Source organism: Rhodococcus yunnanensis NBRC 103083 (genome assembly GCF_001895005.1).
Classification (GTDB): Bacteria; Actinomycetota; Actinomycetes; order Mycobacteriales; family Mycobacteriaceae; genus Rhodococcoides; species Rhodococcoides yunnanense.
The window spans coordinates 1-57,671 of sequence record NZ_BCXH01000003.1; the positions used below are offsets into that span (position 1 = coordinate 1).

The 57,671-nt window shown below is 63.8% G+C and carries 52 protein-coding genes and 1 pseudogene (1 of these 53 running past the window's edge); 32 read left to right on the top strand and 21 right to left on the bottom strand.

Annotated elements, in window-relative coordinates:
- Positions 1-392: 392 nt before the first annotated feature.
- The 3 genes from RY1_RS06375 to RY1_RS06385 all read left to right on the top strand — a co-directional run bounded on the left by RY1_RS06375 (position 393) and on the right by RY1_RS06385 (position 4,336).
- Positions 393-1,388, top strand: a complete 996-nt coding sequence (locus RY1_RS06375) for an NAD(P)H-dependent flavin oxidoreductase (RefSeq protein ID WP_072803040.1) — start codon at positions 393-395, stop codon at positions 1,386-1,388.
- 545 nt (positions 1,389-1,933) lie between these two features.
- Positions 1,934-2,875, top strand: coding sequence for an alpha/beta fold hydrolase (locus RY1_RS06380; protein WP_169914583.1), 942 nt, complete (start codon positions 1,934-1,936; stop codon positions 2,873-2,875).
- A 66-nt stretch (positions 2,876-2,941) separates the two neighbouring features.
- On the top strand, positions 2,942-4,336 hold the full coding sequence (locus tag RY1_RS06385; protein ID WP_072802725.1) for an MFS transporter: 1,395 nt from the start codon (positions 2,942-2,944) through the stop codon (positions 4,334-4,336).
- A 118-nt stretch (positions 4,337-4,454) separates the two neighbouring features.
- On the opposite strand, the gene RY1_RS06390 is transcribed toward RY1_RS06385, so the two are convergent.
- Positions 4,455-4,721, bottom strand: a complete 267-nt coding sequence (locus RY1_RS06390; protein WP_139279743.1) for a hypothetical protein — start codon at positions 4,719-4,721, stop codon at positions 4,455-4,457.
- A 745-nt stretch (positions 4,722-5,466) separates the two neighbouring features.
- Between RY1_RS06390 and RY1_RS06400 the strand changes: the two genes are divergently transcribed.
- From RY1_RS06400 to RY1_RS06420, 5 genes are read left to right on the top strand one after another with little or no spacing between them, the layout of a single operon-like run.
- Positions 5,467-6,684: a CaiB/BaiF CoA transferase family protein gene (locus tag RY1_RS06400; protein ID WP_072803041.1), complete on the top strand. Its 1,218-nt coding sequence runs from the start codon at positions 5,467-5,469 to the stop codon at positions 6,682-6,684.
- 51 nt (positions 6,685-6,735) lie between these two features.
- Complete coding sequence (locus RY1_RS06405; RefSeq protein ID WP_072802728.1) at positions 6,736-7,611, top strand: hydroxymethylglutaryl-CoA lyase; 876 nt, start codon at positions 6,736-6,738, stop codon at positions 7,609-7,611.
- A gap of 29 nt (positions 7,612-7,640) precedes the next feature.
- A complete protein-coding gene (locus tag RY1_RS06410) occupies positions 7,641-8,759 on the top strand; it encodes a thiamine pyrophosphate-dependent enzyme (protein WP_072802729.1) in 1,119 nt (372 codons plus the stop codon).
- Between the two features lies 1 nt (position 8,760).
- Positions 8,761-9,786, top strand: a complete 1,026-nt coding sequence (locus RY1_RS06415) for an alpha-ketoacid dehydrogenase subunit beta (RefSeq protein ID WP_072802730.1) — start codon at positions 8,761-8,763, stop codon at positions 9,784-9,786.
- 7 nt (positions 9,787-9,793) lie between these two features.
- Positions 9,794-11,116, top strand: coding sequence for a dihydrolipoamide acetyltransferase family protein (locus RY1_RS06420; RefSeq protein ID WP_072802731.1), 1,323 nt, complete (start codon positions 9,794-9,796; stop codon positions 11,114-11,116).
- A gap of 27 nt (positions 11,117-11,143) precedes the next feature.
- Here RY1_RS06420 and RY1_RS06425 read toward each other — a convergent pair whose 3' ends face one another.
- Positions 11,144-12,559, bottom strand: a complete 1,416-nt coding sequence (locus RY1_RS06425; protein ID WP_072802732.1) for a sialidase family protein — start codon at positions 12,557-12,559, stop codon at positions 11,144-11,146.
- Positions 12,556-13,968, bottom strand: a complete 1,413-nt coding sequence (locus RY1_RS06430; protein WP_139279744.1) for a sialidase family protein — start codon at positions 13,966-13,968, stop codon at positions 12,556-12,558. The genes RY1_RS06425 and RY1_RS06430 overlap by 4 nt, the downstream gene beginning before the upstream one ends.
- 171 nt (positions 13,969-14,139) lie before the next feature.
- On the opposite strand from RY1_RS06430, the gene RY1_RS06435 reads away from it, so the two are divergent.
- From RY1_RS06435 to RY1_RS06445, 3 genes are read left to right on the top strand one after another with little or no spacing between them, the layout of a single operon-like run.
- Positions 14,140-14,616: a MarR family winged helix-turn-helix transcriptional regulator gene (locus tag RY1_RS06435; RefSeq protein WP_072802734.1), complete on the top strand. Its 477-nt coding sequence runs from the start codon at positions 14,140-14,142 to the stop codon at positions 14,614-14,616.
- Positions 14,613-15,422 (top strand): ATP-binding cassette domain-containing protein, encoded by an 810-nt coding sequence (locus RY1_RS06440; protein ID WP_072802735.1) that lies wholly within the window; start codon positions 14,613-14,615, stop codon positions 15,420-15,422. Before RY1_RS06435 ends, RY1_RS06440 begins: the two co-directional genes overlap by 4 nt.
- A complete protein-coding gene (locus RY1_RS06445) occupies positions 15,394-16,221 on the top strand; it encodes an ABC transporter permease (protein WP_072802736.1) in 828 nt (275 codons plus the stop codon). The genes RY1_RS06440 and RY1_RS06445 overlap by 29 nt, the downstream gene beginning before the upstream one ends.
- Before the next feature lie 9 nt (positions 16,222-16,230).
- Here RY1_RS06445 and RY1_RS06450 read toward each other — a convergent pair whose 3' ends face one another.
- Genes RY1_RS06450 through RY1_RS06460 form a run of 3 tightly spaced genes read right to left on the bottom strand, consistent with a single transcriptional unit; the run spans position 16,231 to position 19,216 of the window.
- Positions 16,231-16,560 carry an AtuA-related protein gene (locus RY1_RS06450; protein ID WP_072802737.1) on the bottom strand — a complete coding sequence of 110 codons (330 nt, stop codon included), beginning with the start codon at positions 16,558-16,560 and terminating at the stop codon, positions 16,231-16,233.
- Positions 16,557-17,975 (bottom strand): acyclic terpene utilization AtuA family protein, encoded by a 1,419-nt coding sequence (locus tag RY1_RS06455; RefSeq protein WP_084727224.1) that lies wholly within the window; start codon positions 17,973-17,975, stop codon positions 16,557-16,559. Before RY1_RS06455 ends, RY1_RS06450 begins: the two co-directional genes overlap by 4 nt.
- Positions 17,909-19,216 carry a CitMHS family transporter gene (locus RY1_RS06460; RefSeq protein ID WP_072802739.1) on the bottom strand — a complete coding sequence of 436 codons (1,308 nt, stop codon included), beginning with the start codon at positions 19,214-19,216 and terminating at the stop codon, positions 17,909-17,911. Before RY1_RS06460 ends, RY1_RS06455 begins: the two co-directional genes overlap by 67 nt.
- Before the next feature lie 102 nt (positions 19,217-19,318).
- On the opposite strand from RY1_RS06460, the gene RY1_RS06465 reads away from it, so the two are divergent.
- Positions 19,319-20,212, top strand: a complete 894-nt coding sequence (locus tag RY1_RS06465) for a LysR family transcriptional regulator (protein WP_072802740.1) — start codon at positions 19,319-19,321, stop codon at positions 20,210-20,212.
- Positions 20,213-20,232: 20 nt separating this feature from the next.
- On the opposite strand, the gene RY1_RS06470 is transcribed toward RY1_RS06465, so the two are convergent.
- The 3 genes from RY1_RS06470 to RY1_RS06480 all read right to left on the bottom strand — a co-directional run bounded on the left by RY1_RS06470 (position 20,233) and on the right by RY1_RS06480 (position 23,356).
- Positions 20,233-20,739, bottom strand: a complete 507-nt coding sequence (locus RY1_RS06470) for an SPW repeat protein (RefSeq protein WP_072803042.1) — start codon at positions 20,737-20,739, stop codon at positions 20,233-20,235.
- Positions 20,740-20,924: 185 nt separating this feature from the next.
- On the bottom strand, positions 20,925-22,667 hold the full coding sequence (locus tag RY1_RS06475) for a GAF domain-containing sensor histidine kinase (protein ID WP_072802741.1): 1,743 nt from the start codon (positions 22,665-22,667) through the stop codon (positions 20,925-20,927).
- A gap of 59 nt (positions 22,668-22,726) precedes the next feature.
- Positions 22,727-23,356, bottom strand: a complete 630-nt coding sequence (locus RY1_RS06480) for a response regulator (protein ID WP_072803043.1) — start codon at positions 23,354-23,356, stop codon at positions 22,727-22,729.
- Between the two features lie 176 nt (positions 23,357-23,532).
- Here RY1_RS06480 and RY1_RS06485 point away from each other — a divergent pair, with 176 nt between their 5' ends.
- Entirely contained in the window at positions 23,533-24,528 is a 996-nt protein-coding gene (locus RY1_RS06485; RefSeq protein ID WP_306305349.1) for an Acg family FMN-binding oxidoreductase, read from the top strand.
- A gap of 54 nt (positions 24,529-24,582) precedes the next feature.
- On the opposite strand, the gene RY1_RS06490 is transcribed toward RY1_RS06485, so the two are convergent.
- Positions 24,583-25,119, bottom strand: a complete 537-nt coding sequence (locus RY1_RS06490) for a flavodoxin domain-containing protein (protein WP_072802742.1) — start codon at positions 25,117-25,119, stop codon at positions 24,583-24,585.
- Positions 25,120-25,121: 2 nt separating this feature from the next.
- Positions 25,122-26,021, bottom strand: coding sequence for a universal stress protein (locus RY1_RS06495; RefSeq protein WP_072802743.1), 900 nt, complete (start codon positions 26,019-26,021; stop codon positions 25,122-25,124).
- A gap of 166 nt (positions 26,022-26,187) precedes the next feature.
- Here RY1_RS06495 and RY1_RS06500 point away from each other — a divergent pair, with 166 nt between their 5' ends.
- Complete coding sequence (locus tag RY1_RS06500) at positions 26,188-27,594, top strand: serine hydrolase domain-containing protein (RefSeq protein WP_084727225.1); 1,407 nt, start codon at positions 26,188-26,190, stop codon at positions 27,592-27,594.
- 7 nt (positions 27,595-27,601) lie between these two features.
- On the opposite strand, the gene RY1_RS06505 is transcribed toward RY1_RS06500, so the two are convergent.
- Entirely contained in the window at positions 27,602-29,623 is a 2,022-nt protein-coding gene (locus RY1_RS06505; protein ID WP_442972250.1) for a hypothetical protein, read from the bottom strand.
- Positions 29,620-30,861: an ATP-grasp domain-containing protein gene (locus RY1_RS06510; RefSeq protein WP_072802744.1), complete on the bottom strand. Its 1,242-nt coding sequence runs from the start codon at positions 30,859-30,861 to the stop codon at positions 29,620-29,622. Before RY1_RS06510 ends, RY1_RS06505 begins: the two co-directional genes overlap by 4 nt.
- Positions 30,862-30,999: 138 nt before the next feature.
- Between RY1_RS06510 and RY1_RS06515 the strand changes: the two genes are divergently transcribed.
- From RY1_RS06515 to RY1_RS06535, 5 genes are all read left to right on the top strand, one after another.
- Positions 31,000-31,926 (top strand): NAD-dependent epimerase/dehydratase family protein, encoded by a 927-nt coding sequence (locus RY1_RS06515; protein WP_072802745.1) that lies wholly within the window; start codon positions 31,000-31,002, stop codon positions 31,924-31,926.
- A gap of 245 nt (positions 31,927-32,171) precedes the next feature.
- Entirely contained in the window at positions 32,172-32,630 is a 459-nt protein-coding gene (locus RY1_RS06520) for an NUDIX hydrolase (RefSeq protein WP_072802746.1), read from the top strand.
- Positions 32,631-32,720: 90 nt separating this feature from the next.
- Positions 32,721-33,956 (top strand): acyl-CoA dehydrogenase family protein, encoded by a 1,236-nt coding sequence (locus RY1_RS06525; RefSeq protein ID WP_072803046.1) that lies wholly within the window; start codon positions 32,721-32,723, stop codon positions 33,954-33,956.
- Positions 33,953-34,975, top strand: coding sequence for a phosphotransferase family protein (locus RY1_RS06530; RefSeq protein WP_072802747.1), 1,023 nt, complete (start codon positions 33,953-33,955; stop codon positions 34,973-34,975). The genes RY1_RS06525 and RY1_RS06530 overlap by 4 nt, the downstream gene beginning before the upstream one ends.
- Positions 34,972-35,703: an SDR family NAD(P)-dependent oxidoreductase gene (locus RY1_RS06535; protein ID WP_072802748.1), complete on the top strand. Its 732-nt coding sequence runs from the start codon at positions 34,972-34,974 to the stop codon at positions 35,701-35,703. The genes RY1_RS06530 and RY1_RS06535 overlap by 4 nt, the downstream gene beginning before the upstream one ends.
- Before the next feature lie 100 nt (positions 35,704-35,803).
- Here the strand turns inward: RY1_RS06535 and RY1_RS06540 are convergent, their stop codons facing one another.
- Positions 35,804-36,676, bottom strand: coding sequence for an LLM class F420-dependent oxidoreductase (locus tag RY1_RS06540; protein ID WP_072802749.1), 873 nt, complete (start codon positions 36,674-36,676; stop codon positions 35,804-35,806).
- A 172-nt stretch (positions 36,677-36,848) separates the two neighbouring features.
- On the opposite strand from RY1_RS06540, the gene RY1_RS06545 reads away from it, so the two are divergent.
- A complete protein-coding gene (locus tag RY1_RS06545; RefSeq protein ID WP_072802750.1) occupies positions 36,849-37,829 on the top strand; it encodes an alpha/beta hydrolase in 981 nt (326 codons plus the stop codon).
- Here RY1_RS06545 and pdxR read toward each other — a convergent pair.
- Complete coding sequence (gene pdxR, locus RY1_RS06550; protein WP_072802751.1) at positions 37,795-39,207, bottom strand: MocR-like pyridoxine biosynthesis transcription factor PdxR; 1,413 nt, start codon at positions 39,205-39,207, stop codon at positions 37,795-37,797. The two genes, RY1_RS06545 and pdxR, sit on opposite strands and share 35 nt — an antisense overlap.
- Positions 39,208-39,254: 47 nt before the next feature.
- Between pdxR and RY1_RS06555 the strand changes: the two genes are divergently transcribed.
- A complete protein-coding gene (locus RY1_RS06555) occupies positions 39,255-39,710 on the top strand; it encodes a carboxymuconolactone decarboxylase family protein (RefSeq protein ID WP_072802752.1) in 456 nt (151 codons plus the stop codon).
- A 13-nt stretch (positions 39,711-39,723) separates the two neighbouring features.
- Here the strand turns inward: RY1_RS06555 and RY1_RS06560 are convergent, their stop codons facing one another.
- Together RY1_RS06560 and RY1_RS06565 are read right to left on the bottom strand one after the other, a co-directional pair.
- Positions 39,724-40,740, bottom strand: coding sequence for an SDR family NAD(P)-dependent oxidoreductase (locus RY1_RS06560; protein WP_072802753.1), 1,017 nt, complete (start codon positions 40,738-40,740; stop codon positions 39,724-39,726).
- Positions 40,741-40,852: 112 nt separating this feature from the next.
- On the bottom strand, positions 40,853-41,413 hold the full coding sequence (locus RY1_RS06565; RefSeq protein ID WP_072803047.1) for a TetR/AcrR family transcriptional regulator: 561 nt from the start codon (positions 41,411-41,413) through the stop codon (positions 40,853-40,855).
- A gap of 210 nt (positions 41,414-41,623) precedes the next feature.
- Here RY1_RS06565 and pdhA point away from each other — a divergent pair, with 210 nt between their 5' ends.
- Genes pdhA through lpdA form a run of 4 tightly spaced genes read left to right on the top strand, consistent with a single transcriptional unit; the run spans position 41,624 to position 46,385 of the window.
- The gene (gene pdhA, locus RY1_RS06570; protein WP_072802754.1) at positions 41,624-42,718 is read left to right on the top strand and encodes a pyruvate dehydrogenase (acetyl-transferring) E1 component subunit alpha; all 1,095 of its coding nucleotides are present in this window, start codon (positions 41,624-41,626) and stop codon (positions 42,716-42,718) included.
- A gap of 3 nt (positions 42,719-42,721) precedes the next feature.
- A complete protein-coding gene (locus tag RY1_RS06575) occupies positions 42,722-43,750 on the top strand; it encodes an alpha-ketoacid dehydrogenase subunit beta (protein ID WP_072802755.1) in 1,029 nt (342 codons plus the stop codon).
- Positions 43,751-43,761: 11 nt separating this feature from the next.
- A complete protein-coding gene (locus RY1_RS06580; RefSeq protein WP_072802756.1) occupies positions 43,762-45,036 on the top strand; it encodes a dihydrolipoamide acetyltransferase family protein in 1,275 nt (424 codons plus the stop codon).
- On the top strand, positions 45,033-46,385 hold the full coding sequence (gene lpdA / locus RY1_RS06585; RefSeq protein ID WP_072802757.1) for a dihydrolipoyl dehydrogenase: 1,353 nt from the start codon (positions 45,033-45,035) through the stop codon (positions 46,383-46,385). The genes RY1_RS06580 and lpdA overlap by 4 nt, the downstream gene beginning before the upstream one ends.
- Here the strand turns inward: lpdA and RY1_RS06590 are convergent.
- On the bottom strand, positions 46,382-47,764 hold the full coding sequence (locus tag RY1_RS06590) for an FAD-binding oxidoreductase (protein ID WP_072802758.1): 1,383 nt from the start codon (positions 47,762-47,764) through the stop codon (positions 46,382-46,384). The two genes, lpdA and RY1_RS06590, sit on opposite strands and share 4 nt — an antisense overlap.
- Before the next feature lie 95 nt (positions 47,765-47,859).
- Between RY1_RS06590 and RY1_RS06595 the strand changes: the two genes are divergently transcribed.
- The 5 genes and pseudogenes from RY1_RS06595 (at position 47,860) to RY1_RS06615 (ending at position 53,463) form a co-directional block, all read left to right on the top strand.
- Positions 47,860-48,534, top strand: a complete 675-nt coding sequence (locus tag RY1_RS06595; RefSeq protein WP_072802759.1) for a GntR family transcriptional regulator — start codon at positions 47,860-47,862, stop codon at positions 48,532-48,534.
- A gap of 57 nt (positions 48,535-48,591) precedes the next feature.
- The gene (locus RY1_RS06600) at positions 48,592-49,971 is read left to right on the top strand and encodes an allophanate hydrolase (RefSeq protein ID WP_174565346.1); all 1,380 of its coding nucleotides are present in this window, start codon (positions 48,592-48,594) and stop codon (positions 49,969-49,971) included.
- Between the two features lie 90 nt (positions 49,972-50,061).
- A pseudogene (locus RY1_RS06605) lies at positions 50,062-50,727 on the top strand (cysteine hydrolase family protein); the annotation flags it as partial.
- A gap of 155 nt (positions 50,728-50,882) precedes the next feature.
- Entirely contained in the window at positions 50,883-52,448 is a 1,566-nt protein-coding gene (locus tag RY1_RS06610) for a SulP family inorganic anion transporter (protein ID WP_072802760.1), read from the top strand.
- Positions 52,449-52,524: 76 nt separating this feature from the next.
- A complete protein-coding gene (locus RY1_RS06615) occupies positions 52,525-53,463 on the top strand; it encodes an aldo/keto reductase (protein ID WP_072802761.1) in 939 nt (312 codons plus the stop codon).
- Between the two features lie 20 nt (positions 53,464-53,483).
- Here RY1_RS06615 and RY1_RS06620 read toward each other — a convergent pair whose 3' ends face one another.
- From RY1_RS06620 to RY1_RS06630, 3 genes are read right to left on the bottom strand one after another with little or no spacing between them, the layout of a single operon-like run.
- On the bottom strand, positions 53,484-54,128 hold the full coding sequence (locus tag RY1_RS06620; protein ID WP_072802762.1) for an NUDIX domain-containing protein: 645 nt from the start codon (positions 54,126-54,128) through the stop codon (positions 53,484-53,486).
- 15 nt (positions 54,129-54,143) lie between these two features.
- A complete protein-coding gene (pyrE, locus tag RY1_RS06625; protein WP_245819523.1) occupies positions 54,144-54,677 on the bottom strand; it encodes an orotate phosphoribosyltransferase in 534 nt (177 codons plus the stop codon).
- A 14-nt stretch (positions 54,678-54,691) separates the two neighbouring features.
- Positions 54,692-55,375: a nucleoside/nucleotide kinase family protein gene (locus RY1_RS06630; RefSeq protein ID WP_084727226.1), complete on the bottom strand. Its 684-nt coding sequence runs from the start codon at positions 55,373-55,375 to the stop codon at positions 54,692-54,694.
- Positions 55,376-55,625: 250 nt separating this feature from the next.
- Between RY1_RS06630 and RY1_RS06635 the strand changes: the two genes are divergently transcribed.
- Positions 55,626-56,738 (top strand): NDMA-dependent alcohol dehydrogenase, encoded by a 1,113-nt coding sequence (locus RY1_RS06635; protein ID WP_072802763.1) that lies wholly within the window; start codon positions 55,626-55,628, stop codon positions 56,736-56,738.
- A gap of 14 nt (positions 56,739-56,752) precedes the next feature.
- A protein-coding gene (styD, locus tag RY1_RS06640; protein ID WP_072802764.1) for a phenylacetaldehyde dehydrogenase StyD crosses the window boundary here: on the top strand, positions 56,753-57,671 show its 5' portion. Its footprint extends 554 nt past the window's final position; only the first 919 of its 1,473 coding nucleotides appear in the window; its start codon is at positions 56,753-56,755; the stop codon falls past the right edge of the window.

A 57,671-nucleotide genomic window follows, 5' to 3' on the forward strand; every position in this document is an offset into this window, starting at 1 on the left:
CTCAGTCAAGCTGTCGCGGGGCTCATTGTCAAGGACCGAATGCGACCCAGCTCACAAAGAACCGCACCGTCGATCGAAGCTGTTCCACGCCTGGACAAGTCGGGCCTCGTGAGCGCATCCTGATCGAACGCGCGCGTCACCTGAGGACTCTCGCTCGCGAAAGATGCAGCATCGGCAGAGTGGGGCACCTCACAGGTAAGGATATCCATCGATCGGTCGGCCGACCACCTAGGGTCGACGTCAGTCCGTCGGGTGATCCGGGTTCGTGCCGACGTCCCAGGATCGATTCCGCCGGCGCGCCACCGGGCCCTGCTGTCCGGCATCGACCACCGACCGTGGAATCCACGTGGTTCAGCGATATCGGCCATCACCAGGTTGCCGATTCACCCGAAATGTTAGGAAAACCCTTGTTCGACAACTCCTTTACCCGGGCATTCGGTATCGAGCATCCTATTGTCTGCGGCGGCATGACCGCCGTCGGGACAGCGGATCTGATCAGTGCGGTGGCCAATGCCGGTGCGTTGGGATTCATCACGGCCCTGACGCAGCCCACCCCTGAGCTCCTTGCGAAGGAGATCGCCCGCTGCCGTGAACTCACCGACAAGCCGTTCGGTGTCAACCTGACCATCCTGCCGACCATCAACCCGGTTCCGTACGACGAATACCGCGACGCCATCATCGACAGCGGTGTCACCATCGTCGAGACCGCGGGTGGAAACCCCGAGCCACACCTACCGTCGTTCAGAGCGTCGGGCGTCAAAGTGATTCACAAGGCAGTGTCGGTGCGGCATGCAGTCAAGGCGGAGAAGATCGGTGTCGACGCGGTGAGCATCGACGGATTCGAATGCGCCGGGCATCCGGGTAGTGACGACGTTCCAGGATTGGTGCTGATCCCCGCTGCGGCCGCCGTCTTGAAGATTCCCGTCATTGCCAGCGGCGGAATTGCCACCGGATCGGGATTGGTCGCGGCGCTTGCTCTCGGTGCGTCTGCGGTCAACATGGGAACGCGGTTCATGGCCACGACGGAAGCGCCGATCCATCCGAACGTCAAGCAGCAGATTGTCGAGAACACCGAGCGCGACACCGTCGTCGTATTCCGAGAATTCGGCAACACAGCGCGTGTCGCCCGAAACTCCGTCTCCGAGGAGATTGCCGAACTCTCGCGGCGCGAAGGCGCGTCGTTCGCCGACGTCGCGCATCTTGCCAGTGGTGCGCGTGGTCGTGAAGAGGTGTACGGCAAGGGAGACGTCGAGGGCGGTCTCTGGTGGGCCAGCCAGGCGCAGGGGCTCATCCGCGAGGTAGCCAGCTGCGACGACGTGGTGCGCGAGATACTCGCCGAAGCGCAGCGCATCATCACCGACGTGCTTCCGCACCAGCTGCACAGCTGACCTCGACCTCGTCGAGATCGACGAGATGTATTCCTCTGCAGGCGACCGACCGTTGTCGGTCGCCTGCATCCGGCGTTTCCCGGTATCGGCTCGGGGCGTGGCGGTAGCTGCTCGGGGCGACGCGGTATCGACCGGTTGCCGAAAAATGGACCACTCGGCGAGCCTGCTGCCGCCACGTGTGGCACGGCGTCATCGCTCGCCACTTTGGGCATCTCGCTCAACTGGGTTTCGTATTCGGCCCTCGGACTGAACGATGTGCACATGTCGACGGTAAAGTGGGACGAATTCGTTCCAGAATGCAGGATTCACGGCACTTCAGCAGCAGTTTCTTGATGCTCACAATGTGAGATGGACGGCCGGATCGGCTTGCTGTTGCGTGGCTCACATAGCATGATCGGCAAAGCGAACAGGTGCGTCGTACCTCACCGAGATGCAAAAGGAGATCGCTGTGCCGACTGAATCGGGCTGATACCCATGAGGCAAATCGACAATTGGGCTCGACCGGATTCGATCCCACATTCCCTACGACGATTATGGCTATCCACGTGCATACACAACCGCTCGCAATCGCATCCATCGGAAGTTTCTACGCCGGCGGCAAACGCGTCGAGGTTTCGGGCAAACCGGTACGGCAGCTCCGACTCTCGCATGATCTCCCACACTACCCGTACGACCCCAACGGGACCTATTCGATCGATCACGCATACGTCAACTTCGTGATTCCGGCCGAACCGACCGGCCTTCCTGTCGTTTTCGTGCACGGCGGCGGATTGACGGGCTCGATGTGGGAAACCACTCCCGACGGCAGGCCGGGCTGGCTCACCGCCTTCCTCCGCGCCGGGCATCCGTGCTACATCGTCGACAATGTCGAGCGAGGGCGCGCCGGGTGGTGCTCACTCGAAGGGCAATGGGAAGGCGAGCCCGTACTTCGGACGGAAGCCGAGTCCTGGACGACGTACCGCATCGGGACCGCAGAAGGGTATGAGACCCGAACCCCTTATGCCGGTTCGAAATTCCCGGTCGAGTATCTGGCGGAGGCGAGTCGCCAAGCGGTACCACGCTGGGTCACCAACAACTTTCGCGCGATTGCTGCATTGGAGGCCGTGATCGAACGCGTCGGCCGCAGTGTCGTGATCTCCCACAGCCACGGAGGCGGCATCGCCTCGCACGTGGCGAGGAACCTCCCCGATCTCGTTGCCGCGTCAGTTCTGCTCGAGCCCAACGGTTTACCCGATGTCGACACCGACGTGGTCCCGGGGCCACAGGTGATCGTCCGTGGTGACTTCATCGACGAAAGCCCCGTGTTCAGTGAACTGGCGGAGCGCTGGGACAAGTATCTCCAGAAGTCGCGTGCGGCCCACTGGCCGGTGGAAATGGTCAAGCTGGCGGATGCCGGATTCCGCGGAAGTTCGCACAACATGATGATGGACTCCAACAGCGACGATATTGCGGAATTCGTGACGAAGTGGATAGAACGCAATTCCTGAAAAGCCGAAACTCTTCACTGCTGAATACATTCGCAGTTCGCTCGCTATGAAAGAAAGATTCTTCGCATGACAGAAGCTAATCCGTCGGGATTCTCGCCTGTGAAAGATCCCGGACGACAAACGTTCATCGGCGCTCGACTCGAGAGACTTCCGGTTGGCCGCTGGCATCACAAACTGGCGCTGGTGGTCGGACTCGGAGTCTTCTACGAGCTGTTCGAAGTGTTCATGGGAGGAGTGCTCGCAGCGGTCCTGACACCGATCTGGGGTTTGAGCACCGTCGAGAAGAGCGTCCTCATCGGTTCGGTGTTTCTGGGAATGTTCGTCGGCACGAACGTTCTCGGCCGACTCGGCGACCGTTACGGACGACGCCGCATGTTCTTCGTCAACCTGGGCATCTACCTTGCCTTCACCATCCTTGCGGCATTCTCTCCCAACGTGTGGATCCTGGCTGCCTGCAGATTCCTGGCCGGTACCGGCGCGGGAGCGGAGGCAGCCCTGATCGACGCCTACATCAGCGAGTTCGTGCCGAAGTGGGTGCGAGGGCGTTACGTGTCATTGACCCTCGTGTTCGGCATGCTCGCGTATCCCCTGGTGGCGCTGCTCGGCGCCCCACTCGCTCGGACCACCTTCCTCTGGGACGGTTGGCGCTGGCTTCTGCTCGCAGGTGGCTCCGGTGTACTTCTGATTCTGTGGATGCGTCGCCGTCTGCCCGAGTCGCCACGCTGGCTCGTATCGCAGGGTCGATACGAGGAAGCAGAACAGGTGTTGTCCGGCATCGAGAACGAGATAGCGCGGAACGAGAAGGTCGAGCTGCCTGCGTACGAGAGCATCCCGGATGCACCGGGCCGTCGCGACACGGTGTCGTTGAAGACGCTGTGGGAACCAGCGCATCGCATCCGAGTGTTCGTCATCAGTGCACTGTGTGTCTTCGGCACACTGGGGTACTACGGATTCAGTTCGCTCGCCCCGATCATCCTGCTCTCCAAGGGTTTCGACATCGTTCAATCGCTGACCTTCACGGCAGTGATCGGAATCGGATATCCACTCGGGGCGCTCGCATCCTTCCTCTTGTCGGATCGGGCGGAGCGAAAGCACCTGCTGGTGTACTCCGGCATCATCCAAGCCGCACTGGGACTGGTGTTCGGCTTCGTCACACAGTCCTGGGCCATTCTCGCCGTCGGATTCGTTCTCACGTTGTTCGCCAACCTGTTCTTCGCCCTGGCCCACATCTATCAGGCGGAGGTGTTCCCGACCTCCATCCGCACCACTGCCATCGGCTTCGGCTACGGACTCGGTCGTCTTGCCGCGGCCATTCTGCCCTTCGTCGGCCTCGCGATACTCGATGCCTTCGGGGCCGTCGGGCTACTGTCCGGCAGCGCACTGATGTTCACCCTCTGTGTCATCGTGGTCGGACTGCTGGGGCCGCGAACCACCGGAAAGACATTGGAAGAAGCCGCTTGACATCACCGAGCGGGTAAACAGCTGTGACGATGACCGGGCGAGTCGAACACGACGCGCCCGGTCATCGTCGATCGAGGGCGTCGACGAGGTGCGAAGTAATCGACACTGTCGACGTACGTCAGGGTGCGGGTCTGCGGTCGATACGCACGACGCCGGGAAGGCGGTAGATCCTCTTCCTGAGCAGCTCCACCTGCTGTTCCGTGCCGGTGCAGATGTAGTCGACCAACCAACGGTCCTGCTGCGCCGTGGTTCTCGATTCGAACCTCGATACCCCGTACTGGGGGAGTTTCACAACGTGCGCGATCTTGACGACGCCCGTGAACCCTCCATCGACGACCACGCGGTGCGCAGAAGTGCTCGTCGACACTGCGACCGGACTGGGCATGTGGGGTATCGGCGGAGGCATCACGAGCGCCACTTCCTTTCGGTTCGAATCGTGGTGCGGCGCATCGCCGGCCGGTGCTCACTCACGGCAGTGCCGGGGTGGTTGCTGCGATTGCGCCGAAGGGCGAGCGTGTCTCGACTGACGAGCAGTAGCCATCGATTCCGCGAGTAGGCATCGAAGATATCAGAAACCGAGACGCACGGAGTATGTGTCTTCGGCGGTGGGTTCTCGGTGAAGATCCGGGAGCGACCGACCGGGCGTTGACTGCCGTCGGTCTCGTTTCGAAATCCCATAGTGTGGGAGACGCCCTCGTAGAAGTCCGTTTATGTATCCCACTGGATGGGATCGACGTGGATGACCGAGAATTTTTTTCAGCTCGGTCGACGGGGTAGGTCGGCGCCGCGACGCCGTCGCAGCGTGTCGTTTCGATCAGCTCGGCGCCGATTGCGCGGTGCTGATTGAGCACTTCAATCAGCAGACTCGGCGGCGTCGAGGATTTCGAGATTCGGCGGCCCGCGGTACGGGCTGGATGGGCGTCTCAGGAACTGGGAACGTGATCCCGAAGCGGTTGCGCGAGCACGCTTTTCTCTCCTACGCTTTCGTCGAACGTTGTCGGCCGATACGCCGACGCCAGGACGGAGTGGCGAATCACGGTGTGCCCCCGCACTCCGTCGTCAGGCTGCGGGTCCTTCTGGATTCCACGTATCTGCATTCGAAATCGGTGCCAAGCAAGGAGAACTCGACGATGGAACAGTCACACGAAGGTCCGCTCGCGGGGATCAGGGTTCTGGAACTCGGCAGCTTCGTCGCTGCGCCCTTTGCGACCAGAATTTTTGCCGACTTCGGCGCCGATGTCATCAAGATCGAACGGCCCGACACCGGTGACGAGCTGCGGGGATGGCGACGGTGGCGCGGAACGACGTCGATGATGTTCAGGACGATCGCACGGAGCAAGCGATCCGTTTCCCTCGATCTTCGAACTCCCGAGGGCGCGTCGACCATCCTGGATCTGATTCGCCGGTCCGACGTCGTCATCGAGAATTTTCGGCCGGGAACCCTCGAACGGTGGAATCTGGGGCCGGACCGGCTTGCCGAAGCCAACCCCGACATCGTCCTGGTCCGCATCTCGGGGTACGGCCAGACCGGTCCGTATCGACACAAGGCCGGATTCGGCGGCGTTGCAGAGGCTTTCGGAGGTCTGCGACACATCACGGGATATCCGGATCGAGAGTCCGTCCGGGCTGCGGCCCCGATCGGAGACGTTCTGGCAGGACTGCACGGCGCGATTTCCGCCCTGGTCATGCTGCTCGCACGATCGCGAGAGGGCAACCACGAACGCCCGACCGTCGCAGACGTCGCACTCTACGAATCGGTGTTCATGGCAACGGAATCGCTCGTGCCGGATTACGACGCGTACGGCATCAACCGCGAGCGGACGGCGGGGAACTTGCCCGGAGTAGTGCCGAGTGGGGTCTACCAGTGCCGCAACGGTTCGGTGATGATCGCCGGAAATTCCAGCAACGCCTTCTCTCGTCTCATGCGCGAAATCGGGCGCAACGATCTTGCCGACGATCCCGCACTGATCGATGGGGCGGCACGCTACACACGAGAAGCGGAACTCGACGACGCCATCACGTCCTGGACCATGCAGCGTGACCTCGACGATGTGGTGGCCGAACTCGACACCGCTGGTGTGCCGGTGGGTGCAATCCTCAGTGCCGCCGACATCGTCGACAACGAGCAGTTCGCGAGTCGAGGCATGCTCCAGAGCGTCAAGATCCGCATCGAGGACGAGTTGGAAGAGGTTCGATTGCCGGGTGTCGTCCCGCAGTTCGACGGCCAGGCGACGTCTATTCGGTGGGCCGGACCCGAACTCGGTGAGCACACCGAAGAGGTTCTGGCCGGCCTGCTCGACTACGACATGGAACAGATCAGCCAGTACCGCGGTAAGAACGTGATCTGACGTCTCCGCACGCACTCGGATCAACCGAACAATCTCGATCGAGGGAACCCAATGAGCACTAGCAGCGTGGTAATCACCGACGTCGTTCTCCGCGACGGCCTCCAGGACGAGGATGTCATCGTCGCGACAGCGGACAAGGTCGCAATCGCCGAGTCCCTGATGGCAGCAGGCGTCACCAACATCGAGGCAGTCTCGTTCGTCTCACCGCTTCGTGTTCCGCAGATGGCGGACGCAGACGAACTGATGCAGGCACTGTCCGAGCGTCGAAACGATCGAGTCCGGTTCAGCGTACTTGCGTTGAACGGCAAAGGCGTCGAGCGTGCCGCAGCATCAGGTGCGGACCTGATCGAGATCGCCGCATCGGCCAGCCCGAGCCACAGTCGCGCAAATGCGGGCAAGACATCCGAGCGGGCCTTGGCAGACCTGGCCGATGCACTCGTCGAATGGCCGGAGCGCACGTTCATCGGTGCGGTGTCGACCGCGTTCGTATGTCCCTTCGACGGCGTGATCTCCTCCGCCCGTCTGGTGGAGGTGGTGAAGTCGCTTGCCGCCATGGGTGTCGAGCGAATCGGATTGGCGGACACGCTCGGAACTGCGACGACCGATCATGTGCTGCGGTCGGTCGACGCCGTTCGGGACGCGGTCCCGGAGGTCGAACTCGGACTACATCTTCACAACGCCGATGGGCAAGCGCTTCAGACTGCTCTGGCGGCCGCGACGGAGCTCGAGATCGTGCACTTCGACAGCGCGATCGGCGGATACGGGGGATGCCCCTTTGCTCCCGGTGCGCACGGAAACGTCGCAACAGAGGAACTCGTCGCGCACTTCCACAGCAATGGCATCGACACCGGAATCGACGAACGAGCACTGGCAGTTGCGGTCCGGACGGTGCAGTCGACCATTGCCCGTTCCCCGGCACACACGTGAATACTCGCCTACCGGCTGGAGGAAAACCAATGACCTACGATCCCAGGCAGCGCGATCGCGCCGACCTCGAATTCGGTTTCACCCCGACACATTCGGCCATGACTCAGTTCGTCACCCCGGATGGCGTCATGACGGACGCAGGGCTGCGGCACGGGCTCGACATCGACCTGGCGCGGACACTGTACCGAGATATGGCCAGAGCCAGGCGCGTCGACCAGGAGGCATTCTCGCTTCAGCGGCAGGGTGAGCTGGGTCTGTGGTTGCAGTCGTGGGGACAGGAAGCAGCCCAGGTCGGGTCCATTCACGCACTGGCCGAGGACGATTACGTCTTTCCGTCGTACCGAGAGCACGCAGCCGCACTGGCACGGGGCATCGAGCCGGCGGAACTGCTCACTCAGTGGCGCGGTGCAACGCACGCCGGCTGGGATCCGGAGAAGTACAAGTTCCACTATTACGCGCTGGTTCTCGGTACCCAGACGCTGCACGCCACCGGATACGCGATGGGATGTCGTCTCGACGGCGGTGATTCCGTTGTTGCAACGTACTTCGGTGATGGTGCCGCCAGCCAGGGAGACGTCAGCGAGGCCTTCAACTGGGCCGCCGCACGGAGTCTGCCGGTGCTGTTCATCTGCCAGAACAATCAGTGGGCGATATCGACTCCAACGGACCTGCAGTACTCGGCCCCGATTCACCAGCGAGCCGCGGGATTCGGGTTGCGCAGTTTCCACGTCGACGGCAACGATGCGCTCGCAGTGCACGAGGTGACGAGGACGGCCGCCGAGCTGGTGCGGAAGGGCCACGGCCCGGCACTGGTGGAAGCGGTGACGTTCAGAATGGCCGGACACTCCACCTCAGACGACCCGAACCGCTACCGCGACGCCGCCGAGTTCGACGCCTGGGAAACACGAGATCCGCTGCGCCGCCTACGCCTGGTTCTGGAGAAGAACGGAACCACCGCGCAGTACTTTCACGATCTGGACGCCGAATTGGACGAGTTGGCGGTCGAAGTGCGTGCTGCGTGCCGAGCCATCACGGCTCCGGATCTGGACAGTGTGTTCGAGAACGCCTACGCGGACCCTCACCCCGGCGTGATCGCCGAAAGAGCCTCACGCAGAACCTATCTCGACGCCATGAAAGCCGGTGTGTGACATGAGCCTGACCACGACGCGCAGGACGGCTGGGCCGCTGGCCGACTCAGGAGTGCAGACATTGACTCTCGGGAAAGCACTCACCGCGGGCCTACGCCGCTCGATGCGCGACGACGACAGCATCGTTCTCATGGGAGAGGACATCGGTGCGCTCGGAGGCGTATTTCGCATCACCGACGGACTTCAGAAGGAATTCGGAGACCAGCGAGTGATCGACACTCCGTTGGCGGAATCGGCGATTGTCGGTACCGCCATCGGACTCGCCTTGCGCGGCTATCGACCTGTCTGCGAGATCCAGTTCGACGGGTTCGTCTATCCGGCCTTCGACCAGATCGTCTCGCAACTGGCGAAGATGCGTGCACGCTCCGGCGGGCGAACCAGGCTGCCGATCGTCATCCGAATACCGGTGGGAGGCGGCATCGGTGCAGTAGAGCACCACAGCGAGTCCAACGAGGCCTACTTCGCCCACACTGCTGGGCTGCGCGTGGTGTCGTGCGCGAGTCCCGCCGACGGCTACCGCATGATTCGCGCGGCCATCGCCAGCGACGATCCGGTGATCTTCTACGAACCGAAGCGTCGGTACTGGGACAAGGGCGAGGTGGATCTCGATGCAGAGCCGGCTTCGCTCAACCGAGCACGGGTGTGGCGCACCGGATCCGATGTAACCCTCGTGGCGCACGGCCCCACGGTCAAGACCGCGATCGCCGCCGCGGAGGCCGCGGAAGAGGACGGATATTCCGTCGGTGTGGTCGACCTGCGCACCATCTCACCACTCGACATCGAGACACTACGGCGGTGCGCCGAATCCACCGGCCGCATGATCGTGATCCACGAAGCATCGACGTTCCTCGGAATCGGTGCGGAGATCGCGGCAGCGGTCACGGAGGCGTGTTTCTATTCGCTCGAGGCTCCGGTTCTGCGGGTAGGCGCGTACAACCTCCCGTACCCGCCTGCCAAGACCGAAGACGAATTCCTACCCGACGTCGATCGCGTGTTGGACGCGATCGAAACGTCGCTCGAGTACTGAGGACACGATGAACAGCTCGCAGCAGTTCGCTCTTCCCGATGTCGGTGAAGGTCTCACCGAGGCCGAGATCACGGCGTGGTTCGTCAAGGTGGGCGACGTCGTCGCGATCAACGACACGATCGTCGAGATCGAAACCGCCAAATCCGCCGTCGAACTCCCTTCTCCCTATGCGGGGGTGGTGCAACGCCTGCTGTTCGAGGAAGGCGACACCGCGGAAGTCGGTGCACCGATCATCGAGATCGGGCCCGCCGGGACGACGGTGCAGGCGGAGCCTGCAGCCCCGACAGTTCTCGCAGTGTCGACGGAGACGGCGATCGACGAGGATGCGCCGCAGGTGTTGGTCGGCCCAGGGCCGACCGAGGCCGCAGCCAGGCGCCGCACGCTTGCGCCACACGGTGCGCGTGGCCGAGCAGCTGCATCGGTAGGAGGGGGATCGGCAGAGGGTGCATCGGGAACGGGCGGCAACAGCGCGCGCGCAACGCCTCCCGCGCGTCTACTGGCCAAGACGCTGGGAGTCGATATCGATGCTGTGGCCCGATCGACCGGAAAGACGGTGACACCCGGCGACGTCGAAGCAGCGGCGACTGCCGTTCGAGAGCCGAGTGAGATCGCGGTCTCCTCCTCCGATGTGCGCGAGAGCCGTATCCCCATCCGCGGTGTACGCAAGATGACGGCCGAGGCGATGGTTCGCTCGGCCTTCACCGCGCCGCACGTCACCGAATGGTTGACCGTCGATGTCACACCGACGATGCAGCTTCTGTCGCAGGTGAAGGAGGATCGGTCCTGGAGCGGGGTGCGAGTCAATCCACTGGTACTCGTCGCTCGCGCATTCTTGCTGGCTGTCAAAGCGTTTCCGGAGGTGAACGCTACCTGGGACGAGAGTGCTCGTGAGATCGTCGTCAAGCATTACGTGAACCTCGGTATCGCCGCGGCGACGCCGCGCGGACTGATCGTGCCGAACATCAAGGATGCCCACGAACTCGATGTGCGCGGACTCGCGCATGCACTGTCGGAACTGGTCGCCGTCGCTCGGAGCGGTAAGACGCCTCCGGCGGACATGGCCGACGGCACCATCACGATCACCAACATCGGAGCGCTCGGTGTCGACGCGGGCACTCCGATTCTCAATCCAGGGGAGTCGGCCATCCTCGCCTTCGGCACTATCCGGCAGCAGCCGTGGGTGGTGGACGGCCGGATCGAGATCAGGCACGTCACCCAGTTGGCGATGTCCTTCGATCACCGACTTGTGGACGGGGAGCTCGGCTCTCACGTACTCGCGCGTACGGGAGCGTTGCTGTCGAACCCCGGCGTGACGCTCCTGCATGTGTGAATCGATGCATGTGGATGTAGAGGTTTGTCACTGCCCGCGTCGGATTGTTGCCGCTACGAGCTGACCGGGGGTGAACAGCTGAGGTGCGTGCCGAGAGAAGACGGCCCACCCTTGGCCTTCCGGTCCCATCCCCAGGTAGGCGTTCGCCTCGTTGTGGTCCTCGCCGATTCTGACCGACGGGTCGTCCGGGGAGTCGAGGTCGACCGTATTCAGATGCGGCGTAGGCGAATCGGCGTCGAAGGACTCGATCAGGTACGACGAGTAATCGCTGCGATTGGACAGTGCGGCGAGTCGAGTGTTGACGGGATCCGAGGTCATCGTTGCCGCGATCAGCACATGGCCTGCCTCGGCGGCGATGATGTTGGCGTGAGTGTGCGAGTAGGTGGCACCGATGGGCATGATGTTCACCGGTGGCGACCATGTGTGGGCACGATCGTGTGATGTGGACAGATAGAGCTGCGCGTCGTTGTCGTCGACCCACACCGTGTACAGGGTTCCCTCCCGGTCGACCGCCACTCGTTGCTGGCCGTAGAGCGACAGACAGGTGAGTGAGCCGGGAACCGGTTCCTGACGCCAATGAGCGCCGAAATCCTCACTCACCGCGATCATCTGGCGGCACACGTCGGCGGGGTCGAACGGATAGGTCTGGTCGAGGACTCGTGCGGGATCGAACCCGAAGAACTCGGGATAATCGAAGTACACGGTTCCATCGGGAGCGATGACGCCTGCCCCTGCCTCGGTGCTCACCGCGGCGAGCTGGCTCATGCGCTCCCACGACTGCCCGCCGTCGAGAGACCGATAGACCACTCGCTGTCCGCTGACGGGGCGCGATCCGACGCCGAAGTAGTAGGTCGCGCTCGGGTAGGGGTTCCCCTCGGGCGCCGGGCCGGTGACGATCTTTCCCCAGTCGTACGTATCGCATGCGAACGGGTGACTGGTCCATGACTCGCCCAGGTCGTCGCTCCAGGAGACGACGGCGCCCGATACCCCGCCGCACGCCGGTACCTGCAGAGATGTCACGTAGTACACCCGGTCGGTGCGCGGATCGACGTGAACGTAGCCGTGGCCGCCCGTCGTCTGTGCACTTGCTGCCGCGTCGGGGACCGGTATGTCCGTCCAGGTCGCACCGTCGTCGGTCGATCGGAGGACGCCGCGGGTGGCACGGGCGATGAACAAGGTCCCGTCCCGTGCGACCTGAATCGACGGCGACACGTCCTGTGCGCCCGTGGGATACGTGCACCCCTCGGTATCGGTAGGGGTAGGGGACGGACTGCGGTCGATGCCCTGCTGTGTTGTCGGCGCGCAGCGCGGAGGCGGCGTTCCTGGTTCGTCGGCAACGGCGACGGGTGCATGGAGCGAAGCTCCGGCAAGGGCAAGCACGCACAGTGCGACGAGAATGCGTGGCGTCGTTCGGATCCGCCCGAACCGCTGGTAGCCGATCACGAGCCGCTGCCCGCAACCGGAATCAGTCGACCGACGACACCTTCGCCATCACCGGAGGGGCGCGTTGCCGCGAACGCCGCCCACAGCGAACCGTCCGGTGCCCACCGCGGCATCGTGTACTCCTGAATCCCGTTGGCCCAGCAGCACGGCTCGGTCATCAACGGTGCACCTGGTGGGGTGACGGCGGCCGAAGCGAACGTCGGCGACGGCTCCGTCGCGTCATCGGAGACGGCGAGATAGCCGGTCCAGGTGAGTTTGTCGGTCGAACCGTAGTACGACAGACCGATTCGTCCTTCCGGGGTTGCGACGACAGCAGGCATCACCGCCTGCACCACTGCTGGTGCCGCGAATTGCTTGCCCGCCGACCATGTTCGACCACCGTCCGAGGATGTTGCGAGCCGCGGCAGATACGAGCCGCTGTCGATCCACACCACGTACAGGTTGCCCTCGGCGTCCAGCGAAATCGAGTCGCTGAGTTGGGAGGCCGACAGTTCCGCGGGCACAGGGTTGATCCGGCCGCCGAGATTCTGTGGCACCCAGCCGGGTGACCCGATCGCGTCGACGATCGATCGGAGACCGCCGGTGTGGCTGTCGGGAACGGAGTGTCGGATCCAGGACGCACCTTCGTCCTTCGACACCGCTACCTCGAGCCGACCGCACGCGCTGACGGTCATGTAGATGGTTCCGTCCCGCGGGTCGACGACTCCTCTGCCGTGGCCGATGCCGGGCGTGAAGAGCGGATCGGGGCACGGCACGGGGACGATGTCCGGCCCGGATTGCTGGAAGGTCGATCCGCCGTCGCGCGAGGTGTAGCAGCGCGTACCCGAGGTCAGCCCGGTCGGCACCGTCCAGTTGCAGTAGTAGATGTTGGTGGGATAGCCGCCGGCCCGAGGCTGCACGGGTGGTCCGGAGAACAGGCGCGGCCAATCGCCGGGAAACTGAAGGTTCGGTTCGATCGTGCCCGCGGTCCAAGTCCGTCCGCGATCGTCCGTGGCGAACACCGGGCCGGATCCGACACCGGTGTAGAAGAAGCGATCGGTGACCGGGTCGCGGTAGCCGTCGGCCAGATCAGGGGTGGTTCCAGGAGGCAGTACTCGGCGCTCCCATGTTGCTCCGTCGTCCTCGGACACCGCGATCCCGGTGGGACCGGTTGTGACCGTCCGAAGCAGGGCGCCGTCGGAGTCGATGGCCAGCCCGGATTCGCCCGTCGTCATACCCGTGTCGACCAGGCATGGTTCGAAGGCGCTCGTGCCTGCGACCTGGATGTTGTCGCGGTGGCTGACGGTACTACGGCCAGGATCACACCCCGGCGCCTGCGCCGGTTCGGCCTGGGCCGGAATCGACAGGGACGTACAAAGCAGAATCAGCGGAACGGTTGTGACGATCCACCGAACCATCCGTGTGCGCACAATCAATTCGATCCCCCCCGGTGACCAACGAGCAATACACCGGGAAGAGTAAACCAATCAAGGCCGAATATATCGAAATAGTTACAATTTATTTTCGATCGGATGAAGGCAGGCTTGGGGCGGCGGACGAGTCGTCACCCATTACCTCTGTTTCAGAGGTAATATCGTCGTATGCCTTCAGAGTCAGCCGTGGAGAGGCCGCTACCCGGTGACCTCTTCGGACGAGTAGGAAGATTTCGCAGACAACTGCGCCGGGTGGCCGGTCGTTCGTTCGACGACAAGCGACTGACCGAGTCTCAAGCGGAACTGCTCAGGTTGGTGAGCCGTCGACCGGGAACCTCGGTGGGCGATGCCGCACACGAACTTGGACTTGCCGCGAACACCGCGTCCACGTTGGTCTCGCAGCTGACCTCGCGCGAGCTGATCCTACGAACACCGGACCCGGATGACCGCCGCATCGGCAGGCTCGCGTTGACGCCGAGTGTGCAGGAGGACGCGGATCGTTCGCGCGGCAATCGTCACCGATTGATCGCCGAGGTGTTGCAGCAGCTGACAGTCGAACAGCGCACCACCCTCGCCGACGGACTCGACGTCCTCGAAACTCTGACCGATCTTCTCCACGAGCGCGAAATGGAAGGAACAACATGACATCCGAGCAGCCACCGGCCGTCGAATGCGTCGGTCTCACCCATCGATACGGGGATTTCACCGCGGTCGAGAACCTGTCGCTCACGATCGGCGCGGGTGAGGCCTTCGGGCTGCTCGGCCCCAACGGCGCAGGCAAGACGACAACCATTCGAGTGCTCAATACGTTGACCCCGATCCAGAGGGGATCGGTGAAGATCTTCGGACTCGACATCGCCTCGCATGCAATGGATGTGCGGTACAACATCGGGTACGTGCCGCAGCAGCTGTCCATCGAGGCAGCCCTGTCGGGCAGGCAGAACGTCGCCTGGTTCGCGCGATTGTTCGACGTCCCGAGGGCAGAACGCGCCGAACGCGTCGAGCAGGCACTCGAGTCGATGGATCTGCTCTCCGTCGCGGACCGCCTGGCGTCGACGTACTCCGGCGGAATGGTACGTCGGCTGGAACTGGCGCAGGCATTGGTCAATCGGCCGTCCCTGTTGGTACTCGACGAACCGACGGTCGGACTCGACCCGATCGCCCGCGACAGCGTGTGGCAGGTGGTCACGCAGATGCGTGAGACCTACGGCATGACGGTGCTGCTGACGACGCATTACATGGAAGAGGCCGATGCACTGTGCGACCGAGTTGCATTGATGCACAAGGGACAACTTCAAGCGGTCGGAACGCCTGACGAGCTCAAGTCCGAACTGGGCGTCGACTCGTCGCTCGAAGACGTGTTCCGGCACTTCGCCGGAGCTGATCTGACCGAGACCGAGCAGAATCAGAGAGGAATGCGCAATGTTCGAAGCAGTCGCCGCACCGCGTGAGAACCAGTATCTTCGTGCGCCACACGGAGTGCGCAGACTGACGGTTCTGCTCTCGCGGATCGGCGCATTCTCACTGGTGGAGCTGCAGAAGCTCAGTCATGATCGAAGCGAATTGGCCACGCGTGCAATCCAGCCCGCGCTCTGGCTCGTCGTCTTCGGGACGACGTTCTCTCGCCTGCATGTCGTCGACACCGGTTCGGTGTCGTATCTGGCGTTCCTTGCACCGGGCATCATCGCGCAGTCGGCGCTGTTCATCTCGATCTTCTACGGCATTCAGATCATCTGGGACCGTGATGCCGGGATTCTCAACAAACTTCTGGTCACACCGACACCTCGCGCCGCGCTCATCACGGCCAAGGCGTTCGCGGCGGGCGTCAGATCGGTTGCGCAGGTGCTCATCGTCGTGGTGCTGTCCTACATCATGAGAATAGCGCTGACGGTCAATCCGCTGAAGATTCTCGCCGCATTCGTCGTGGTGATGCTCGGGGCAGTCTTCTTCTCGTGCCTGTCGATGACGCTCGCCGGGCTGGTGCGCAAACGTGACCGGTTGATGGGCATCGGGCAAGCGATCACGATGCCGTTGTTCTTCGCCTCCAACGCGCTGTACCCGATCGATGTGATGCCGGGTTGGCTCCAGGTGATCAGCCACGTCAATCCGCTGAGCTACGAGGTGAATGCGCTGCGGGATCTACTGATCGGCATTCCGTCGAACCTCGTGTTGGATTTCGGCGTGCTGATTCTGGCCGCGGTACTCGGAATCACTGCTGCCAGTTCGACACTCGGCCGGCTCGCGCGCTGAGGCGAGCCCCTATCGGTCCCGATCATCGGTTACCGACATGCTCAGCAGGTGGTAGCTCATGGTTTTACCGTGCCCGTCGAGTTCGGCCGATCCGGTGACACCGCCCCCCAACTGCCCCGGTAGTTCGAAAACGAGGGACAGCACGTTGTTCTGCAGTGTCCGCCTGGGGTGCCGAGTGGTGCGGTCACCGAAATGGGCGACGACGCGGTCGAGTGTGAGGGCTCTGCAGAGTTCGTCGTACGCGGCGGGGCTGCGGGCGAACACCGCGAGGATCAAGGTGTCGCCCTTGTCCCCGGTTCGGACGTCGGCCAGGTCGTCGACTGTGCGAGTGTCGGTCATGAGTTGGTCTCCATCATGTGAACATCCGTGTGTACCAATGCACGTGGAATCGACGCCGACCGAATGGACAGCACCTCCGATACCGATCTTCGCGCTCCGCCGCCGCCGGCGGGGCCGTTGGTGTAGAGGCTCTCCACCTCCCATCCGACGAGGTCGGCGGAGTCCGGCGAGTCCGTCCTCGCGGTCATCCGCAGGCGTACCTCGGCGGCGCTCGGATCGGTGTCGAGACCGCGGAACGACGCTCCGGCCCCGATGAATTCGCACGTGAATCCATCCGGATCGAGGCCGTGCACCGTCGCCAGTCGCGCGGCGACGATGTCCGCCGCCAGGCGTGCTCGGTCGAATGCCCTCGGCCCGGCGTAGCTGATCTGTCCCTCGCCGATCCAGCCGCCACGAAAGCCGAGAGTCACCTTGAGGTCGTCGGGGCGTGTGGTCCCGGTGGCACCGGTGACGGCCACTCGGTCGGGTCCGACCTGGTCGAAGCGCACACGTCCGAAATCTGCCGTGACGTCCGGGGTCTGATACGCGGTGGGGTCACCCACCTCGTACAGAAGTTGTTCGGTGCAGGTGCGGGTGGTGAGAATCCCGCCCGAGGCGTCGAGCTTGCCGAACACAGCGGTGCCGTCGTCGGCGACGTCGGCGAAGGGGAATCCGAGATCGGCAAGCCCTGGAACGGGTTTGGTGACGGGGTCGGCGTAATAGCCGCCCGTGAGCTGGCCTGCGCATTCGAGTAGGTGGCCGACGGCGGTTGCTGCGCCGATCGTTGCCGCGTCGCCCAGATCCCACCCGTATTCGTACGCGAGCGGTGCCACGTACAGAGACGGGTCGGCGAGCCTGCCGGTGACCACGATGTCTGCGCGCTGTTCGAGTGCGGGGATCACCGCGTCGGCTCCGATGTAGGCGTTGGCCGACACCAGGTGCTCGGTATGCGCGGACAATGGTTTTCCGGTCTCCCAGACGATCGGGTCCGCACTCCGAACTGCATCGAGTACGTCGTCGCCGGTGACTGCCGCGATCCTGACCGGAGCATCGACCACCCGCGCGGCGATATTCGCGATCATCCGTGCCGCCGCGAGCGGGTGCGCAGCTCCGCCGTTGGTGACGATGCGTGTGCCGCGTCGGAGTGTATGTGGCAGAACAGCTTCGATTCGCGCACCGAGAAGCGGATCGTATCCCTTGTCCTCGTCGAGGAGGCGCCGTGCGTTTCCGGCTGCGACGGTGCGTTCACCGAGGCACTCGAAGATCAGGTAGTCGAGATCTCCGCGTCGGGCCAGCTTCTCGGCGGGGTCGATGCGGTCGCCGGAGAAGCCGGATCCGGCGCCGAGGCGAATGGTGCGATCGGATTCGGTCACAGTGAGATCGCTCCTGTCAGCAGGGCCATGATGGTCATGACGATGGTGGTGCCGAACGCCCATCCGAAGATGAAGCGCTGGTGCTTGCCCAGTTCCACGTTGGACATTCCGACCAGAATGAACGTCGAGGCGGTCAGTGGGCTCAACGGAAAGCCCGTGGTCATCTGCCCCAGTATGGCGGCGCGGCCGATCTCGAACGGATCACCGCCGAACGATGCCGACGTCTCGGCGAGTACGGGAACGACGCCGAAGTAGTAAGCGTCGGGAGTGAAGACGAGACTGAGCGGCATCGATGTCACTGCCGTGATGACCGGCAGGAACGAGCCTGCGGACGCGGGTATCCAGGAGACGAACGACTCGGCCATCGCGGTGATCATGCCGGTGCCGTTCAGGATTCCGGTGAGTACTCCGGCCGCGAGGATCATCACGACGACCATCGTGACGTTGCCGCCGTGCTTGGCGAACAGCTCCTGTTGCTGATTCCACTTGGGGCGATTCACCACCACGGCGAGAGTGAACGCGACGGCGAAGGCAACCTGCAGCGGTGCCAGCTGAAACAGCAGGATCACCAACAGTACAAGCGTGAGAACCACATTGAAGGCCATGACCGCCGGGTGGACCTTCGCGCGGGTCGGGAGGTCGTCGACATGCGGGGTTCCCGGACCTGCCTTGACCACCGGTGCGAGAACGTCGCCCAGTCGCTTGGATTCCATCCGCCCGATCAGGAACGCCGAGAACACGACCCAGATCGCACCGACCGCCATCGCCGGTAGGACGGGGGTGAAGATGTCGCCGCTGGTCGCGTTCAGTGCCGCCATCGCACGGACCGTCGGGCCGCCCCACGGGATCATGTTCATGACACCGGCCGACAGGCAGACGATTCCGGTCAGAACCAGGGGGCGCATGCCTATCCGCTGGTAGATCGGCAGCATCGCGGAGACCATGATCAGGAAGGTCGAGGTGCCGTCGCCGTCGAGCGCAACCATGAGGGTGAGTACCGCGGTGCCGACCGCGATCTTGGTCGGACTTCCTCCTGCCCACTGCACGACTTTCCGTATTGCGGGGTCGAACATCCCTTGATCGACCATCAGGCTGAAGTACAGGACCGCGAAGGCGATCATGATCGCGACCGGCGCGACCTTGATCAGTCCATCCGCGATCATTCCGCCGAGTTCTGGCGCGAAACCACCGATGAGTGCGAAGACGATGGGGACCAGAACGAGTGCGACCAGCACGGACACGCGGCGGGTGAACGTCAGTGCAAGGAACGTGGCGATGGTGGCGAAACCGAGGACGGCGAGCATGTGACCTCCTTCAAGGACTGGAGGCCATGTTGCTTGGATCACAAATGCATGTCCAATATCAATCTGCGATCGATTGATGTGCATGACGCATAGGCTGAGGTAATGGTACTGAACCTGGGGATCATGCATCTGAGGTGCATCGTTGCGATCGCCGACCACGAGAGTTTCACCGAGGCCGCCGCCGCCCTCGGGATGGTGCAATCGTCGCTCAGTCGGTCGGTTGCGGAGGCCGAGCGGAGGTTGGACGTCAGTCTCTTCGAACGGACGACGCGGAGGGTGGCCGTCACGCCCGACGGACGAGCCGTCACCGAGCACGCGAGGCGGATGGTGTCCGACTTCGACGAGGGTCTGGCGCAGATCGCACGATTCGTCACCGGTGATCGAGGAAGCGTCTCGGTTGCGTGTCTACCGTCGCTGGCAGCCACGTTCCTGCCGCCGTACGTCGTGCGGTTTCGGCGCGAGCATCCGGATGTACAGCTCGAGATACGTGACGGATTGCGCCAGGAATCTCTCGACGACCTTCTCTCCGGAGCTGTCGATCTGGCGCTCGTATCGACTCCGGGAGTCATCCCAGGCGTCCAGCAGCAGACGCTGACCACGGATTCGTTCTACTGCGCCCTTGCGCCGACGCATCGGCTGGCGAACAGGCCGCAACTCGACTGGACCGACCTCGAAGCCGAACCCTTCATCGCCTTCGGGCCGCAGAGCAGTATCGCCGGGCCGGTTCTGCACGCACTCGACGCCGCAGGCGTGACGACAGGTCCGGTGATGCACGCGCAGAATGTCGGCGCAGTGGCCGGCCTGGTCGCAGCGGGCCTCGGCATCACTGCGGTGCCGCGGATGGTGTTGCCGATGATGTCGTTCGCCGGTCTGGTGCACATCCCGCTCGTGCCGACCGTGGAGCGGACGATCTCCTTGCTACGCATGGAGGCCAGACACGAGACCGCCAGTGTGCGACATTTCGTACGGTGCCTCCTGACGGATGCGACCGACTGAACAGCCCTGGCGGGCCGACGTCATTCTTCGCGTGGGTGGCGCATGTCCTTCAGGCGGTTCCTGTCCATGGCCGGAGTGCCCATCGCGGTCGTGACCGATCCGAGGATCAGCACCACCACTCCGACGACGACGTTCGACCAGATCATCGAGGTGGTGGTGACGACATCGGCGATGATCCAGGGTGAGACGATCAACCAGAGCCCGAGCAGAGGAACGACGAACGACACACCGTGCGTTCTTCCGTACGCCGCTCCGAACGCGAGGGCCAGGATGGCAATTGCGAGTCCGCACATCAGATTCGAGACGGTGATGGCCGTTGCGCCATCTGCTGCAGCGATGAATGCCGGTCCGTTGTCGAAACCGCCGAATCCGACGATCCACGACGATGCAGCTGCATACAGGCCCGCCAGCAACAGCAGACCATCGGTCACCTGAGCTGTGGGTCGGCCGAACGCTTCGTCGTAGTGGTCGCGCAGCGCGGCGATATCCGGGTGCGTGTGAATGGGTAGATTCGTCGATGTGGACATGGGTGCATCTCCTCGATGGTGACGCGAATCCTCGTCGAACGACGCGGGCCGGCTGGCCGTGATCCGCGTACTGTCGATTTCACCCGCGCGCATCCGAACGGCATAGGGCCGAAGGTCCCTCGCCTCTGGCGACCGGGTCGGTCTCGCCTCCGGCGGGTGGGTCGGTCTTGCCTCCGGCGAGAAGATCAGGGGAGAGGCGCCGACCAGGTGAGCGTCGTACCGCTCGTGTCGCCGGCAGATCCGATCTTCATGTCACCGCCGCATTCCTTGGCGCGTGCTCGTAGATTCTTCAACCCGCTCGGTGAGACGACCTCGGGGAGGCCGCATCCGTCGTCGGTGATCTCGATGGTGAGGTCGTCGCCCACCGAGATCGTGACGACGACGGTTTTCGCGTGTGCGTGGCGGACGCAATTGCTGATGCCCTCCCGCAGAACGGCGAGTGCATGGCCTGCGAGTGGCGTATCGACCACCGAAAGCGGACCGCTCACGCGGACCGTCGTGCGTAGTCCGGAGTCGTCGACCATCTCGTCGATGATCTCGTTGAACTGTCTACGCAACGCGCTGCCGCCCATGTCCTCCGATTGCAGATCGAAAATGGCGGATCGGATGTCCTGAACGGTTTCCTGCAGTTCGTCGATGGTCGAGGCAAGCCGGTTCCTGACGTCGGTCGATGTGGTTCGTTGGGCCGTGCCCTGCAGTGACAATCCGGCGGCGAAGATCCGCTGAATGACGTGATCGTGCAACTCACGGGCGATACGGTCGCGGTCGGCCAGTACGTCGAACTCGCGCAGGCGCCGTGACGAGTTCGCGATCTGAACGGTCAGTGCCGCTTGGTCTCCGAAGGTTGCGACCAGATCCAACTGCATGTCGGTGAAGGCGTCGGCTGCATCCCTGCGCAGCACCACGAGAACGCCGGTGACCCTGTCGGGCGCTCGGAGAGGTGAGATGAGCGCCGGACCGTAGTCCTCCGGAAGGCTTGCAGTGGCATTGAATTGGAGCCGGGAGGTACGTATCGGTTCTCTCGTTCGAAACGACGCGCCGGACGTGGAGCCGTGTACGGGCAGAACCGTGCCGATCACGACGTCAGGATGTGCCGACCGTTTCCCCGAAGCCACGTGCACGATCAGTTCGGTGACGTCCTCGGGTTGCGCATCGGGATCGTTCGGTACCGCGATGAAGGCGAGATCACCCGCCGTGAGCATCAGTGCCTTGTCGGCGACGGTTTGCAGGACGTCGTCCGGTGCTGTGCCGCCCAGCAATTCGGTGGCTATGTCGCGTGTCGCCTCGATCCACGACTGGCGTGTGCGCGCGTCGTCGTACAGTCGGGCGTTCTCGATGGCAGTGCCTGCGGCCGAGGCAAACGCTTGTACCACTGCTTCGTCGTCGTCGGTGAACTCTCGGCCGCCGCTCTTCTCGGTCAGGTAGAGATTGCCGTACACCTCGCCGCGTATCCGGATGGGAACGCCGAGAAAGGAACTCATCGGTGGGTGATTCGGCGGAAACCCGATCGACGACGGATGTGCAGACAGGTCGCTGAGTCGAATCGCCTTGGGCTCCTCGATGAGCAGACCCAGAACACCGCCGCCGGTGGGGAGGGGCCCGATCCGCGCGGCGGCCTCGTCGTCGATCCCGTCGAAGATGAACGAGGTGATCTCGTCGTTCTCGCCGCGGATGCCGAGTGCGCCGTATTCGGCTCCGGACAGCCTCTTTGCCGACTCCACGATGGAGTGCAGTGTGTCGTCGAGATCCAGGCTGGCCGAGATGACCAACATGGCGCGCAGCAAACCGTCGAACTGCTCACGCGCCTCGGTTATCTTGCCGATATGTTCGCCGAGTTCGGTGAGAAGTTCGTGCAGTCGGATCTGAGACAGCGTGTCCTGCAGATCCTGGGCGTCGACACGCCCTTCGGAGCCCCCTGTCCCCACCATCGCCCCAGTATGCGCGTGAACTTCGGTACACGGAAGCGGAGTTCAACCGCCGCTTCGGATTACGGGTCGAGTTTGGACGCGAGGACTGCTGCCTGCGTTCTTCTCTCCATGCCCAGTTTGGCCAATAGCCGCGAAACATAATTCTTCACAGTCTTTTCCGCGAGAAACATACGCTCGGCAATCTGGCGATTCGTCAGCCCCTCTCCCAGCAGTGACAGCAAAGTGCGTTCTCGCTCGGTGAGATCCGCGAGAGGTCCTGGCATCGCGCGACTCGATCTCAGCCTTTCCATCAATACCGCTGCCGCTCTGTTGTCCAACAGCGATTTACCGTCTCCGACGGCTTTGATCGCGCTCGCCAACTCCATTCCTTTGATGTCCTTGACGATGTAGCCCTTCGCACCCGCCAGGATCGCGTCGAGCATCGCTTGATCCTCGGTGAAGGAAGTGAGCATCAGACAGCGCAATTCGGGCATCGTCGACATCAGTTCTCGGCAGAGTTCCACACCGTTGCCGTCCGGCAGTTGCACGTCGAGGACGGCGACGTCAGGGCGCAGAGCTGGAATCCGTGCCAGCGCACTGCCCACCGACCCCGCCTCGCCGATCACCGTCAAGTCCGGGTCCGTCTCGATGATGTCGATGAGACCACGACGAACGATCTCGTGGTCGTCGACAAGGAACACCGTGGTCACACTGTCACCTCGCATCCCGCGTCTGAGGCCAGCATACTGTCGCGGAGGTGAACGTCGACCCGTAGAAAGTCCTCCGAAACGGGTGACGATCTGCCCTGGTGGATCTGTCGTCGACGCGCACACAGTGAATGGAGCGATGGTCCCGTCCACCGTGGTGAAGTTCGAGGGAGTGCAGCGTGAACGTTCAGCCCGATTCGACTCTCGTCGCGATGCTCGTGGAGTTGGCATGCCGAGCCCCGTCCGTGCACAACAGTCAACCGTGGACGTGGAGATATACCGATGGCCGGTTGGACCTCTTCTCGGACCGGTCTCGGATACTGGCGGCGGCAGATCCGGACGGTAGAGCTCTGGTGATCAGTTGCGGTGCTGCATTGGCGCATCTGCAGACAGCAGCGCAGGCCTGGCGGTGGTCGACGGACGTCGAGGTGTTCCCCAGTCCCGCTGCCCCGCAGCATCTTGCGCGCGTTCACTTCGTCCACGGCGCCAGGCCCCGGTCGCACGAGTTCGATCTGCTGACGGCGATCAACCGTCGTCGTTCGGACCGCAGGCCCTTCGGCGGAGTACGGACCGAGCTGGCGATGACGCCGGAGATGGCACGTGCAGGCGAGGAGAACGGTACCGAGATCACCGTTCTCTCCGACCGGGCACGGCAGGCACTCGCCGAGGCGTCGCATCTGAGCGCGTCGGCACGCAAATACGACTCGACGTATCAGGCCGAACTGCGGTGGTGGGCCGGTCACACGTTCGGTTCGGACGGAATCCCGCCGGGTTCACTCGCGGACAGTACCGAATCGAGAGAGGTCGACGTGGGCCGCCGATTTCCCGAACCCTCCGGCCGAGACCACGACACCCGAGTGAAGGAGGACGCAGCCACGGTACTGGTTCTCGCCACCGCGCACGATCGGCCGGACGACTGGCTGCGAAGCGGCAGGACATTGTCGTCCGTACTGCTGGAGGCCACGGCCGAGGGCCTGGCCACGTGCCCTCTGACGCACGTGACGGAGCAGCCGGGGAGCCGTGCCGTCGTCGCCTCCCTGGTCCCGGCTGGAGCGCCTCAGGTGCTGGTGCGGATAGGGACGCCTGCGTCGGGCCCTGGGCCTGACCAGACGCCGCGGCAACGCGTGTCGTCGATTCTCACGTTCGACGGCGTACGGTCACGGGCCAGAAGCTGACACTCGCCGTTCACGCCCCGACAAGCAGGTAGGGCGAGCCGAGCAGGTAGGGCGTCACCGACCTGCGTGACTGGGGATACGGTGATGCCTGCCCGCCGTGCGGGAACTGTGCGGGACAAGGTCGTCGCCGATTCCGGCGACCCACTGCTGGATGTCGGTATCGGACCGTCCATCACCACTGGTTGCCCGGACGAGCCGGGCCATGAGGCGCTCGGTCCGCGACAGCACGGACAGGTCGAGCTTCCCGCCGAACATGTGATGGTCGACGGCCCAGGACGGTTTCGTCTGCGGCGTGGCCTGCGCGATGTCGACCGGGCCGCTCGAGAACAGCCACACGGGCATGGTGTGCAGAGCGCAGTGTTCACGCGCGATCAGGCGTCTGGCGGACCTGAGCCACCGGTTCAGATACACAGCGCTTCCGAGAATCACGGCGTCGTACTCGGCCACCGAGTCGACCGACGACGCTTCGATGACGTCGACTTCGAAGGCCACCCCTCGTTCGAGCATGTCGTCGACCAGAGCCCCTCCGATTCGCTCGGCGAGCTCCTGGGTGGCGCCGTGTCTACTTGCATAGGCAACGAGAATTCGCATGCTCACCTTTCGGGGTCCTCTCGATGTGCGGGGGCCGTAGCGGGTACGACGATGGTGGGAATCGCGGCGTGGTGCAGGACCGCGCGGCTCGTGGAACCGATGAAGGCAGCCGACACCGTTCCGTGGCCGTGTGTGCCGACGACGATCAGCTGTGCCCGACGACTCTCGTCCAGAATTGCGTGCGACGGGGAGTCGTCGACGATGGCTACCGACGTCGGCACTTCTGGATATTTCAGTGCCCACGGCGCTACCACGTCGTGCAGCCAGGTCGCCTCGGTCGGCTGAGGGTCGAGCAGATACTCGGACTCGATGTGAGCGTGGACAATTCGGAGACCGACACCGTGCGTCGACGCGTGCTCGAAAGCAACTTCCAGGATCGCGTCGGGATTGGTCGTCACGTCGAGTCCGACGAGAACCGGGAACTCGTGGTCACGATCGGAGCTGCAGTGTCCGTGCGGAACGAGAGCTACTGGGCACGGTGAGTGAGTTGCGACGTGATCACTCACCGAGCCCAGTAGTCCGCGGGCCAGTCCGCCGGCACCCCTCGAGCCGACGACGACCATCCGAGCATCGGTCGCGAATCCGGTCAGAACCTTCGCCGGACGACCTGATGCAAGTATTGTTTCGATCGAAAATCCTTCGCCCACAATGCACTCGGCGGTCGAGCGTGCGCGAGAAAGAGTCGCTCGCCCCCTCGCGCGCACCGTGGATGCCCGGCCGCCCCTGAGATTGACAGCATCCGCGAACGATCTGTCGATGTCCGGTTCGGCATGCACCAGAACCAGCGTCCCGCCCCGCGCTGCAACGTCCGCAGCCGCCCACCGAACCGTGTCCAGCCCGGTAGGTGACTCGTCGACACCGACGACAGTCGCGTTGGGTCGCGCTGCCTGTCCCTGTGTCATCAGCTCATAGTGCGGTCCCGCCCTCGGCCGACGATAGGGACTTCGGTCCCATGGCTTCGGGACCGAAGTCCCTGGACGGGTAACTCGATTTCGCGTCGTCGGCGCGGCGTGTTGTCTATCATCGACTTGCTGTCGGTTGGACGCGGCCCCTCGGTGAGGAGAAGTGATGAGGCTTCACTGCAGGTTGGCGATCGCAGGCACGGCGGTGGCACTGGCCGCTGTCACCGGATGCGGCAGTTCCACCGAACCGGCCCAGAATTCCAGCAGCACCACAGTAGATGCATCGGCGTCCTCGGGTGCATCTGCGTCTTCGGGTGCATCGGCCGAACCTGCCTATGCAGCAACGGTGCAACCGATCGTCGAGAAGCTCATGAAGGACAACGTGATTCCCGGGGCCGTCGTGGCCATCGAATCGCCGACGCAGGGCAATTGGTCCGCCACGTTCGGTACGCGGGTGATCGACGAGGACCAACCGGTCACGCTGGACGACTACTTCCGCATCGGGAGCAATACCAAGACGATGACGTCGACGGTGATCCTGCAGTTGGTTCAGGAAGGAAGGCTGGCGCTGACGGACCCGGTGAGCACGTTCCGTGACGGAGTACCGAACGGCGACCGGATCACCATCGAGCAGCTCTCGGACATGCGCAGCGGGCTGTACAGCTACAGTTTCGATCCGCAGTTCAACGCCACGCTCGACAACGATCCGCAGAAGGTATGGACGCCGGACGAGTTGTTGGACATCGCTTTTTCCCATCCGGTGAACTTCGCACCGGGGGAGAGGTTCGAGTACAGCAACACCAACATCGTGCTGTTGGGGCTGATCATCGAACAACTCACCGGCGAGTCCGCCGCAGATGCGTTCCAGGAGAGGATCTTCGAGCCGCTCGGTTTGTCGCACACGTCGCTGCCCGCCGCCGCGGATGCCTCGATCCCGACGCCGCATCCACAGGGATATTCGTTCGGCACCAACGTCTCGACCATCGACACGTTCGTGCTTCCCGAACCCCAGCAATCGGAAGCCTTGGCCGGGACGCTGAAACCCAACGACGAGACGGATGCCAACCCGTCGTGGACATGGACGGCAGGGGGTGCGATCTCCACTACCGCGGACATGGTCACGTACGTCAAAGCGCTTGTCGGAGGCGGACTTCTGAACGAGGACATGCAGAAGCAACGTCTGAGCAGTATTCAGCCGACCGACCCGAGCAATCCCGATGCGGCAGGGTACGGACTCGGCATCGCGAGATTCGGGCCGAGCCTCATCGGACACGACGGCCAGATTCCCGGCTACATGACCGTCATGGTCAACGATCCGAAGACCGATCTGACGATCGTCATCGCAACGAACCTCGCGACGGTTCCCACCGGTGAGGGTTCGGCCCTGGTGTTGCTCAAGGGCATCATTCCGACGTTCTACGGCGCGGGCGCGGACACCGGAGGCAACCCTGCAGGGGTGCCGAGCAGTGGCGAAACCTCAGTGCAGCCCACCCTGCCGCCGTCTGTAGTACCACCGCCGGTAGCACCACCGTCTGTAGCACCACCGCCTGTAGCGCCGTCGCCCACTCCCTGACGGCCGATTACTCGGGCATCCGGTCGGCGCCCCAGCTGCGCCGGACGAACCCGAGGACCCGTTCGACGGCCTCGGCGGGGACCAGTTCCGGCTCGCCGTTCTCGAGCGGGTCGGTGTGGAAGATGTACAGACGTGAGACGAACTCCTCGAACGGCAGCGAACCTTCCCCTGCGCGCTCGCCGTTCCCAGCCGTTCCGACGACGACGCCGTCGCCCCAGTCCTGGCCGCTGTCGTTGTTCGGGTTGAAGAAGAACACGCGCATGACACCGTCGGGATCCGGGGCCGCACGCAGAATGGTGATGGCGTGCCAGCCGACGTACCTGGCGGCGCTGTCGGTGACCGCCACCCCGGCCGGTTGCGGGTGGATCAGCGGTTGGCCACCGTTGTAGGCGGGGTGATACGACGCGTGGAACTGCCGGATGAAGTCGTCGAGATCGATGAGATTGCCGGTCTCCACGTCGACGTCGATGTGGAATCCGCGAGCCGACCACCAGCCGTGGAACTCGGGATTGACCCATCGGTGCGGATCACCCGGCCGACCCGCGCACCGCCGACCCATTTCCGCGTATATCCGGTCCAGATGCGGCACGAGGAGCTGTGAGAGAGGATCGAGGTCGATCGGCGTCGCGCTTGCGACCCCGCCCTCGCTGTCGTTCGACGAGATTGGTTGGCCCTCGAAGTGCATGACGATCTCGTCGTCGCGGGCTGCCCAGACGACCATCTGCAGCAGGTAGTCGGGATCGTTGTAGGCCCACATCGACAGCGCACGCGCAGATTGGCAGGTCGGGTTGTCGCCCTGGCCGACGCCGAGAGGCTGCCCGAGCATCGACAGCAGGCCGCCGAGCAGGCGTGCCGCGGGGTCGGGCGTGGAGCCGAACGCGTCCCGCAGCCGTTGCTGCACGTCGGGGGCCAGCTGCAGCGACAGTTGGCGCCACAGCGAGGGCACGATCGGTGGTTGGTGCAGGATGCCCCGGTCGAGCATCAGCGCGAGGCCGTAGAGGCATTGTGCCGATTCCGGGTGCACGGCCACCACGATCAACGTGTGCACCAGTTCCGTGTATCGCTGCAGGCACGTTCGACCGGTCTCCGACACACCGAGCGCTTCGCCCAGCAGGTAGGGGTTGTTCTCGATCAGGAACCGGACGAGGGTCGCGTGATACGGCGAGACGAGTCCGGTGTCGTGCATCGCCCGGGCGAAACCACGGGCTTCGAATTCCAGGCCCTCGGTGTCCATGACGTCGAGCCGCGAGCGGTAGACGACCACGCCGGGGTCTTCCCTGCATGCCTCGGTGGGTCCGAACAGTGCGGAGATCAGGCGGTCGAGGCCCTGGCCGGATGCGCCGAGGTCGACGTCGGGATCCTCGCGGTAGACCGCGATGCGCGTCACCATCGCTTTGATCTGGTCGACCTGGATCGGGCGCTGACGCAGCACTCGCCAGATCTCCTCACCGAGTTCGCCCAGCACGCTGTCGTAGCCGATCTGCTCGGCAACGTAACCGAAGAGATCGCGAATCAGGTGTGCGACCCGGCCGAGGCGGACGCGTTCGGCTTCCGACGGGGCCGAGAACAGCGCTTCGAGGTTCATCGCGAGTATCTGCGACAGAAATCGCTTCGCGTCCTCGGCGCTGATCGCCTCGTGGGTGTACTCGCCTGCGGCGATCGCAACCAGCCGCAGTTCGCTGGTGGCTTCGAGCACCACCGTGTCGATCATCCCGCTGCGCAGCGACGGCCCGACGAAGGCGGGCACGAGGATGTCCGGTTGCGCCCAGTCGGTGCCGAGGAAGAGCCCGGCCTCGTCCAGCGCGGCGGCACGGTCACGAACGGCCGCGCAACCACCTCGTTGCAGCAGTACTCGATGCAGCGCGTCGAGTACTCGTCGCACCTTGGTGCCCTTGGAGAATTCGGGGGCACCCGCCAACGCGTCGACGGCATGATCGAGCTGCGACAGGCGTGTGACCAGTGCCTGGTCGACCGACGCATCCAGCGTTTGCGACGGTCCGTGTCGGTCGTCCCCGAGATCCTGCCTCACACGTAGAAGTCCAGTTCTTCCTGTTGCTTGAGCAGGTCACGCATCGTGTAGGGGTCTTCGCCGAAGAAGTACAGCAGACCCCAGTGCGTGCCGAACGCCGTCCGTTTGGTGACGGTCTCCTCGACCGGCGCAGACAGATCGTTGGTCTCGTAATAGTCGTGTTCGGCTGTCTGCGTGGGGATTTCCAGATGACTGACGACGCGTCGGCGTGGGTAGACACCGAAGCATCCGGCCACTCCCGATGCACCGACGACTTCCTCGGGGAAGAACGCGTCGATCTCTTCCTCGGTGGTCTTCGGATCGAACGCCAGCGCAAGGCCCTGGTAGGCGTTGAATCCATAGGAGCGCTCCAACAGTTCGAACACCTTGAAGCCCGGCGGTCGATACGCGACCTCGCCGAAGTACATTTCACCGTCACTCGTGACGAAGTACTCGGGGTGGATGAAGCCGAACTCGATGTCGAACGTCTTGATCAGCTTCTCGATCTGGGCGGTGATCGCGGGCCGATACTTCTCGAGCTCCGGCGTCGCCGGAACGAAGACCGAGTATCCGAGCGTCACGTACTCGGAGATGTTGAGGAACTTGATCTTTCCGTTGTGGATCCATGCCTCGACCGCGAATTCCCAACCGTCGAGGTGAGATTCCATCAGCACCGGGAATTCGTCGTCCGGGATGGAATCGACCTCGTCGGGAGTTCGGATGACGCGATGTCCGAGGCAGCCGGCTTTGTCGAAGGCCTTCAAGTGAATCGGATCGTTCGGGTCGCCGTCGAGCTTGAGCAGTGTCTGGTTGACCCGGCGCAGAAACCGGATGACGTCCTCGCGGTCGTGGGCTTCCTCGAAGATGCCGACCCGGATGCCACCCAGCTGGGCGCGCCGTTTCATGAGCGACTTGTCACGCAGCAACATGGCCTGGCCGAACAGTCGCGGATTGCCGAGCAACACGGAGTTGATGGCACCCGCCCATTCGACGGTTTCCTCGTACAGCGGGATCGCGACGTCGACGCCTTCGTCCTGCAGCGTCTCGGCGATCTCCAGCGACCGATCGTTGAGTCGTTCGAAGTTCCACGGCAGGTACGGAATGTCGTGTTCGGTGCAGTACGGCTCGGCCCATTCGGGGGCTACCACCAGGTAGCGACGGTCGAATGCGTCCAGAGCTTCCACTGCGGCCAGGCTCCAGCCCAGTAGTGCGACGTAGCCCTTCTCCGGATTCTTCTCCAGGCGTGTGGGCTGCGGCATAGGCGGTCCTTTCCTTCGGCTTTTCTCGGGTCAGGTCGTATTTCCACCGTACAGAGGGGTCGATTCGATGCCGTGGGGGGCGTATCCCCGTAGCCGAGTACGCCCTGTGAACCGGCACTGCTGGCGTACTCTCGGCCGATGAGGCTTCTCGTCACGGGTGTCAGCGGTTTCATCGGACGGAATTTCGCGGCATACGCTGCTGCGCGCGGGCACGACGTCGTCGGCATCGATGTAGGGCCTGCTCCGGGGCCGTGGCCGCACATCGAAGCCGACGTCCGCGACTCCGCGGCGCTGGAGCGCGTTCTCGCCGAGCACTCCATCACCGATATCCTCCACGGCGGCGGCATCTCCGGCCCCCACGTCGCGAACGAGAACCCCGCACTGGTGACGGCCGTCAACGTCGCGGGCACCGTCGGATTGTTCGACGCGGCCAGGCATGCGTCCCTGCCTGGTCGCGTGGTCCTGCTCTCGTCGAGTTCGGTGTACGGAAAGGCCTGGGAACAGCGGTCGTTGACGCGTGCGTGCGTGGAGACCGATGTGCTGCTCGCCAGCGAGCCGTACGGCTCGTCCAAGGTCGCCAGCGAGGCGATGATGCGCGCGTACATCGACGAGTTCGATCTCGACGCGGTGGCTCTGCGAGTGTCGATCGTCTACGGCCCGCGCCGAACGACGTACTGCGGTATCACCGAGATGATCGGGCAAGCAACGGATTCCGGAGTCATCGTGTTGCACGAGGGCGCGGATCTGCCGTTGCCCTGGGTGCACATCGACGATGTCTGCACGGGACTGGACGCCGCGTTCGCGGCGCCTCGGGAGAAGGTGAACAACAGCGGTGTACACGCGTACAACGTCACCGGGCCCGGCGCTCCGACCTTCGTGGGTATCGCGAAAGCGGTTGCGTCCGTTGTTCCCGGGGTCTCGATCGAGCAGGGAAGCGGCCCGGACGCGTACGTGATGAACGCGCGCACCATGTCCACCGACGGCGCCGCAACCGATCTCGGGTGGACGCCGACGGTATCGATCGACGATGGCGTCGCCGATCTCGTTGCTGCGCAGCGTACCTAGCCGGTCGCCGAGCCGGCGGCGCGCTCTCCGTGGAGAACGCGCCGCCGGGGTCCGCTACCGATCGGGTGGTAAGCGGCAATCAAGTGCGGGAAGGTGCCCTGTCATCTGAAGCAACTGCGTCTGAAACGACTGCGTCTGAAACAACTGTGTCCGAGTACGCGCAGGAAAGATGTCCACCAGGTGGGCCATGGGCGGATGAATCGGGTGTCCCCCGATCGGGGGAGAAGACCTGACATGCTTCTCGGGTGCCGAAGCAGAGTGCAGGTTTGTTGCCCTATCGACGACGCGGCGGTGTCGTCGAGGTCCTGATCGCGCACCCGGGCGGCCCGTACTGGGCACGCAAGGACGACGGGGCGTGGTCGGTCGTCAAGGGCGAATACATCGACGAGGAACCGCTGGATGCGGCGAAGCGTGAATTTCGCGAGGAAACCGGGCTCGACGTCGTCGGCGATCCGTTCCTGCTGAACGTGATCACCCAGAAGGCCGGAAAGGTCGTCACCGTGTTCGCCGTGGAGGCGGACTACGACGCCGAGAGCGCGGTCAGCAATACCTTCGAGATGGAATGGCCACCGAGATCGGGGAAGATGCAGTCGTTTCCGGAGGTCGACCGCATCGAGTGGTTCTCGCTGGACGACGCACGGATCAAACTGCTCGCGGCACAATCGGTGCTGATCGACGAGCTTGTCGGGCGGGGGCTGGCGTAGCCACACCTTGACGGACGGGCGAAACTCGTGCCACAGTTCAGTCACCGACCGATCGATCGCTCGGTCGCTGTGAAACCGAGGAGAATGCACGTGGCCATCGATCTGACCTACTCGCCCGACGTTCAGGCTCTGATCGACAAGACACGGTCCTTCGTGCGAGAGGAGGTCCTGCCGATCGAGGACCGCTTCCTCGGCAACATCGAGGAGGCGGGCGGCGACGAGCTGCGGGTGTCGATGCAGGCCGCAGCCAAGGCTGCAGGTGTGTTCGCACCGCATGCGCCCATCGAGTACGGCGGCGCGGGACTGAACATGAGCGACCGGGCGCCGCTGTTCGAGGAGGGCGGCTATTCGCTGTTCGGCCCGACTGCGCTCAATATCGGAGCTCCCGACGAGGGCAACGTGCACATGCTCGCCCACATCGCGTCGGTGGCCCAGAAGCAGCAGTTCCTCGCGCCGCTCGCGTCCGGTGACGTGCGCTCGGCATTCGCGATGACCGAGCCTGCCCCCGGCGCCGGATCGGACCCGTCCGCTTTGACGACAGCAGCGGTGAAGGTCGACGGCGGCTGGAAGATCGACGGCCACAAATGGTTCATCACCGGCGCCGACGGCGCAGGCTTCTTCATCATCATGGCCCGCACGTCCGGCAAGCCGGGTGATCGCGGCGGCGCGACGATGTTCCTCGCGCCCGCGGACACCGCCGGAATCAAGGTCGGCCGCCACATCGGCACCCTCGACAAGGCGATGATCGGCGGGCACTGCGAGGTCTTCTTCGACAGCGTCTTCGTCCCCGACGAGAACGTGCTCGGTGCCGTCGACGAGGGATTCTCCTACGCCCAGGTCCGCCTCGGACCCGCACGTATGACGCACGTGATGCGCTGGCTCGGTGCCGCGCGGCGCGGCCACGACATTGCCGTCGCGCATGTGGCTCGGCGCGAGGGTTTCGGGTCCACGCTCGGCGATCTCGGTATGATTCAGAAGATGGTCGCCGACAACGAGATAGACATCGCGGCGACGCGTGCTCTTCTGGTGCAGGCCTGCTTCGTGCTGGATCAGGGCTCGCATGCGAGCAACGAGACATCCATCGCCAAAACCTATGCGGCCGAAGCGATTTTCCGCATCGTCGATCGAAGCATCCAGATGTGCGGCGGACTCGGAGTCTCCGACGACCTTCCGCTCGCGCGCCTGTCCCGCGAAGTGCGTCCGTTCCGGGTGTACGACGGCCCGTCCGAGGTTCATCGGTGGGCCATCGCCAAGCGTGTCGTCGGCGCCGCCAAGAAGGCTGCCCGTGACGCTGCTCACGAGGGCGTTCACGAGGGCACGAAATGACCGAACTTCCGGGCATGAACACCCCCGCGCTGGCGCGATTTCTCACCGACAGTGGCGTCGAACTGCACGGTGACCTGCGCGTGGAGATGATCAGCGGTGGACGATCGAACCTGACGTTCAAGGCGTTCGACGAGAGATCCGCGTGGGTCGTTCGTCGGCCGCCGACAAGTGGCCTCACGCCGTCGGCGCACGACATGGCCCGCGAGTGGGCGGTGACGAGTGGCCTTCAGTCCACCGACGTTCCAGTGGCGACGACCATCGCGTTCGACGCCGAGGGCACGGTACTGGGTGCTCCCACGACGATCGTCGAGTTCGACCCCGGTCGAGTCATCCGAACGCGTGACGATCTGGAAAGCCTGTCCGACGCGGACATCGCCGGTAACGCCGAGGAACTGATCCGCGTTCTCGTCCGGTTGCACAGCGTCGACTACGAGGCGGTCGGTCTCGGAAGTTTCGGTAGGCCGGACGGTTTCGTCGGGCGGCAGGTCAAGACCTGGGCTCGGCAGTGGGAACGCGTCAAGACGCGGGACCTGGCAGATGTCGACACTCTCCGAGACAAGCTCGAGAAGGCGATTCCGACGTCATCGGCGTCGGCGATCGTTCATGGCGACTATCGCGTGGACAACGTGATTCTCGATACGAACGATCCGAGTTCGGTTGCTGCAGTGGTGGACTGGGAGATGTCTACGTTGGGTGATCCGCTGACCGACGTCGCGCTGATGTGCGTGTATCGCCAGCCGATATTCGACGACGTTCTCGGTGTCCCTGCCGCATGGACCAGTGACCGTTATCCGTCGGCCGAGACCCTCGCCGAGATGTACAGCCGCGAATCGGGGATCGAGCTCTCGCACTGGGACTTCTACATTGCGTTGGCGAACTTCAAGCTCGGTGTCATCGGCGAAGGCATCACGCATCGTGCTCTGGCAGGGTCCGATTCGGGCTCGGGCGCCGCGCGTGCCGCCGAGGCCACGCACGAGTTCATGGCAGCAGGGTTACGGGCAATGGAAGGAAAGCGATGAGATCTGCACTCGTCACCGGCGGTTCACGCGGTATCGGCCTCGGAATCGCCACGCGTCTTGCCGAACTGGGGTATGGACTGACGATCACCGCACGAGATCCGGAGACGCTGAACGCCGTCGCGCGGGAGCTGTCGGCGGCCGGATCGCCTCAGGTCGCCGCGGTCGCAGTCGATCTCGCCGACCGGGATGCCGCGGACACGATCGTTGCCGCGCACGGCGAGCAGTTCGGGTCAATGGACGCACTGGTACTCAATGCCGGTGTGGGAACGGCAGGTTCCATCGCCGACTATCCCATGCGCCGATTCGACAAGACGCTCGACGTCAACTTCCGCGCCCCGTTTCAGATATTGCAGAACTCGATTCCGCTGCTCCGCCTGGTCGCCGAGGCCGATCCCGCACGCGGTGCGAAGGTGATCGCACTTGCGTCGTTGGCCGGGGTCTACTCGGAGTCCGGGCTCGCCGTCTACGGTGCCACCAAGGCCGCGATGCTCTCGCTCGTCGACACCCTCAACGCCGAGGAGAGTGCAGGCGGCATCACCGGCACCTCCATCGCACCCGGCTATGTCGACACCGACATGAGCGACTGGACGAAGGACAAGATTCCGGCCGAGTCGATGATCCGCGTCGGCGACATCGTCGAACTTGCCACCAGCATTCTGAAACTGTCCTCGCGCGCTGTCGTTCCCAGCATCGTCGTCACCAGGGCCGGGGCGGGCCTGGGGGCTTGAGTATCGATCGCTTGAATGGTGCATTCATACGCTCAGATCGTATGAAAGCACCATTCAAGCGATGCGGGAGTGGGCGGGTACGGGCGGCGCAGGACGGCGATCACCACTCCGCGATGGCCGGGATCACCCGCTTCCCGAGGACCTCGAGGGGCGTGATGGTCGCAACCTCGGGCACCCAACCGTGGACGTGGGAGACGCCGAGCTTCGACAGACCTTCCAGTTGTCCGAGGATCTCGTCGACATTCGCTCCGTCCGCGCCGGGGGCGAGCGGGAACATGACGGTCTTCTCGATGGCGTCGTAGTCGGTGCCGAGGTCGTCGCAGTGACGCTTCAAAACCTCCAGTTTGTGCGCCACCTCGGGTCCGCCGAACACGTTGCACGCTTGGGCGTACTGCGCCACGAGACGCAACGTCTTCTTTTCGCCTCCACCACCGATGAGGATCGGTGGGTGCGGACGCCGCAACGGTTGCGGGACGTTCATCGTGCGCCCGAGTCGATAGTGGGTGCCCTCGAACGGCCCGTCGTTGTCGCTCCACATCTGCAGGACGATCTGCAGCGTCTCTTCCAGACGTTCGAACCGCTCTGCCGTCGGCGGGAAGTGCAACCCGAGTCCGACGCTTTCGTCCTCGTTCCACGCTGCCCCGATGCCGAGGTACGCGCGCCCCTTGGACAGGACGTCGAGTGTCGTGACGGCCTTCGCGAGCAGGCCGGGCTCACGGTAGACCGTTGCGGTGACCCAGGCCAGCAGGTCGACCTTCTTCGTGACCGCAGCCAGATAACCGAGCGTCGTGTACGCCTCCAGCATGTCGGTGTCGACCGGCCCCACGGGTGCGATCTGCCAGAGGTGATCCATGACGCTGATCTTCGCGAATCCGACGTCCTCGGCAGTGACGGCGATGCGGGCCAGGTCGTCGGCGAGGGCGCTCGGCCCGTCGGGGAAGGTGAAGTCGGCGATGTGCAGTCCAAGTTCCATGGCCTCAACGGTAGGCACTTCGGCGCCGGCTACCCAGGGATTGCTGGTACTACCTTCGGCGCGTGCAGGTGACGTAGCGTGTGTATTCGAAGAACACGCCGGTGCGAGCGCATCTTTGTGCAACACTCCCGTGGGGCGCGGTCGTCGGAGCCGCCTGTCGGGTGGGGGTTCGATGATCCAGTGGCGTCGACTGATGGTGATCTGCTCAGTTCTCGTCGTGGGGAGCTCTGCGGCGATCGGGACGGCGCGAGCGCAGCCGGAAACGGCCACCCTCGAGCGCATCGAGGTCGCGAGCGACACTGCGACGAAGATTGTCGTCTACTCGCCCAGTATGGATCGCACCATCGATGTCCAGGTGCTGACGCCTGCGGTGAAGAAGGGCCCGCGGCCGTCGCTGTACATGCTGAGCGGAATCGGCGAGGAGGACCCGTCGAACAGTATGTGGCTTCGAAAGGGCCGAGCCGCGGAGTTCTTCGCGGACAAGGATGTCAACGTCGTCCTGCCGTTGGCCGGCCCGGGTAGCTTCTACGCGGACTGGCAGCGTGATGACCCCACGCTGGGACGCTATCGGTGGGAAACCTTTCTGACGCAGGAGCTCCCGCCGCTGATCGACGCCGAGTTCGACGGCAACGGACGCAACGGTGTCGCGGGTCTGTCGATGGGAGCGCAGTCCGCGATGATGTTGGCGTCGAGGAATCCGGCGTTGTATTCGGCCGTCGCTGCGTACAGCGGTTGTTTCGTGGCGGCAGATGCGCTCGGGCAATCGAGCATGCGGGCGATCGTCTCGGCGTTCGGCGGCGATGCGAACAACATGTTCGGTGGACCGTTGGACCCGGACTGGGCGGCGCACGACGTACTCGCTCGGGCGGAAAGCCTGCGCGACAAGGCGATCTATGTCTCGGTCGGAAGCGGATTGCCGGGGCCGCACGAGAACTTCGAGACCGCCGAGGACTGGAACATCGTAGTGGTCGGTGGCGCAATCGAGGTCGGATCGAACTACTGCACGCACAGCCTCGACGACCGACTGCGTCAGTTGTCGATCCCGGCGACATTCGACTTCGGTAGCGTCGGTACACATTCCTGGGCATACTGGGTCGATCAGTTGCCGAAGAGCTGGCCTACTCTCGCCGCAGGGCTGGGGCTCGGGCAGTGAGCACCGACATCAGCGCGTCGACCGCCTGAGAATACGAGCGGTCGCTCGGAGCCGCGAATCCGACGACGATGCCGTCTCGGACGGGCCCCACCGCCGCGGGATGACGGAACATCGACAGCCCTTCCAGCGCGATCCCGGCGTCACCCGCTGCACGGAGAACGGAGCGCTCCGAGCCGTCGGGCAGCGTCAGAACCGCCTGCAGCCCAGCGGAAATGCCCAGCGTTCCGATATGCGGCACCCGGCCACGCACGGCCGCCGCAAGCACATCGCGTCGTGCGCGGTACTTGTTTCGCATCGCGCGAACGTGCCGGTCGTAGGCACCGGAGGTGATCATCTCCGCAAGCGTCAACTGATCGATCACGCCGACGGTCGATTCACGCACGCCCTTTGCCGCGAGAATCGGATCGAGCCATCGCTCGGGTACCGCCATCCATCCGACTCTGATTCCGGGTGACAGGCTCTTCGATACCGATCCGACGTACAGCACGCAGTCCGGGTCGAGGCTCTGCATCGCCCCGACGGGAAGACGGTCGTACCGGAACTCACCGTCGTAGTCGTCCTCGACGACGAGACCGCTTCTCTCCCGAGCCCACTCGACGGCGGCGATCCGGCGCTTCGGATCGAGGGAGACGCCGGTCGGAAACTGATGGCTGGGGGTGAGAACGACGGTCCGAGCATCGAGCTCGCTGAGTGACTGTGTGATGCAGCCGTTGTCGTCGACCGGGACCGCGAGAGTCGGACCCGACTTCTCGAAGATCGTTCGATGAAACGGCAGCCCGTGCGATTCGAGGGCGAAGGGGCCCGCGATGCCCGATTCGGCCAGGATCGTCGCCGCCTGCCAGAATCCCGAGCACACCACGATGCGGCGGGCGTCGGTCCTGACCCCACGCGTCCGAGCCAGGTAGTCGGCGAGCGCCCGCCGTAACTCGATGCGGCCGTGCGGATCTCCTGGCCCGAATGCATCGGACGGAGCCCGATCGACCGCGCGTCGGACAGCCGACAGCCAGGCCGATCGAGGGAAGGTCGAGGCGTCCGGGCGGCCGGGGCGGAAGTCGAATCGGGGACGCATCTGCGGCGGCACGACCGATCGGCTCGCCACTGCGCCCGCCCCACCCCGATGCGCGACGCGTGTTCCCGATCCCTGACGAGCCTCCAACCACCCCTCGGAAACCAGCTCGGCGTACGTCTCGGCGACGGTGTTGCGGGCGATTCCGAGATCGTGTGCGAGTGCGCGATACGACGGGAGTCGTGTTCCTGGGTTCAGCCGGCCGGACCGAACGGCGTTCCGCAGAGCCGCACCGAGCGCTGCCTTTCGGGAACCACCGGCAGCAAGATCGACGTGAAGATCGAACCCGGAATTGACCTTCGATTCAGCCACGGAATTGAACCTTACTCATGGTCACCTGAGCTCGTAACGTCTTAGGCATGACATCACGAATCAACTTCGCATCTGCTTCCCCGGCCGCGCGCAAGGCTCTCGTCGCGCTCGATGTGGCTAGCAGAGAAGGTATCGACCCTGCACTCGCCGAGCTGATCAAGATCCGCGCCTCCCAGCTCAACGGGTGCGCGTTCTGCCTGCACATGCACACCACGGACGCGCGCAAGGCGGGCGAGAGCGAAGAGCGGTTGGCCCTCGTGTCGGTCTGGCGAGACGCCACGAACTTCTTCGACGACAAGGAGCAGGCCGTTCTGGCGTTGACCGAGCAGGTCACTCTCGTCTCCGAGGGCGGTGTGTCCGACGACGTGTACGCCCGGGTGGCTGAGCACTTCGACGAGCACGAGATCGGTCAATTGCTCGCCCAGATCTTCACGATCAACGCCTGGAACCGCATCGGGGTCTCGACGCACCTGGTTCCCGGCGTGAACAACGCAACCCGGTGACCGAAGGGGAGAGTTACTGAACGGACCATCCACCGTCCGACGGCAGGATCGCCCCGTTGACGTTCACGCCGTCGTCGCTCAGCAGGAACGTGATGGACGCGGCGATCTGATCCGCAGCTGCGATGGACGGAATGGTGGCGAGTAGAGGGCCCGTGCGTGTGCGACCGAACTCGGACAGCTCGGGCATGGGCATTCCGGTGGACACGCCGCCGGGAGCTACGGCGTTGGTGCGAATTCCGCTGGCGCCGTACATGAATGCACAGCTACGCGTGATACCGACGACGGCGTGCTTCGAGGCGGTGTACGCGATACCCGCGGCCGATCCACGCAGGGCGGCCTCGGAGGCGACGTTGACGATCGAACCTCTGCGGGCTTCGATCATCGTGGGCACGACGGCTCGAATCAGTTTGACCACCGCGTCGACGTTGACGGCGAACACGCGGGACCAGCCGACGTCGGTCACCTCGTGAGCGGGCGAGAAATCGTCGTTGATTCCGGCGACGTTGGCCAGGCCAGTGACGGGCTGGTCGGTGGCGTCGACGGCGCGAGCAATGCCCGCTTCCGTGGTCAGATCAGCGGTGACGGTGATGATCTTGCCCGGGGCGCCCTCGCCCGCCGCAGCGAGTGAGGCCAGCCCGTCCGCCGACAGGTCGACGGCCACGACGGTTCCGCCTTCGGCTGCGATTCGTGTTGCCGTTGCGCGCCCGATTCCGGACGCAGCCCCGGTCACGATGACGCAGTGTCCGTCGAAGCGTTGTGCCGATTGCCGCGGACGACGTTCTTCGGTCGCCGCGGTCGGTGGCTCGATTCCGTCGTTGGCTGCGAGAACGAGTGACCGGACCATCTCGGCAGTGAGTGCACCGCCGCTGAGGTCCACGAGCTGCTGCAGCGGCATCGTTCGCGCCGGTGCGAGCATCTCGGCGTCCGCCCCCCACTGTGCTATCTGTTCACGCAGTACGGCACCGCCGCGTGGATGGTCGAGCCACGTTCCGATGGTGTCCGCTGCGGTGATAGGCGCAATTTCAGTCATGAACTGTCTCCTGTGTCGGTTTGTCAACTAAGTTGACCGGGACGAAGGGTACGCCCACTCGGTGTATCCGACGGCAGAACTGCAGGAATTTCTCGGCGCGACTCGGGGGCTGTCAGCGAGGGGTCAGTGCCTGCTGAAGCAGCGGTCCGTAGACGGCATGCAACTCGGCGGGACTCGAGTCCCGGATGACGGCGTCTTCGACGACCCACATCGAGTAGAGCAGACCGGCCAGAACCGAACCCGCTGTGCGGGCGCGCAGGTCGGCGACCCCGAGATCCATGGTCGTCGCCAGGCGCTCTCGGACGGGCGCCACGAACAGATCCTCGTGAACCGATCGCAGCTTGTCGGCGATCGCGCTCACCGAACTTCCGCGCACGAGCGCCAGGTAGACAACCCGTACCGACTGATCGGTACTCGTGACGTAATCGACCAACGTGGCGCCGAGTCGCTCGACGGGAACGTCGAGCTGAGGCTCGGCATTCAGGGGTACCGTCATGGTCTCGAGAAACAGCAGCTCTTTGCTCTCGAAATGGCGGATGACCAATGCCGGGTCGGCCGAGGCCAGGGCGGCGATATCGCGTACCGATGTTGCGGCATAACCGTGTTCGCCGAACAATCGGCGTGCGGCGACAGCGATGGCCTCGCGCGTTTCCGAGCCTGATCGACGCACCATGATGTCTCGATCGTAGACCAGGACTTCGCGGCGTCTCGCTCTCACACGCACGCTGGGACGCGCTCACCGAAATGAGTCAATGCGCTCGAGATCAGCACGTCTTCGTTACCGGATAGTGTGCATATTGCTCCGAAATGCTATCGCCTATTGCTCTTTATGATGATTGTTGGTTGTGTCTTGTGTAACAGTGCAACCTTCTGGGAGGGCGACATGGACCCCGCAATTTCGACGAACACCGACTCGCTCGTGCAGCTCGTCACGCCCGAGGGCCACCGGACCGAGCCCTCGGAGTTCAGTGACCTCGTCGCAGACATCACCACCTCGAAGCTCATGGATCTCTACGAAGATCTCGTGGTCGTACGGCGGATCGATGCCGAGGCGACGGCCCTGCAGCGCCAGGGGGAACTCGGTCTCTGGGCGCCACTGCTCGGCCAGGAGGCGGCGCAGGTCGGATCCGCACGAGCGTTGAGGTCCGACGACTTCGTGTTCGCGAGTTACCGCGAGCACGGGGTGGCCTATTGCCGCGGAGTCGATCCGACCGAGATGTTGAGATTCTGGCGCGGATCGACCCAGTCCGGCTGGAATCCATACGAATACAACATGACGACCCCCGCCATCATCGTCGGCGCGCAAGCGCTGCACGCAACGGGATACGGACTCGGCCTGAAGTTCGACGGAGCCGACAGCGCTGCCATCACGTACTTCGGCGACGGAGCGACGAGCCAGGGCGACATCTCGGAAGCGTTCGGATTCGCCGCCAGTTTCGGTGCGCCCGTCGTGTTCTTCTGCCAGAACAACCAGTTCGCCATTTCCGAACCCGTGACACTGCAGACACACATCACCATCGCCGAACGTGGACGCGGATTCGGAGTTCCGGCACTGCGGGTGGACGGAAACGACGTTCTCGCCGTCCTCGCCGCTACCAGAACGGCGTTGGCGCGAGCCCGCGCGGGCGGCGGACCCACGCTCATCGAAGCCGTCACCTACCGCATGGGTCCACACACCACTTCCGACGATCCGACGCGTTACCGGCCTGCCTCGCTCGATCACGAATGGAAGCTGAAGGATCCGATCGATCGCATCGGCCTGCTGCTCGAGCACGAGGGCGCGATGGATCACGAGTTCGTCCAACGAGTTCAACTGCGTGCGGACGAGACCGCAGCCGAGCTCAGACGAGGGTGCCTCGGCACCGTCGAGCCGACCCCGATGTCGTTGTTCGACAACGTCTATTCCGAGAATCATCCGCTCATCGACGAAGAACGTGACAACTACGCCGCGTACCTCGCCGGATTCGAAGGAGCCTGAGCCATGACCGCAACACTTGCTGCCCCCACAGCGGCGCCCTCGACGGTGAAGACGCTCCCACTGGGTAAGGCGCTCAACGCCGGACTCGCGCGCGCACTCGAAGACGACCCGAAGGTCGTCCTCCTCGGCGAGGACATCGGCAAGCTCGGCGGCGTCTTCCGCATCACCGACGGCCTGCAGAAAGAATTCGGCCCGACGCGTGTCGTCGACACCCCACTCGCAGAATCCGGAATCATCGGCATGGCAGTGGGACTCGCCATGCGTGGATACCGCCCGGTCTGTGAAATCCAGTTCGACGGTTTCATCTACCCGGCGTTCGACCAGATCGTCTCGCAGGTGGCGAAACTGCACTACCGCACGAGCGGCAACGTCAAGATGCCCATCACCATCCGCGTTCCCTACGGCGGCGGAATCGGTGCAGTGGAGCATCATTCGGAATCACCGGAGGGCTACTTCGCGCAGACGGCAGGCCTACGCGTCGTCACCTGCAGCAATGCGGCCGACGCCAACGCCATGATCCGGCAGGCGATCGCGTCGGACGACCCGGTTCTGTTCTTCGAGCCGAAGCGTCGTTACTGGCAGAAGGGCGAGGTCGACGTGGCGGCCTCGATCGAGAACGCCTATCCACTGCACAAGGCCAGGGTGGTGCGTGAGGGGATCGACGCGACCGTCGTCACATACGGTCCCTTGGTCACGACCGCGCTTCAGGCAGCGGACATCGCTGCGGGCGAGGGTCGTTCGATCGAGGTGATCGATCTGCGCTCCCTGTCACCGCTGGACATGGACACGATCGCGGCGTCGGTCCGTAAGACGGGGCGGTTGGTGGTGACCCACGAGGCATCGACGTTCATGGGAATCGGTGCGGAGATCGCGGCCAGGGTGCAGGACCAGTGCTTCTATCACCTGGAGGCTCCGATCCAGCGAGTCGGCGGCTTCACCATCCCGTACCCGCCGGCGAAGCTGGAGGAGCACTTCCTCCCCGATGCCGACCGGATCCTCGACGCCGTAGACCGAACCATCGACGCTCGATAGGAGCTCAATTCATGACGAAGAGCTTCCTCCTCCCCGACCTGGGAGAAGGCCTCACCGAGGCCGAACTGGTCACCTGGCTCGTCGAGGTCGGGGACACGATCGAGCTCAACCAGGTGATCGCCGAGGTCGAGACGGCCAAGGCGTCCGTCGAGCTGCCCTCTCCCTACGCAGGCACCGTCACGGCTCTGCATGCTCAGGAAGGCACGACGGTCCAGGTCGGGACGGCGATCATCGACATCGCCGACGGATCTGCGGCGGTCGAGGAGGCCGCGAAGAAGGAAGAGCGTGTGCCGGTTCTCGTCGGATACGGCGTCGCCGGGGAAGGACAGAGCAAGCGGGGGCACCGGAAGGCACCCGCCGACACCGCCGCCCCCGCCGACACCGCCGCAGCCCCCATCCCCGCCGCAGCGCCCACCCCCGCCGAGACCGCAAAGCCGCTGGCGTCTCCGCCCGTGCGTTTCGTGGCGCGTCAGGAGGGCATCGATCTTGCCGAGGTGCCCGCGACGGGTGCGCACGGGGAAGTGACGCGCACCGACATCGAGGCATATCGCACACGCCAGGAACCAGTGGCCGCGACACCGACGAAGCAGGAAACGCGCACACCCATCAAGGGCGTTCGCAAACATACTGCTGCGGCCATGGTGTCGAGTGCATTCACCGCTCCGCACGTCACCGAATTTCTTACCGTCGATGTGACACCCACTGTCGAGGTACTCGACAAGTTGCGCGGCACCGCGCACTTCCGTGATATCCGCCTGACGCCCCTGGCGCTGGTGGCAAAGGCGTTACTTGTTGCGCTGCGGTCGAATCCGAGTCTGAACTCGGCGTGGGACGAGGCCAATCAGGAGATCGTCACCAAGGGGTACGTCAACCTCGGAATCGCGGCGGCGACGCCGAGAGGTCTCATGGTTCCCAATATCAAGGACGCGCACACGCTCGGTTTGAAGGACCTCGCACAGGCACTGAACGGGTTGACTGCGACGGCGAAGGAAGGCAAGACGGGGCCGTCGGATCTCGCCGACGGGACGATCACGATCACCAATGTCGGTGTCTTCGGCGTGGATTCGGGAACTCCGATCCTCAACCCGGGCGAAGCCGCGATCCTGTGCTTCGGCGCGATCCGTCGTCAGCCGTGGGAGTTCGACGGCGAGATCGCATTGAGGTCGGTCACGACCTTGAGCCTGTCCTTCGATCACCGTCTCGTCGACGGTGCACAGGGATCTCGCTTCCTGGCCGATATCGGCTCGATCCTGGCCGACCCACTGAACCTGGTGGCACTGGCATGAGTGATGCACCTGACGTCGTGATCCTGGGCGGCGGTTCGGGCGGGTACGCGTGCGCGTTCCGTGCTGCGCAGCTCGGGCTGTCCGTGACGTTGATCGAGAAGGACAAGGTGGGAGGCACGTGCCTGCACCGAGGCTGCATTCCGACGAAGGCTTTGCTCCATGCCGCCGAGGTCGCCGATACGGCACGTGAGGGTGCGTCGGTGGGGGTCAAGAGCTCCTTCGACGGCATCGACATGGCGGGCGTGCATGCCTACAAGGACGGTGTGGTCGCCAAGCTGTACAAGGGACTGCAAGGCCTCGTCAGCGCACACAAGGTCGAATTGATCACCGGCACAGGTCGATACGTCGGCGACCGAACCGTCGAGGTGGACGGACGGAGGATCGTCGGGAAGTCCGTCGTGCTGGCCACCGGTTCTCACGCGAAAGTGCTACCGGGGATCGAGCTGGGGCCGCGCGTGATCACCAGCGATCAGGCATTGACGTTGGACCGGGTTCCGGAGCGAGCCATCGTACTCGGCGGCGGTGTGATCGGAGTCGAGTTCGCCAGCGTGTGGTCGTCGTTCGGTGCCGAGGTGACGATCGTCGAAGCACTGCCGAGAGTGATTGCGTCCGAGGATGAATGGTCGTCGAAGCAGCTCACGCGGGCGTTCCGTAAACGCGGAATCACCGCAGCGACGTCGTCGCCGCTGACCGGCGTGAAGGAGACATCGGACGGGGTCACCGTCACGCTGGAGTCGGGCAAGACGCTCGAGGCCGATGTTCTTCTCGTCGCCGTCGGGCGAGGGCCGAACGCCGGCGATCTCTCCGGAATCGCCCTCGATGCAGGCTTCGTCGCCGTCGACGACCACCTACAGACCGATCAGAGTGGCGTGTATGCCGTCGGCGACATCGTGCGCGGACCGCAGCTGGCGCACAGAGGTTTTCAACAGGGCATCTTCGTGGCCGAGGTGATCGCGGGCGCGAGCCCGAAGGCAGTTCCGGACGTCAACATTCCGCGCGTGACGTACTCCAACCCGGAGGTCGCCTCGGTCGGACTCACCGAAGCGCAGGCCGTCGAGCAATTCGGAACCGCCGACGCCACCGTCTACGACCTTGCAGGCAACGGAAAGAGCCAGATCCTCGGTGCGTCGGGAGGCGTGAAACTCGTCCGGGCCGAGGGTGCCGTCGTCGGAATCCACATGGTCGGTGCGCGAGTCGGCGAACTCATCGGTGAGGCGCAGCTCGTCGTCAACTGGGGTGCATATCCCGACGAGGTCGCCCATCTGATCCACGCCCACCCCACGCAGTCCGAAGCATTCGGTGAGGCGCACCTCGCTCTCGCCGGAACGCCGCTGCACGCGCACGGCTAGCTGGGCAGCTGGGTGAACACCTTGCCCGGGTTCAGAATGCCCTGCGGATCGAGGGCTTTCTTCACCGACCGGTGCATGTCGAGGACGATGGGGTCGAGCTCCTGTACCAGTCCGTCCATCTTGAGCAGCCCGACACCGTGTTCGCCGGTGACGGTGCCGCCGAGTTCGAGTGCCGCATCGATGATCTCGGCGAACGCAGCCTGGGCTCGTTCCCGTGCGGGGAGGTCGTCGTGCGGCGTGATGAGCAATGGGTGCAGATTGCCGTCACCTGCGTGCGCGATGTTGGCGATGGTGGTGTCGTAGCGGATCCCGATCTGCTCGATTCGTGAAAGCATCTCGGGCACATGCTTCTTCGGTACACAGACGTCCTCGGTCAGTACTGGACCGAGTCGCTCCATGGCAGGGTAGGCCAGCCTGCGCGCGGCGAACAAGGCGTCGGCCTCTTCCTGGTCCGTGGAGACGGCGGACCACGTCGCTCCGGATTCGGCGAAACACGACAGCATCTTCTCCGCCTCTTGATCGCCGATGACTCCTGGCGTGTCGATGCGGCCGAGAAGCACCACGTCGGCCTCCACCGACAGACCCATGTTCTTCCATGCGTCGACGGCGATGAGGCATTGTTTGTCGATCAGTTCCAGTGCCGACGGCGTCAAACCTGCTGCGGCAACAGCGGCGACGGCACGGCCCGCGTCGACGATCGAGTCGAAGTACCCGGCGACGGTGCGCTGTGGGTCCTGCAGCGGCCGGAGTTTGACGGTGATCTCGGTGATGATTCCCAGGGTTCCCTCGGAGCCGACCATGAGCCCCGCAAGGTCGTATCCGGCGACACCTTTGGCGGTCTTGCGGCCGAGGCGCACCAGTTCGCCTGTGCCGGTGACGATCTGCATTCCCATCACGTAATCGCGGGTGACGCCGTACTTGACGCAACACAGCCCGCCCGCATTGGTTGCGACGTTGCCGCCGATGGTCGACCACGGCGAGCTCGCGGGATCCGGTGGGTACCACAGGCCTTGTTCGGCGCAGGCAGCTCTCAGATGGTCGTTGACCACTCCCGGTTCCACCACGGCATAGCGTTCGAGCTTGTCGATCTCCTTGATCGTGTCCATCCCGTCGAGGGCGATGACGACGCATCCTTCGGTGGCGTTCGCCCCGCCGGACAGTCCGGTGCCGGCACCGCGCGTGACGACGGGAGCGCCGTACACCAGGCAGGCCCGAACGACGGCCTGCACTTCCTCGGCGGTGCGCGGCCGGACAACGGCGGCGGGCGTGGCGTACGGCGCCCACTCGGCCTCGTCGTGCTGGTAGGACGCGATCACCTCGGGATCGAGCACGACGCGATCGGCGGGTAGGGACTCCAGCAGCTGATCCACGAGCGACATGTATTCGAGACTAGTGACATCGACCGACAGGACGCCCGCCGTGTGGCTTTCCTACCGATACGTCCGCTGCGTCGATCTGTTCGTAGACTGATTGCATGACTTCACCGATGAACAAGGCGCCTCTGCCGCTGAGTCTCGTCGAGATGGCCACTCGGCAGGTCCGATCCGAAGTGCTCAGTGGAGCGTTGGAGCCAGGGTCTCGGGTAGTCGAGGAAACACTGTGCGCCAGGTTGGGAATCAGTAGGGCCCCGGTGCGTGAGGCGCTCCGGCTTCTCGCACAGCAAGGGCTGGTCGAGCACCTGCCGCGTCGTGGATTCCGTGTGACGGTGTGGTCTTCGGTCGACATTCTTCAATTGTTCGAACTGAGGCAGGTCCTCGAACAGCACGCGATCAGACAGGCGCTTCCGCTGGACTCGACGCATGGGGATCCGTTCTGCGTCGCCCGTTCGGCTCTCGACGAGATGCGCGACGCCGACGCGCGTGGTGAGTCCCTCGAGAAGGACGACGCGCATCGACGGTTCCACGAGGCCATCGTCGGCCTGGCGGGGAGTCATCAGCTCGATCTCGCGTACGCGCCGATTCTGCTCAAACTCCAGCTGCCGATGGCGCGGAATCTGCGGGAGGAGGCGAGGGTCGCGAAGCCGGTCGACGGCATCCGGCGTCACGAGGTTCTGCTGGAGGCGGTGGAGTCCAACGATGTGGGCATCGCGCTCGCGGCACTGAAAGAACACGGTGAGCTGACGTACCTTCACCTGGAGAGCATTTGCTAACAGAGATGAAACACGCCATCTACCTGCAGTAACACAAAACTGTCGACAATCGACGGTATGAATGGTCCAGCAGCAGGCCCGAAGATCACCGAGTTGCTCGCCTCCTACCGAGACGGCTCCAGCACCCCGACGAAGACCGTCGATCTACTCGCCGACGCCCTCGATCGACGTGGCGACGACGGCACGTGGATCACCGTGTTGGATCGAAATGCGCTGCTCGACGCCGCCGCCGAAGTGGAGTCTCGGCCGGGGGCCTCGGACCTGCCGCTCTACGGCATCCCGTTCGGGGTCAAGGACAGCATCGACGTGGCCGGCTATCCGACGACGCTGGCGTGCCCCGACTACGGTTACCTCGCAACGTCGACGGCACCTGCCGTTCAGGCATTGCTCGACGCCGGTGCGTTGTTCGTGGGCAAGACGAGCCTCGACCAGTTCGCCACCGGCCTGAACGGAACCCGCACGCCGCATACGATTCCGCGCAGTGTGTACGGCGGCGACATGATCTCGGGCGGGTCCAGTTCTGGTTCGGCGCTTGCCGTGGCACTCGGACAGGTGCCGTTCTGTGTTGCTACCGATACCGCAGGCTCGGGTCGAGTTCCGGCCGCGCTCAACGGAATCGTCGGATGGAAACCGTCACGCGGGCTGATCAGTACCGTCGGTTTGGTTCCCGCATGCAAGTCGCTCGACTGCATCACCGTGATGGCGACGTGTGTCACCGACCTCGACCTCGTTTTCGACATCGTCAGCGGAATCGACCCGAGAGACGGCTGGTCACGAGCTCGCGGCCCTCGGTACGACGGCCGGGACATCCGAATCGGACTGCCGGAGATCACCGAACTCGACTTCTTCGGAGACGACGCCATGTCGGCCGCGCACATCGTCGCCCGTGACTCACTGTCGAACATGGGGTTCGACACGACAACGGTCTCGCTCGCGCCGTTCCTCGACGCCGGATCCCTGCTCTACCAGGGACCGTGGGTTGCAGAGCGGTTGGTGGAGTTCGACGACTTCTTGACCGAGCATCCCGATTCCATCGTCCCCGTGGTTCGAGATATCTTCCTCGGTGGACGCAAGTACACGGCGGTCGACGCGTTTCGCGCGCTGCAGCGACTACAGGATCTGCGTAGCAGCGTTGCACAACTGTGGGATTCGATGGATGTGATGATCGTACCGACGATCGGAACCACGTTCACCGTCGCCGAAGTCCAGGGCGACCCCATCGGGTGCAACACGAAACTGGGCCACTACACGCACTTCGGGAATCTGCTGGATCTCACTGCGGTGGCGGTCCCGGCGGGCCTCACATTCGACGGGCGGCCGGTCAGCCTGATGGTGATCGGACCGGCGCTCGCGGACGACACGGTACTCGCTGTTGCGGCGCGTTTGCTGGGCGAATCGAGAGCCGTCGGTGCCGAATCTTTCATGGCAACAATCTGATAGACGTGTGCGTTCGGCCGGCGTATCCATCGTCGGGAAACAATCGGCGTGATCCCAGTCAGGTATTTCACCTACAGCACAGGAGATTTCATGAGCACTGCATCGGTATCGGACGCGTCGCCCACTCCGTTCGCAGTTCCCGCGGGGAAGACGGCACTTCTCGTGATCGACATGCAGCGTGACTTCCTGCTGCCCGGAGGATTCGGCGAGAGTCTCGGTAACGACGTCGGGATGCTCCGCGGCGTCATCGAGCCGTTGATGACGCTCATCGCAGCGGCACGGGAGAGTGGCGTACCGGTGATCCACACTCGGGAGGGGCATCTTCCCGATCTGTCGGATTGCCCGCCGGCCAAACTGAATCGGGGTGCGCCGTCCCAACGTATCGGTGATCCAGGGGCATTCGGCCGCATACTGATTCGCGGGGAATACGGCCACGACATCATCGACGAGCTCGCCCCGGTCGAGGGCGAAACCATCATCGACAAGCCTGGCAAGGGTGCGTTCTACGCCACCGAACTCACCGAAGTTCTGGAGGCGGCAGGTATCACGACCCTGCTCGTCACCGGCGTCACCACCGAGGTGTGCGTGCACACCTCGGTCCGCGAAGCCAACGACCGCGGATACGAGTGCCTCGTCGTATCCGACTGTGTCGGTTCGTATTTCCCCGAGTTCCAGCGAGTGGGACTCGACATGATCGCGGCACAAGGCGGAATTTTCGGTTGGACAGCGCCGTCCGAGTCGGTGATCACAGCCCTTCGGCAGGGGCAGGGGCAGGAGCGGAGCCTGCGGAGTGACCAGGGGCAGGAGCGGAGCCTGCGGAGTGACCAGGGGCAGGAGCGGAGCCTGCGGAGTGACCAGAGCGATCAGAGTGACGAGTTCGTCCCAGTACCTTCGTCTCGATAGGACATCTCATGACCACAGAAGTGAAGGATTCACCCGCAGCCAGCACACCGTCGTTCACTCTTCCTTGGTGGACCAGGGGCGACACCAATGCCTTCTTCGGGCTCGGTTTCAACATCCTCGTCAATGTGCTCACTCTGACGACGTTGAGTATCGTCGTCGTCGGCATCCCGGGCGATGACGTACTCGGTACGTTGCTGCCTGCGCTCGGCGTCGCGTTGATTCTGGGCAATCTCTACTACATGATGCTGGCACGTCGATTGGCCAAGCGCGAGAATCGGACCGACGTCACTGCGCTGCCTTACGGTCCGAGTGTTCCGCACATGTTCATCGTCGTTTTCGTCGTGATGCTTCCGGTGTATCTGAACACCGGGGACGCAGTGCAGGCTTGGGCGGCGGGGCTGGCGTGGGCGTTCATGATCGGCATCATCGTGATGATCGGTGCGTTCGTCGGGCCGTATATTCGCAGGATCACCCCGCGCGCGGCGATGCTCGGCACCCTCGCCGGAATTTCGATCACGTTCATCGCGATGCGTCCGGCGGCGCAGATGTGGGAAGCCGCGTGGATCGGGTTGCCCGTGCTCGCCATCATTCTGATCGGATTCTTCACCGATGTGAAGTTGCCGGGCAACATTCCCGTCGGGCTCGCGGCGTTGCTCGTCGGAACTGCGATCGGGTGGATCGGCGGGTACATGTCGGTGCCCGACGTCACCGAGGCAGCCGGCAACATCGCTCTCGGCTTGCCGGATCTGCGCTTCGACCTGCTGTTCGACGGCCTGGGCAATCTCGCGCCCTTGCTCGCGACGGCGATACCGCTCGGCGTCTACAACTTCACCGAGGCAATGAGCAATGTCGAAAGTGCCTCTGCAGCAGGCGACAACTACAACCTACGCAGCGTTCTTCTTGCCGATGGATTGGGCGCGATCATCGGTTCGGTATTCGGTTCTCCGTTCCCGCCTGCCGTCTATATCGGGCATCCGGGATGGAAGGATGCGGGCGGGCGCACCGGATATTCGCTTGCATCGGGCGTTGCGATCGGGTTGATGTGCTTCCTGGGTCTGTTCGGGGTGCTGGCAACGATATTGCCGATCCCCGCAATCGTGCCCATCCTGCTCTACATCGGGCTGCTGATCGGTGCGCAAGCGTTTCAGGCGGTTCCGAGGTTGCACGCTATCGCGGTCGTTGTGGCCTTGCTCCCGAATCTCGCGGAATGGGCTGTGGGACTGATCGACAATGCGCTCAGCGCCGCCGGAACATCGGCGGCAGAGGTAGGCAGTGAGGCTCTCGGTCAGGCGGGCGTTGTCTACGACGGGTTGAAGATGCTCGGTGAGGGAGCTGTCCTGGCGGGCTTGGTGCTCGGCACCATCGTCACTTTCATCCTGGACAAACGATTCCACGCTGCCGCGATCGCCAGTGCTGTCGGAGCGCTGCTGTGTTGGATCGGGCTGATTCATTCCCATGAAGTCGGGTGGGCGGCGAACCCGCAGGTTGCACTGGGGTATCTGCTGTTCGGACTCGTGTGCCTGGCGTACTCGCTGCTGCCGTCGGCGAAAGCCTCGGTCGAGTCCGTCCAGTAGGACTGCGCTTTCTCGAGGGAAATCTGATGGGTATGCGCGTTGCGTGCGTCACCGACGAGCCGCGATAATCCACTCCATGCGCTACAACCAGCTGGGTGAAACCGAACTGAAGGTGTCCGAAGTGTCGTTCGGCACCGCACCGCTAGGAGACATGTTCGGATCGGCCGACGAAGACCAGGCGTTGGCTTCGGTGCGGCACGCGCTCGACTCCGGAATCAACTTCTTCGATTCGTCCCCGTATTACGGAGGCGGTCTGGCCGAAAAGCGGCTGGGTGTCGCGTTGGCGGGCCGGCGGGACGAGGTGATCGTCGGCACGAAGGCGGGCCGTTACGGCGACGCTGATTTCGACTTCTCACCCGAGCGTATCCGGGCGAGCGTGCACACCAGTCTCGAACTGCTCGGAACCGACTACGTCGATGTACTTCAGTTGCATGACATCGAATTCGTCACGCTCGACGCAGTCTTCGAGGATTCGTATGCCGAACTCGTGAAGTTGCGGGACGAAGGCAAGTGCCGCTACATCGGCATGACCGGATACCCGATGCAGACGTTGCAGCGCGCAGTCACCGAAACAGATCTCGACGTCATCCTGTCCTACGCGCATCACACGTTGCTCAACACCGAACTCGCCACCACCCTGAAGCCCGTCGCCGATGAACGTGGTGTCGGTGTGATCAATGCTGCCGCAGTGGGATTGGGACTGTTGACGCCCGGTGGCGTCAAACCGCACATTCCCGCCACGGACGAGATCATCGCCGCTGCGGCCCGTGCGCGTGCGGTGGCCGCGGAGGCGGGCGCGGACATCTCCTATCTGGCGAATCAGTTCTCCCTACAACGCTCGGGTTGCCCGACGACGGTCATCGGCACGACGAAGATCCATCATCTCGATTCCGCAATCCGCGCTGCGACCGAACCGATCGACCAGGACGTCCTCGATGCAGTCTTGGCCGTCACCGCCGATGTCCGAAACGTGTCGTGGCAGAGCGGGTTGCCGGAGAACAACGGTCGCGCGTAGCGGCCGTTCATGTAGCAGGGCTAAGAGGCGTCGCGCAGGATTCTCTCGCGTGCTCGCGACGCCATGTACCCGGCTGCACCCCAGAGCGTCCACGGCTGACCGGTCGATGCCTCGACAAGATCGATCGTCGGGGATTCGAAATAGCACTCCGCTTCGGTGCCGAGCCGCGTGTCGCGTCGATCCACTCGGTGGTAGGCGAGGGCCGGTTCGGTGGCGAACAAGTGGTCGAGCCGGAGGTACCCGATGCGCTCGACTTCGCGAGGCTCGGGGCGCGACACGTCGTAGAACGTCGGCGGCAGGTGGACGAGGAAACCGTCGACGATGAAACCGGATTCGGTGACCCAGCTGCCGAGGTGATCACCGACCCGATACTCCGGGTCGAACAGGTGTCCGAGGGTGTTCGACTCCTCGCAGAGTTCGCGCAACGCTGCGTCGGGCCCGGATTCGCCCGGTTCGACGGACCCGCCGAAGAGAACGACATCACCTGCGTGGGACATGCGATCCCCGTTGTGCCCGTTGATGCCGGCTCGGCGGGTAACCGCCGTACACAGGCCCCACGTCGGAAAGTCGATCACGGGGAACGCCACGCTCGCGCGCCTACCCGGAACCGCAGTGACCCATTGGTCCCGGTCCTCGAGACTCACCCGCAACTCTCGCTCGGTCATGGCCGCGATGGTATTTCAGCGGAGAGTCGAATCCAGAATGTCCTTGGTCAGTACAGATCGAATCGACACGCCAAGACCGGTTAGTGCGGCGGCGCCGTCCGTGGATCTGTCGATCGCACATACGACGTGCGCAACGTGCGCGTTCTGCTCTCTGAGCGCAATGGTGGCGTCGCGAACAGCCCCACCGGTGGTGATCACGTCCTCGACGAGAGTGACATGCTTGCGAGCTGTATCGGCCCCTTCTGCCAGCCTGCGGGTGCCGTACTTCTTCGCTTCCTTTCGCACGAACACCGTTGGGATGCCGGTGACTTGACTGAGCACCGTGGCCAGCGGCACCCCGCCCAATTCGAGGCCACCGAGTAGATCGGTGTCGGCAGGGACCAGTGGGATCATCAGTTCGACGACGCGGCGCAGGAGTGCCGGATCGGACTCGAACAGGTACTTGTCGAAGTACTCGGTAGCCGTGATGCCGGACCGGAGGATGAATTCACCCTGCAGTCTGCATTTTCTGTCGATTGCTTCGGCGAGGTTTCGCAATTCGTCGTCCACGCCGGAGATCCTACTTACCGAGTAGAGCGTCGAGGAAAAGAACGGTACGTGGATGAAGGGGGTTTCCTGGCGATGAATGGGCGACCGAAATCGGAATTGTCCACCGTGACCGAGGCCCGCTCCCACGGGTGTACGAGTGAGAAATACAGCTCCTGACCGCCGACATAACGACGAGTGGTCTTGTGCTGGGGATCCGGGTGGGTGCCGTCCCGTAGTGCCAGGCGTCGTACGGATTCTGTGAACGGGACGTCGAGAAAGATGGAGAAATCCCAATAGTCGATCAGTTCGTGGCGATGCAGAAACAACCCTTCGATCAGCACGATTGCGTCGGACGGCGCTTGTAGCGGGACAGGGTGGACCTCTGTGTCGCTGGCGAGGTCGAAGGAAGCCTGGCGATACCAGCCGTCGCCGCCCATTCGCAACGGAAGTACAGCGTCCGAGATGAAAGAGTCGTAGTCGTACAGATCGAGCCAATGTGCTTCAGGTGACCAGCGTCCTCGTGCGTTGCGAATCGCCGCAGGGTTGAGAAAGTCGTCCACGTGCACGATGACGACTGGGCGGCCTTGAATGTGTTCCGACAGTGTGGCCGTGAAGGTACTTTTTCCGCTGCCGTCGACACCGTCCACCGCCACCAGCGCTCGGCCTGGCCCAACGCTGTCGACTATCGACTCAGCGATCTCTGTGAATAAGGGGTGCACTCAGAGAGCATGCCCCACAGAATTCGGAATGCGTGGGATCGGTACGGCCAGTTGGCGCATCAACCGGGGTAGAGCTCGAAAAGCAACGCAGCACCGGGGTAAGAACTCCGCACACCGGTTCGGACGGCAGAGGGTGGGCACATAGTGCCGTGTGCGCGTTTCGGCAACAACTGTGCGCGGAGCGGCAAGTTTTCGGAGTACTTCCCGGGCCAAGCTATGACCCAGGACACACTCCGAAAGAAGGTCAGACGTGACATTGCAAGCAGCAATTCTCTGGGAAGCCGGTCAGGACTGGAAGATCGAGGACTTGGTTCTCGACGCCCCGAAGTACGGCGAAGTGAAGGTCGAGTTGGCGGCATCGGGGCTGTGCCACTCCGATGAGCACGTGCGCGACGGCAGTGTGCCGGTCGGACTGCTGCCGTTCATCGGCGGACACGAGGGTGCGGGCATCGTGACCGAGATCGGTCCTGGCGTCACGTCCGTCGAGGTCGGTGATCATGTCGCACTCGGCTTCATCCCGGCATGTGGGCGATGCCGGGCCTGCGCGAACGGTCAGTCCAGCATTTGCGACCTCGGTGCCCACCTGCTCGAGGGATACCAGGTCAGCGACGGCACCGCACGGCACCACGTCCGCGGACAGGACGCAGGCATCCAGTGCTTGCTCGGCACGTTCGCGCCGCAGACCGTCGTCAACGAAGCCTCGTGCGTCAAGATCACCACCGACATTCCCCTCGACAAGGCTGCGCTCGTCGGCTGCGGCGTCACCACCGGCTGGGGATCGGCCGTCTATGCCGCCGGGGTCTCCGCAGGCGAAACCGTCGTCATCCTCGGTATGGGCGGCGTGGGCTGCGGCGCGGTCCAGGGCGCAGCACTGGCAGGCGCACGCCACGTCGTCGTGGTCGATCCGTCCCCGTTCAAACGGGAGCAGGCCAAGATCTTCGGTGCGACGCACACAGCAGCGAGCATCGACGAGGCCTTGCCGCTGGTATCCGACCTGACGTGGGGAGCGCTGGCCGACAAGGTGCTCATCACCATCGACGTTGCGAGCGGTGCGATCATTGCCCCCGCGATGAGTCTCGTCGCCAAAGGTGGTACTTGCGTGAATGTTTCGGTCGGTGACATCACACAGACCGATGTGTCGCTCAGCTTGTTCGACCTCACCGCGATGCGCAAGACGCTCAAGGGCGCGTGGTTCGGCAACGCCAACATTCGCTTCGACATCCCGCATCTGCTGCGCCTCTACATGGAAGGTCAGCTCAAACTCGACGAGATGATCACGCGCACATACGCACTCGATCAGGTCAACGACGGCTACGAGGCCATGCGCAACGCCGAGAACGTCCGCGGACTCATTCTGTACTAGAGAGGCTTCTTTCGATGACTGCAGTACTCACGACCCTTCCCGTCGACACCGCGACCCAGCTGTTCGTTGCCGGACACTGGCAGGGCGCGTCCGATGGTGGCACCTTCACCGACCTGAATCCGACGACGGGGCAACCCCTCGTCGACGTCTCCTCCGCGACTGCACAGGACGTCGACGCCGCAGTGCGCGCAGCCAGGGCTCAGTTGAGCGGCGAGTGGGCCTCGACCCCCGGTGCGGTGCGCGGAAAGCTGTTGAACCGCATCGCCGATCTCATCGAACGTGACGGCGACCTACTCGCTCGCCTCGAAGCCCACGACGTCGGCAAGCCGGTCGGCCAACCTGCCATGCTCGACATCCCCAATGCGGCAGCCACCTTCCGTCACTTCGCGGGATGGGCAGACAAGATCACCGGTAGCTCGATCCCGACTGCGGGTTACTTCGGACAGCCGACGCACTCGTACACCGTGCGTGAGCCCGTCGGGGTCATCGGCGCGATCATCCCCTGGAACACCCCGCTGATGATCGCGGCGTGGAAGTTGGCCCCCGCCTTGGCCGCCGGCAACACACTCGTCGTGAAGCCGCCGGAGGACGCGCCGTTGTCGATCCTGCATCTGGCGCGATTGATCGACGAGGCCGGGGCGCCTGCTGGCGTCGTGAATGTCGTTCCAGGACTGGGCGACGTGACCGGCGACGCGCTCGTCGGACATCCCGACGTCGACAAGATCAGCTTCACCGGAAGCCCACGCGTCGGGCGGATCATCGCACAGAAGGCGGCCGATACGTTCAAGAGAACCACGCTGGAGCTCGGCGGAAAGTCACCGCAGATCATTCTCGAGGACGCCGACCTGGATGCTGCGATCAACGGCACTGCGATGGGCTTGTTCTTCAACCAGGGTCAGGTGTGTGCGGCGGGAACCCGTGTGTTGGTGCATC

Excerpts from the sequence above, each read along its gene's own strand:
- RY1_RS06460 (WP_072802739.1), bottom strand. The coding sequence starts at position 19,216 with ATGCTCGCCGTCCTCGGTTTCGCCACCATCGCCACGTTCCTTGCACTG.
- RY1_RS06410 (WP_072802729.1), top strand. The coding sequence starts at position 7,641 with ATGACCTACGATCCCAGGCAGCGCGATCGCGCCGACCTCGAATTCGGT.
- RY1_RS06375 (WP_072803040.1), top strand. The coding sequence starts at position 393 with ATGTTAGGAAAACCCTTGTTCGACAACTCCTTTACCCGGGCATTCGGT.
- RY1_RS06465 (WP_072802740.1), top strand. The coding sequence starts at position 19,319 with ATGGTACTGAACCTGGGGATCATGCATCTGAGGTGCATCGTTGCGATC.
- RY1_RS06545 (WP_072802750.1), top strand. The coding sequence starts at position 36,849 with ATGATCCAGTGGCGTCGACTGATGGTGATCTGCTCAGTTCTCGTCGTG.
- RY1_RS06555 (WP_072802752.1), top strand. The coding sequence starts at position 39,255 with ATGACATCACGAATCAACTTCGCATCTGCTTCCCCGGCCGCGCGCAAG.
- RY1_RS06455 (WP_084727224.1), bottom strand. The coding sequence starts at position 17,975 with ATGGGCGTTCGGCACCACCATCGTCATGACCATCATGGCCCTGCTGAC.
- RY1_RS06420 (WP_072802731.1), top strand. The coding sequence starts at position 9,794 with ATGAACAGCTCGCAGCAGTTCGCTCTTCCCGATGTCGGTGAAGGTCTC.
- pdhA (WP_072802754.1), top strand. The coding sequence starts at position 41,624 with ATGGACCCCGCAATTTCGACGAACACCGACTCGCTCGTGCAGCTCGTC.
- RY1_RS06535 (WP_072802748.1), top strand. The coding sequence starts at position 34,972 with ATGAGATCTGCACTCGTCACCGGCGGTTCACGCGGTATCGGCCTCGGA.
- RY1_RS06560 (WP_072802753.1), bottom strand. The coding sequence starts at position 40,740 with ATGACTGAAATTGCGCCTATCACCGCAGCGGACACCATCGGAACGTGG.
- RY1_RS06400 (WP_072803041.1), top strand. The coding sequence starts at position 5,467 with ATGGAACAGTCACACGAAGGTCCGCTCGCGGGGATCAGGGTTCTGGAA.
- RY1_RS06385 (WP_072802725.1), top strand. The coding sequence starts at position 2,942 with ATGACAGAAGCTAATCCGTCGGGATTCTCGCCTGTGAAAGATCCCGGA.
- RY1_RS06390 (WP_139279743.1), bottom strand. The coding sequence starts at position 4,721 with ATGCCCAGTCCGGTCGCAGTGTCGACGAGCACTTCTGCGCACCGCGTG.
- RY1_RS06595 (WP_072802759.1), top strand. The coding sequence starts at position 47,860 with ATGACTTCACCGATGAACAAGGCGCCTCTGCCGCTGAGTCTCGTCGAG.
- RY1_RS06440 (WP_072802735.1), top strand. The coding sequence starts at position 14,613 with ATGACATCCGAGCAGCCACCGGCCGTCGAATGCGTCGGTCTCACCCAT.
- RY1_RS06500 (WP_084727225.1), top strand. The coding sequence starts at position 26,188 with ATGAGGCTTCACTGCAGGTTGGCGATCGCAGGCACGGCGGTGGCACTG.
- RY1_RS06615 (WP_072802761.1), top strand. The coding sequence starts at position 52,525 with ATGCGCTACAACCAGCTGGGTGAAACCGAACTGAAGGTGTCCGAAGTG.
- RY1_RS06445 (WP_072802736.1), top strand. The coding sequence starts at position 15,394 with ATGTTCGAAGCAGTCGCCGCACCGCGTGAGAACCAGTATCTTCGTGCG.
- RY1_RS06510 (WP_072802744.1), bottom strand. The coding sequence starts at position 30,861 with ATGCCGCAGCCCACACGCCTGGAGAAGAATCCGGAGAAGGGCTACGTC.
- RY1_RS06575 (WP_072802755.1), top strand. The coding sequence starts at position 42,722 with ATGACCGCAACACTTGCTGCCCCCACAGCGGCGCCCTCGACGGTGAAG.
- RY1_RS06590 (WP_072802758.1), bottom strand. The coding sequence starts at position 47,764 with ATGTCGCTCGTGGATCAGCTGCTGGAGTCCCTACCCGCCGATCGCGTC.
- RY1_RS06610 (WP_072802760.1), top strand. The coding sequence starts at position 50,883 with ATGACCACAGAAGTGAAGGATTCACCCGCAGCCAGCACACCGTCGTTC.
- RY1_RS06540 (WP_072802749.1), bottom strand. The coding sequence starts at position 36,676 with ATGGAACTTGGACTGCACATCGCCGACTTCACCTTCCCCGACGGGCCG.
- RY1_RS06495 (WP_072802743.1), bottom strand. The coding sequence starts at position 26,021 with ATGACACAGGGACAGGCAGCGCGACCCAACGCGACTGTCGTCGGTGTC.
- RY1_RS06620 (WP_072802762.1), bottom strand. The coding sequence starts at position 54,128 with ATGACCGAGCGAGAGTTGCGGGTGAGTCTCGAGGACCGGGACCAATGG.
- RY1_RS06405 (WP_072802728.1), top strand. The coding sequence starts at position 6,736 with ATGAGCACTAGCAGCGTGGTAATCACCGACGTCGTTCTCCGCGACGGC.
- RY1_RS06415 (WP_072802730.1), top strand. The coding sequence starts at position 8,761 with ATGAGCCTGACCACGACGCGCAGGACGGCTGGGCCGCTGGCCGACTCA.
- RY1_RS06475 (WP_072802741.1), bottom strand. The coding sequence starts at position 22,667 with ATGGTGGGGACAGGGGGCTCCGAAGGGCGTGTCGACGCCCAGGATCTG.
- RY1_RS06490 (WP_072802742.1), bottom strand. The coding sequence starts at position 25,119 with ATGCGAATTCTCGTTGCCTATGCAAGTAGACACGGCGCCACCCAGGAG.
- RY1_RS06515 (WP_072802745.1), top strand. The coding sequence starts at position 31,000 with ATGAGGCTTCTCGTCACGGGTGTCAGCGGTTTCATCGGACGGAATTTC.
- RY1_RS06450 (WP_072802737.1), bottom strand. The coding sequence starts at position 16,560 with ATGACCGACACTCGCACAGTCGACGACCTGGCCGACGTCCGAACCGGG.
- RY1_RS06470 (WP_072803042.1), bottom strand. The coding sequence starts at position 20,739 with ATGTCCACATCGACGAATCTACCCATTCACACGCACCCGGATATCGCC.
- RY1_RS06565 (WP_072803047.1), bottom strand. The coding sequence starts at position 41,413 with ATGGTGCGTCGATCAGGCTCGGAAACGCGCGAGGCCATCGCTGTCGCC.
- RY1_RS06580 (WP_072802756.1), top strand. The coding sequence starts at position 43,762 with ATGACGAAGAGCTTCCTCCTCCCCGACCTGGGAGAAGGCCTCACCGAG.
- RY1_RS06600 (WP_174565346.1), top strand. The coding sequence starts at position 48,592 with ATGAATGGTCCAGCAGCAGGCCCGAAGATCACCGAGTTGCTCGCCTCC.
- RY1_RS06435 (WP_072802734.1), top strand. The coding sequence starts at position 14,140 with ATGCCTTCAGAGTCAGCCGTGGAGAGGCCGCTACCCGGTGACCTCTTC.
- RY1_RS06530 (WP_072802747.1), top strand. The coding sequence starts at position 33,953 with ATGACCGAACTTCCGGGCATGAACACCCCCGCGCTGGCGCGATTTCTC.
- lpdA (WP_072802757.1), top strand. The coding sequence starts at position 45,033 with ATGAGTGATGCACCTGACGTCGTGATCCTGGGCGGCGGTTCGGGCGGG.